Source organism: Massilia sp. UYP11 (assembly GCF_050434805.1).
GTDB lineage: Bacteria > Pseudomonadota > Gammaproteobacteria > Burkholderiales > Burkholderiaceae_D > Telluria.
Map to the genome: position 1 here is coordinate 1 of NZ_JBNDJE010000011.1, position 55,456 is coordinate 55,456.

Consider the following 55,456-nt stretch of genomic DNA (forward strand, 5'->3'; position numbering starts at 1 on the left):
GGGCAGGCGCTGGCGCCGTGCGCGGGCACGGCGTGAAACCGGCCCCGGTGAAGCAGGAATCCAGCAGCGAGCAGGTTTAGGCAATTTCGACCAGCTTTGCGGAAGTCTGGAGGAACGGTTACTTCCTGGTATCGATCCGGCCGTCGTGATCGGGCCGGGCGCGCACATGGGTCACGCCGTACCAGAGATGCTCCCACCAATGATCGCGCGAGCGCACGGTCAGCAGGCACTTCTTGTCGAACCCCTCCTTGAACACCTGGTCAGGACAGAGATTCGATGCCATCGCATGGCGCTGGTTTTCGGCATTGACGAGCGCAATGCCGAACCAGATGGTGGTCAGGACAAAGACCAGCGCGAGCGACCACGCGATGTGATTCACGTTACTGGTCTCGAACAAGTTTTCCTCTTTGGGCCGGGACCCTTCGTACATCTTGAGGATCTCGCCTTCGACTTTCTCGGTCATTTTTCCTTGGCTGCCTTCGCCACCAGTGCGTCCAGGACCTGGCCGGTCGCGTTCATCAGCTGGCCCATGTCCTGGATCTTGTTGGATTGCGCCACCGTCGCCGGCGACACGACGTATTTGCCGTCGATGACGACGGTCGGGGTGCTGCTGGCCTTGTACGCTTCGGCGATCTGCGGCAGGCGCTTGAGCTTGGTCTGCACGCCGAACGAGTTCCACGCTTCCAGGAATTTCGCCTTGTCCAGGCCGTTCGCGGTGGCCCAGGCGATGATGTCGTCATCCTTCATCAGGCGCTTGCGCTCGACGTGCACGGCGCGGAACACGCGATGATGGTACTGCTCCAGCTTGCCCATGGCGTCGAGCGTCAGGAACAGGCGGGCTTCGGGATCGCTGGCGCCCTGGAACGGCAGCGGGATGCGGCGCATCACGATGTTGTCGCCCTGCTTCTTGACCCAGTTCACCAGGGTCGGCTCGAACGCGTTGCAGGCGCCGCAGTGGTAGGCGAAGAACTCGACCACTTCGACCTTCTTGCCCACGGTCTGGGTCGGCTGCGGGTTCGCGAGCACGGTGTATTCGGCGCCAACGCGCGGATCGGTTGGCGAAGCATTGGCGAAACCGGCGACCAGGGCAGCGGCAACGAGGGCGAAACGCAGGGTGCGCATAAAATCCTTCCGAAAGAATGAACGAACGACCGCGAGATTACCACTTTTTGTCAATTCCCTGTCCTGGGAGCGCAATTTTTTGCATTTGCTTACGCCTGAAACAGCCGTGTGGTGATTGTCAATCCATGCCGGCGGCGTCGTCAAGTCGTCAAGGGCGGCGCCCGCGCGCCTGTTCGAGCAGCGCGCAGATACGGGCGGCGCCCTCGGCCGTGCGCGGCCCCGCCCGGCTGGTCAGGTCGCCATCGATCTCGAACAGGTTGCCACGTTTGACCGCCGTCATGCCCTTGTAGGGTTGCCAGATCTTCCAGCCGGGATTCGTGGGATCGTCGCGCTTGCCGACCAGGATGACTTCGGGATCGGCTTCGATCACCGCCTCGACGCCAACCTCGGGCGCGATCGTCTTTTGCGCGCCGAACAGGTTGCGGCCGCCGCACAGGCGCAGGATGTCGCTGGCGACATGGTCGTCGTTGAGGGTGTACAGCGGACGGTCCCACACCTGGTAGAACACACCGACCGGCGGCCGCCCGGCGTAGCGCGTCCTGAGCGCCGCGATGCGCGCCCCGTAGTCGTGCGCCGCGCGCCGGGCCGCGGGCTCGGTGCCGAGCAGCCGGCCCAGGCGCAGCAGGTTGTCGCCGACCTGCTCCAGCCGGCTCGGCTCGCTGTAATAGACGGGAATCCCCAGCCGCGCCAGCTGCTCGACCTGGCGCGTCGGGTTGCCGCTATGCCAGACCACCAGCAGGTCGGGCTTCAGCGCCAGCACGCGCTCGACGTCGATCCTGTCGTAGCTGCCGACCAGCGGCAGCTTGTTGGCCGCCGCGGGATAGTCGCTGTAGTTCACGGCGCCGACCACGCGCGCGCCGCCGCCGGCCGCGAACAGCAGCTCGGTGACGTGGGGCGCCATCGAGATCACCCGCTGGGCCGGCCGCGCCAGCGTGACCGTGCGCCCGGCGTCGTCGACGACGGCGATCGCCGCGAGCGCGTTGACTGACGTTGCGGCCAGCACGGCCGCCAGCGCGGACTTCATGGCTTCAGAAGTCGAAGCGCAGCGACAGTTTCAGCTGGCGGCCGTCGCTCGGATAGATGCCGGCGCGGCAGCTGTAGGCCTGGCTGTAGTACTGGCGGTCGGCCAGGTTCAGGCCCGACACCGCCACTTCCCACGGGCCGAAGCGGCGCGCATAGCGGGCGTCGATCGTGGTGAACGACGGCATGCGGGTGCTGCAGCCGTTGGTGAAGTCGTTGCCGTAGCGCTGGCTGTCGACCCAATGGGCGCCGATGTCGGCGCTCTGGCCGTCGCCCGGCGTCCAGGCCAGGCGCGCGGTGACGACATGCCTGGGCACCAGCACCATCTCGCGGCCGGCGTTGGGGCCGTCGCGGAACTCGGCCTGCACGTATTGCCACGCGCCGGTCAGGCGCCAGGCCTTGGCGAAGATCGCCTGCCCTTCCAGCTCCACGCCCTGGCGCCGGGTCGGATCCAGGTTGGTGTTGGCGCCGAAGCCGATGGTCGGGTCGAAGAAGATCTCGTCCGTCAGGCGGTGGCGGAACACGCGCGCCGTCGCCTTGCGTGCCTCAGTGCCGGCGCTGACGCCCAGTTCCAGGTCGCGCGAGGTTTGCGGCTCCAGCACGTCCAGGGTCGAACGGTAGGCGTTCTCGTCGATGTTGGCGATGCGGTAGCTGCGGCCGGCCTTGGCGAACACGGTCACGCGTGGCATCACGTCGATGCTGCCTTCCACGGTCCAGGCGTTGAGCGACTGCCTGCGGTGCTCGCCCACGACCGGCGGGAAGGCCAGCGGGTCGCTGTAGTCCTTCTCGAAGCGCTCGTGGCGAGCGCCGACCGCCAGGCGGGCGTTGTGCGGCGCGTTCCAACGCAGTTCGTCGCGCAGGTAAAACGCTGTCGCGTCCTGGCGCGCGGCGCCGGCCGAGAAATCGGCGCTGACGTCGCGCTCCCAGCGGATCAGGTCGATGCCGGTGACAAACTCGTTGCGCTTGCCGCCGAGGTCGACGGTGTGGCGCAGGCGCGGCGAGAACTGGGTCTGCTCGGATTCGTAGATCGATGCCGAGGTACCGAAGAAAGGGGACACATAGGTCGACGCAACCTCGCGCTCGCGGTGCGACAGCTCGGCCGCCAGCTCGAAGGCGCCGACACGGTGCTCGACGAACGCGGTCAGGCGATCGGTGTCGAGCGAGCCGAAATCATCCGGCGTATTGCTCTGGGTCGGAATGGCCAGGAACTGCGCTTCGGTCAGCGAACCCGGCAGGCGCGAGTCGGACCGCGCGCTCTCGAAACGCAGGCCGGCGCGGCCATTCGGCGCATAGGCGAACTGCACGCCGCCGCTGAAGCTGGTCTGCTCGTAGCGGTTGTTGTCGCGGTAGTTATCGGTGCGGCGGTCGCTTACTGCGGCGTCGAACGACCATGGGCCGGCGCCGTGGGTGACCGACGCGCGCAGGTCGCGGTGGTCGAAGCGGCCGGCTTCGACGAACAGCGAGCCCGAAGTGCCATCCTTGCCGGCGCCGCGGCGGGTGACTATGTTGATCACGCCGCCGGTGGCGCCGTCGCCGTACAGCACGCTGCTGCCGCCGCGCGTGATCTCGATGCGCTCGACCGTGTCCACGGGAATGGTCGACAGCACCGTGTGCGCCAGCTCGTTCTCGTTCAGGCGCACGCCGTCGACCAGCACCACCGTGTTCTGGGCGCTGTTGGTGCCGAAGCCGCGCAGGTCGAGGCCGAAGTCGGGCGAGCCGTCCAGGCTCTGGCGGCCGAACACGCCGCCGATCTTGCGGATCGCGGCATTGACGTCAAGGGCGCCGGCGCTGCGGATCTGCTCGGCGGTGATGACGCTGGCGCCGATCGGCGTGGCCTGGGCCGGAAAGCGCGGGCCGGTGATGAGGACCGAAGGGATCGTGTGCTGGGCGGTTTCCTGGACGCTGTCCTGTGCTGCGGCCTGGGTGGCGAGGGCGGACAGGGCGACAGCGCAAGCCAGTGCGAGTGGCGCGCGGCGCGGTGCGGCTGCAAAAATCATGATGAATGTGTTCTCGATAAAAGGCACCGGCCTGCTTCCCCGCAGCCCGGAGTCAACGGAAACGCATGGCGCTTCCACCTGCTTTGGCCGGTATCCGGGCTGGCAAGCATGGCGGCCTCACCTTCCTGCGCGGCATGCACAGTGGTTGTCGAGAATGCCTGCCGCGCTGCAAATGCAGGCGCGGCGCTTGTTGACCGTTGCGGGGGCAGCACACTTCCATGGCGGCGCGTGGCGCGGCCATGTCGTGTTTCCCGTTTAACTTCGCGCGCCTGGAAGCGCGCGAGAGCACCAAAACGGGGCGATTATACCTTGACAAGATGCAGCCTGACCGGCCGCCGGCAGCTTGCTGCGGGATCGGCTACCATCGTTGTTTTCATGCTTCAGAAGGAACGGCCATGGCGCGTTTACCCACCTATTTCGTTTCGCACGGCGGCGGCCCCTGGCCGTGGATGCGCGAGCAGTACGGTTCGGCCTATGACCAGCTGGCCGCCTCGCTGGCCGCGCTACGCGCCGAGGCCGAAGGAAAGGCCCACGACGCCGTGCGCGCGGTGCTGGTCGTGAGTTCGCACTGGGAGACGCCGCAGTTCATGGTGTCGTCCGGCACGGCGCCCGGCATGATCTACGACTACGGCGGGTTCCCGCCGCACACCTACCAGGTCAAGTATCCGGCCCCGGGCGAGCCGGCGCTGGCGCGGCGCGTGGCTGACCTGCTCGAGGCCGCGGGTCACCCGGCCGCGCTGGACGCCGAACGCGGCTTCGACCATGGCACGTTCTCGATGCTGTACCCGGTCTATCCGGAAGCGCGCATGCCGGTGGTGCAGTTGTCGATCCGGCGCGACCTGGATCCGGCCGCGCACCTGGCGGCGGGCCGCGCGCTGGCGCCGCTGCGCGACGAGGGAATCCTGATCATCGGCAGCGGGCTGTCGTACCACAACCTGCGCCAGTTCGGGCCGAACGGGCGGGAGGCGTCACGCGCCTTCGATGGCTGGTTGCAGCACGCGCTGCTCGAACTCGATCCTGCCCAACGCGAACAGGCCATGCTGCGCTGGGAGGCGGCGCCGATGGCACGGGCGGCGCACCCGCGCGAGGAACACCTGATCCCGCTGATGGTGGCGCTGGGGGCGGCCGAACAGGAGGCGGCGGCCTGCGTCTATCATGAAGACGCGTTCATGGGGAATTTGACGGTGTCGAGTTTCAGGTTCGGGGCGGCGCCGCAGGCTTGAACAATTTGCTGCGGCTCCAGCACGTCGTACCCGCGGAGGCTGGTATCCAAGTACTGTCGGCGCCGTCGAAACGCTAGCAAACTTAGGTACCCGCCTTCGCGGGTACGACGGGTTTGGGCCAACGATGAAAACCGCGGCCCTGGGGCGGCCTTAGGTCCCGCGCTTGCCGCGCGCCGCTTCGTCGGCCTTTGCGGCCGCCTTCTCGGCCGCGATGCGGGCCTTCTCGGCCACCTCGGCCTGATGCTGGGCCAGGCTGGCCGCGCGCGACTCGGGCGTCTCGAGGCTGATGCGGCCCAGCGCACCCTGGCGGTAATCCTGCAAGAGCGTATGCGCCGCCTTTTCGTAATCAAAATCGCCGCCGCGCACGCGGAAACCACGGCGCTGGGCCACGCCTTCGATCACGGCCACGCCGTCCATGCCCTCGGTCTTGAAGCCGTAGCGCGCCGTGAGTAGTTGCGGATAGCGCTGCAGCAGCAGGTCGCCCAGGTATTCGGCCACTTCTTCCTCGACCAGCGCATTGGTGCCGATCGCGTGGCTGGCGGCCAGCATCAGGCCGTCGCTGGCCATGGCGATCTTTGGCCACAGCATGCCGGGGGTGTCGACCAGCACCACGTTCTTGTTCAGGTACAGGCGCTGCTGGGTCTTGGTCACGGCCGGCTCGTCGCCCACCTTGGCCACGCGCTTTTTCAATAGCGCGTTCATCAGCGTCGATTTGCCGACGTTCGGGATGCCCATGATCATGATGCGCAGCGGCTTGGTCGGCACGCCGCGGTGCGGCGCCAGCGACAGGGCCAGGTCCGGGATGCGGGCGACATCGGCCGGCTTCTTGGTCGTCATCGGATAGGCGGTCACGCCTTCCTGGGCATCGTAATAGGCTTTCCAGGCGGCAGTCGCGTTCGGGTCGGCCAGGTCGATCTTGTTCAATATCTTCAGGCAAGGGCGCTGACGAAACTTGCGCAGCTCTTCCACCAGCGGGTTGCAGCTCGCCTCGGGCAGGCGCGCATCGAGGACCTCGATCACCAGATCGATGTTTTCCATCTGCTCGGCCGCTTCCCGCTTGGCCGCGTTCATGTGGCCAGGGAACCATTGAATAGACATACTATTGCTCTCTTAATCTTTCGTCCAAGGCGCTATTTTACGCTGTGCGTCGACATAAACGGTGACACAACCGGTGCGGCGCCGCCACAACGCCGCTTTCCATCGCGCCCGCCGTTGAGCTAATGCAACACGGATGACCTATTCCACGCGCACACTGCCCTCTTGCCTGAACACGACGGAGACGGACATGCGTACACGGGAAAAACTGAAGCGGTCGCCGGCACGCTGGTATGGCGTGCTGATGCTGTGCGGCGCCATCATGGTGTCGGCGCTGGTCGAGCGCTTGCCCCTGCTTCCCTACTGATCCGTCCGGCCCTGCGCATCCGCTCTGCAGTCGGCCGGCGGCAGCGGCGCCTGCGGATCGACGCGCGCCAGCCGCGCCCTGGCCGCGGCGCGGTCCTTCGCATACTCGGCCAGGTAGCGGCTGCGCTCCTCGCTCTGCCACTCGGTATCCGGCACGCCGTCCAGCGAACGGGTGCGGCTGGCAAAGACCTTTCCCTCCAGGCGCGGCAACAGCAGGCGGTCGGGGTCAAGATTCTCGCGCAGCAGATAGCCTTCGACGTCGCGCAGCAGCAGCGGCAGGCGCGGCGCGCCGTCGTGCAGCAGCTTGCCGTGCACCCTGAGCAGCACCTGCTGCGCGCCCTGCCCCAGCACCTCGTTGAAGGTGGCCAGCGCGAATGGCCGGCCGTCCGCATCGTCGACGCGGCCCGTGACCACGTAGCGCCCGGGCAGGCGCACGTCCAGCGGCAGCGCGAACTGCAGCGCGCCGCCGTCGATCGCCTCGCGCGGCGCGGCGCTCCAGCTGGCCGGCGACTGCGGCGAGTAGATGACGTCGAACAGCACGAAGCCTTCGCGGCCGCCGGCCTGGTAGCGCACCTCGAGCCGGATGGTGCCGTGAAAGCCGGCCAGCGCCGTCTGCGCCGGCGCGAATGTCCCGCTCCAGGCGCCGCCCTCGTCGGCGAACGGCACGGCGACCCGCGGCGCCGCACGGCTCTGCCCATAGGTCATGCCCTGGGCCAGCGCGCGGGTGACGACCAGCGGCAGCGGCTGGCCGCCCGCGTCCAGCGCGCGCAGCGAGAAGCGGCCCTCTTCGCCGGCCGCCAGGTAGACCCGCGACTGCGCGCTCTGCAGCTGGATCTCGGGATGGCTGTCGCCGCCCTCGGCCCGCATCGGATTGGTCTCGAGCAGCGGCTGGTTGGGGTACAGCTGGTCGGGATGGTGGCCGGCCGGCCGCGACTCGTGCGGATAGCGCGAATGCGCCAGGTAGCTGCAATAGGTGTGGTCGGTCAGGCGCACCTGCTCGACCAGCTGGCGCCGGCGCGCGGCCTGCTCTGCCTGCGGGGGCGCGGCCGGCGGCGCGGCGATGGACGGGGCGGACGGCGTGGCCGGCGCGGACGGCGCCGCGTCGGACCCCGCCTCGCCGCGGTCCACCAGGACCATCAGCCCCAGGCCGATGCAGGCCGCCACGCCCGCCGCGGCCGGCCAGCGCCAACGCCGCTCCATGCCGGCCCCCTAGTTGGCGGTATTGACCATGGCCTCGCGCACGACCCCGATGATGCCCTCCCAGTTGCCGTCGCCATAGTGGTCGACGCTTTCGCGGTCGTCGCGGAAGGCCACCGAGTGCCAGCTCCACTTGACGCTGCCGCCCTGGTTCGGTTCGGTGCCATAGCGCAGGTCGTCGCAGAACCAGTCGCCCGGATTGCAGAGCGAGCGCCCGGAATTGCCGGCCGCGCCGCCGCTGCTGTGGTAGGCCACGACCTCGTCGTCCTGGCCCGGCAGCAGGAACGAGTACAGGGTGCCGCGCGCGCCGGCGTAGCGGTAGAACCAGATGTTGCGGGTGTCGTTGTGGTTGTACATCGCGCGCGCCGTGCCGGTGCGCAGGTCTTGCACCAGCGGCTCGGAGGTGGTCCAGGCGCCGGCATTGGCAATCTCGGAGCCGCCCGCGGCGCCCGACGCCACCCTGACCCACTTGATGTTCCAGCCGCCCTGCACGCCGCCCGCGTCGCCGCAGACGCCGGCCGCATTCGGCGTGGCGTTCTTGATGCCGCGCGTGGTGCCGCCGAAGTTGGCCAGGGTGTACCCCAGCAGCAGCTCGCCCGCGCTGTAGGCCGCGATATAGCACCAGTTCTGGCCGGTGCAGAAGCAGTCGAGCGCGTCGCGCACGCGCACGCTCTGCGACGAGATGCTGCTGTAGCCGTCCCAGTTGACGGCCTTCTTGTTGACGCCGGCAGGTGTGGTGTCCGGCCCCCAGTAGCGGAAGTCGGCGTAATTGCCGGGCGTGCCGCCGCTGGTGCGGCCGTTGATCCAGAGGGTGTAATTGGCGGCATGCGCGCCCGCGACCTCGGCCAATCCCGCAGCCGCCAGCAGGCAGAGCGCACACAGGGTGTGCTTCTTGTTCGTCTTGTTGTTCACGGTGGACTCCTCCAAGCCCGGCATGCGCCGGTCATGGGTTAGTGCGTGAAATGCGCCGCTGAGTTCCGTGAAGCGGCGCCGACACCTTATTCGAGGTCGGCCATCACCTTCAGGTGCGCCACCACGCTGCGCCCCAGCGCCGACAGGTCGTAGCCGCCTTCCAGGCAACTCACCACGCGCCCGCCGGCGTGTTCCTTGGCCACCGCCATGATCTGGCGCGTGATCCAGGCATAGTCGGCTTCCACCAGGCCCATGCCGCCCATGTCGTCGTCGCGGTGGCCGTCGAAGCCGGCCGAGATGAAGATCATCTGCGGCTTGAAGGCGTGCAGCGCCGGCAGCCAGTGCTCCTGCACCAGCGCGCGCACCGCGTCGCCGGCGCAGTGCGCGGGCACCGGCAGGTTGACGCGGTTGGCCGTGACCGGTTCGACCTCGCTGTAGGGATAGAAGGGATGCTGGAAGAAGCTGGCCATCAGCACGCGCGGCTCGTCGCGGAAGGCGTCGGCGGTGCCGTTGCCGTGGTGGACGTCGAAGTCGACGATGGCCACGCGGTCCAATCCGTGGGCCTCGAGCGCGTGCCGCGCCGCGATCGCGACATTGTTGAACAGGCAAAACCCCATCGGCTCGGTCGGCGTGGCATGGTGGCCGGGCGGGCGCACCGAGCAGAAGGCGTTCGAGACGCTGCCCTTGATGACGTCGTCGGTGGCGGCCACCGCGGCGCCGGCCGCGCGCAGTGCCGCCCGGTAGCTGTAATGACAGAGCGAGGTGTCTCCGTCGAGCGGGTAATAGTCGCCGGGCGTGGCCGGCACGTGGTCGCGCACCAGCGCCAGCGCCCCTGGCGTATGGTTGCGCAGCACCTGCTCGAGCTCGGCGAGCGGCGCGCTGCGCTGCTCGATCAGTCCGTCCAGCCGGGCCAGGATCAGCTGGTCGTCGATCGCCTGCAGGCGGGCCGGGGATTCGGGGTGCCAGTTGCCCATTTCATGCTGCAGGCAGTCCGGGTGGCTGTAAATCGCTGTACTCATGGTGCTCTCGTCTCCGACTATGCTCATCCATTCACACCCTGCGCCGCCGTTCTCGCATAGAATCCTCTGGAACGGCTGGCGGTCGCCAGGGCATGAAGCTTGCCAATGGCGCTAATCTACCACGGCAAGCCGCGGCCCCGCTCGGCCGGCGCCATGGGCGCCCACCGAACGGCGCATCGACCGCATCGACCAACCCACGGAAAATCCATGTTCAATCAACTGCACGCCGCCGCACGCCAGGTCAACCAAGTCGTGGTCGGCAAGGAGCAGCAGGTGCGCCTGGCCCTGACCTGCCTGCTGGCCGGCGGCCACCTGCTGCTGGACGACCTGCCGGGCGTGGGCAAGACCACCCTGGCGCATGCGCTGGCGATCTCGCTCGGCCTGCGCTTCAACCGGGTCCAGTTCACCAGCGACCTGTTGCCGGCCGACGTGGCCGGCATTTCAGTCTACGAGCGCGACAAGAGCGAGTTCGTGTTCCATCCGGGCCCGATCTTTACCCAGGTGCTGCTGGCCGACGAGATCAACCGCGCCACGCCCAAGACCCAGTCCGGCCTGCTCGAGGCGATGGAAGAACGCCAGGTGTCGGCCGACGGCGTCACGCGGCCGCTGCCCGAGCCGTTCTTCGTGATCGCGACCCAGAACCCGGCCAACCAGGTCGGCGTGTTCCCGCTGCCCGAATCGCAGCTCGACCGCTTCCTGATGTGCCTGAGCCTGGGCTACCCGGACGCCGCCGCCGAGCGCGCGCTGTTGATGGGAGAAGACCGGCGCAGCATGCTGAAAACACTCCAGCCGGCCATGCTGCCCGAGGAGCTGGCGCAGGCCCGGCGCCAGCTGCGCGAGATCCACGCGTCAAGCAACCTGGTCACCTATGTGCAGGCGCTGGCCCATGCGTCGCGCCAGAATGGCCTGTTCGCCGAAGGCCTGTCGCCGCGCGCCGCGATCGCCCTGCTGCAGGCCGGGCGCGCCTGGGCCGCGCTGGAAGGCCGCGACCACGTGATCCCGGAAGACATCCAGGCCGTGCTGGTGCCGGTCTGCGCGCACCGCCTGCGGCCCCTGCGCGCCGCCCACGGCACCGCGCTGGCCAGCCGCGACCTGGTGCTGCAGTTGCAGAAGGCGGTGCCGGTCTGATGGCGCAGGCGCTGCAGAAGGCCGGGGGGCTGCGCGCCCGGCTGCGCCGCGCGACCGGCGCCTGGCTGCCGCGCGCCGGCAGGCTGGACGCCGGCGAGGTGGTGCTCAGGCAGCGCCGCGTGTTCATCGTGCCGAGCCGGGCCGGCCTGGGTTTCGCCGTGCTGCTGGCGGTGCTGCTGATCGGCTCGGTCAATTACGCGCTGGGCCTGGGCTTCGCCCTGACCTTTCTCGCGCTGTCGTGCGCGCTGGTCGACATGGTCGCCACCTACCGCAACCTGGCGCACCTGGCCCTGCAGCAGGGCCGGATCGCGCCCGTGTTCGCCGGCCAGGAAGCCCAGTTCGAGCTGCAGGTCTTCAACCGCACGCGCCTGGCGCGCTACGCCGTGCGGGCCGACTTTGCCGACGCCGCCAATGTCGACGATATGCGCCACGTGGCCGACATCGCGCCCGGCGCCCACGCGATCCTGGCCCTGTCGGTGCCGACCCTGCGGCGCGGCTGGCTGGCGCCGGCCCGGGTCAGGCTGTCGACGCGCTTTCCGCTCGGCCTGTTCACCGCCTGGAGCTACTGGCGCCCGGCCGCGCGCGCCCTGGTCTATCCGCGCCCCGAGGACGGCGCGCCAAGCCTGCCGCTGGGCGGGGGCAGCGGCAGCAGCCTGCGCGCCGCCGGCCACGACGATTTCGCCGGCGTGCGCAACTACCAGGCGGGCGACTCGCCGCGCCAGCTGGCATGGCGCCAGATCGCCCGGCTCGATCCGCAATTCGGCGGCGCCTTGGTGTCGAAGCATTTCGAGGGTGGCGGTGGCGACGAGCTGGTGCTCGACTTCGACGCCCTGCCCGCCACGCTCGACCTCGAGCTGCGCCTGTCGCGCCTGACGCGCTGGGTGCTGGAGGCGGAAAGCCGCGCCCTGCCCTATGCCTTCCGCCTCGGCGCGCTGCGCTTGCCCGCCGCCCTGGGCGCTGCGCACCAGGCGGCCTGCCTGCGCGCGCTGGCGCTCCATGGGATGAACGAGGGGCTCGCGCACGACAACGGGGGCGCGCCATGAAGCTGTTCGCCACCCCGCTCACCCGCGACAAGGCCGACACCCTGCTGCTGCTGGGCAGCGCGGTGCTGGTGCTGGCGCCGCATACCCTGCACCTGCCGCTGTGGGTCTCGCTGCTGTGCGGCGCCACCCTGGCCTGGCGCGCCGCGATCACCCTGCGCGGCAAGCGCATGCCGCCGGCCCTGGTGCTGCTGCCGGTGGCGGTGGCCGCGATGGCCGGCGTGCAGTTCAGCTACGAGACCCTGCTCGGAAAAGATGCCGGGGTGGCGATGCTGGTCCTGCTGGTCGCCTTCAAGATGCTCGAGATGCATGCGCGGCGCGACCTGTTCGTCGTGATCTTCCTGTGCTTCTTCCTGGTGCTGACCAATTTCTTCTATTCGCAGGGCATCGGCACCGCCCTGCTGACGGTGGCCTCGGTGCTGCTCCTGCTGGCCACGCAGCTGTCTTTCCAGTTCGCAGACAGGGTGCCGCCGCTGCGCACCCGCCTGGCGATGGCCGGCCGCATGCTGGCCTTCGCCCTGCCGATCGCGGTCGTGCTGTTCGTGGTCTTCCCGCGCATCCACGGCCCGCTGTGGACCATGCCGGGCGATGGCGGCGGCGGTTCGCGCTCCGGCCTGTCCGACACGATGGCGCCGGGCCAGATGTCGAACCTGGCCTTGTCCGAGGAGACGGCCTTCCGCGTGCGCTTCCTGACGCCGCCCCCGGCGCAGAACCAGCTCTACTGGCGCGGCCCGGTGCTCGATTTCTTCGACGGCCTGACCTGGTCGCGCGGCGCCAGCCAGGCCTCCGGCCGCGACCTGCACCTGGCGGTGCGCGGCGACGCGGTCGACTACGAGGTGACGCTGGAACCCTCGCAGTCGCGCTGGGTGTTTACGCTGGAGATGCCGGGCGAGCTGCCGCAGGTGGCGGGCCACGGACTACGCCTCTCGCCGCAGTTCGAGCTGACGGCGAACGACGTGCTCTCGACCCGGGTGCGCTATCGCGCCAGCTCGCATCTGCAATTCGCGTTGCAGGGCGGGCCGGCCCTGGACGACGCCGGGCGCTGGCTGCTGCTGCCGTATGGCTTCAACCCGCGCGCGCTGGCCGCCGGGCGCGCGCTGCGCCGGCTTCCCGATCCGGCGCAACGGGTCGAAGCCGTGCTGGCGCAGTTCCGCGAGCAACCGTTCGAATACACGCTGGCGCCGCCGCTGCTGGGCCGGCATACGGTCGACGAATTCCTGTACGCCACCCGCTCCGGCTTTTGCGAACACTATTCGGGGGCCTTCGTGTTCCTGATGCGCGCGGCCGGCGTGCCGGCGCGGGTGGTGACCGGCTACCAGGGCGGCGAGATCAATCCGCTCGACGGCTTCATGACGGTGCGCCAGTCCGATGCCCATGCCTGGGCCGAGGTCTGGATCGCGGGGATCGGCTGGCAGCGGATCGACCCGACCGCGGCGGTGGCGCCCGAGCGCGTGCGGCGCGGCCTGGACGCCTCGGTGCCGCGCCCGGCCCCGTTCGGCATCGAGGCGCTGCGCGGCATGAATCCGTTCCAGGGCGGCGCCAATGCCTGGCTGGCCCAGCTGCGCAACGCCGTCGGCGCCGTCAACAATGGCTGGAACCAGTGGGTGCTCAACTATACGCCGGAGCGCCAGCGCGACGTCGTGCGCGACTTGCAGCGATCACTGTCCGGCTGGCCTTTTATCGCTCTGCTAACGTCCATTGCCCTCGGCATCGCCTTGCTGGTCTTTTTGCGCCGCCGCCGGGAAATCCACCCGGTCGATGCTCTATACTCGACCCTGTGCAAGCGTCTCGGCCAGCTGGGCCTGGCGCGCGCGCACGACGAAGGACCGAGCGCCTACGCGGCGCGGGTCGCCGGCGACAGCCGGCTGGCGCCCCACGCGCGCGCGGCGGCGCAGGAATTCCTGCACCGTTACAGCGCCTGGCGCTACGCGCCCCCGTCCACCGATCCCCGGCTTACCGCCACCTTGAAACGCTTATTGTCGCAAGTCAGATGAAATCGATAGCAATCCTGTTTTCCGCGCTCGCGCTTGCCGCCGGCGCGCATGGCGATGCCCTCGCCGCCCCCCAGACCACCGCAACGCAAGCCGCCATCACGCTGGCGGCCGACCAGGACCCGGAACACGTGAACTTCGTCGAATGGTTGCCGGTGCGTGAGTTTATTGAAGAAATGGTTACGCACCACGGTTTCGAGCGCGAGGCGCTGCGCACCCTGTTCGGCCAGGTCCGTTTCATCGACCGCGCCGTGCAGCTGGTCAAGCCGGCGCCGCCGGGCAAGCCGAAAAACTGGCAAGCCTACAGCGCGCGCTTCATCGAGCCGATCCGCATCCGCGCCGGCGTGCGCTTCTGGAACGAGAACGCCGACGCGCTGGCGCGCGCCGAGGCGGCCTATGGCGTGCCGGCCGAGATCATCGTCGGCATCATCGGCATCGAGACCATTTATGGCCGCGATACCGGCACCTTCCGCGTGCTGGACAGCCTGACCACCCTCGCCTTCGCCTATCCGGAAGCGCCGAACCAGGCCGCGCGCAAGGCGTTCTTCCGCGAGGAGCTGGCCAATACCCTGGTGCTGGCGCGCGAGCGCGGCTACGAGCCTTTCTCGCTGCTGGGCTCGTTTGCCGGCGCGGTCGGGATGCCGCAGTTCATGCCCAGCAATATTCTCAAATACGGCGTCGACTTCGACAGCGACGGCCGGGTCGACCTGCGCGGTTCGGCGACCGATGCGATCGGCAGCGTGGCCAATTTCCTGGTCCAGCATGGCTGGAATGCCGAGCACCGCGGCCCCACCGTGTACGCGGCCGACGTCTCGCCGACGCGCGCCTGGGAAGGCTTGCTCGGGCGCGGCCTGAGCGCCACCCTGCGCCCGGCGGAACTGCGCGAGGCGGGCGTGGTGACGGGAACGACGCTGCCGGGCGACCGCCTGTATGGGCTGATCGACCTGCAGAACGGCGCCGAGGCAACGGAATACTGGGTGGCTAACGATAACTTCTATGCCATTACCAAATACAATCGTAGTTATTTCTATGCCATGTCGGTTGTCGACCTGGGACGCGCGGTCAAGGCGGCACGGCCCGGCTGAGTCTTTCCGAACGGGAAACTTTGTAATCTTTTGTAACAGGTTTCCCGCTTTCTTCTTCCGTTGTGCGTAGGCATTCTCCTACATACCCCCAGGGGTATCCGCCGCCAACATTGTTGTGTCGGTTACAAAAATGGCATGCGTGGCAACATACCCCCCTGTTTCTTTCCAATTCGTCAGCAAATATCGTACCGTGCGGCATCAAGTGCTGGATGCCCGTACACTAATAATTAAATAAAAAACAATATATTTCTGCGGTGACTTTGTGAGAGAATTGCATTGCGGCTATTGTTGCATTGAGACAACGACATCCGAGGTGAGAGAACAATTCCGACTTGCTCATGAGTATCGGAATAAAAATAGTTGTACAATTGAATAGAAAATTACGAAATTAAACTTCCGGAATCGAACGCCGCCAGCGACTCCGTTTCAACCCCAGATAGGAATTTGAATCATGACTAACCAAGTCGGCATTGATATGAACAGCGATTCGGAAGGCGACGAGCTGCTCCAGTACAACCCGAACCGCCTTCTCGACACCCTGATCGAGAACCTGCGCCTGAAGAACGACGCAGCCCTGTCGCGCGCCCTCGAAGTCGCCCCGCCGGTGATCTCGAAGATCCGCCACCACCGCCTTCCGGTCGGCGCTTCGCTGCTGATCCGCATGCACGAAGTGAGCGACCTGTCGATCCGCGACCTGCGCTACCTGATGGGCGACCGCCGTGCGAAGTTCCGCATCAGCGACAAGCAGTTCAAGCCGAAGGAAGGCGCGGTTCCGGCAGCGAAGGACTGAGAAGCCGCACGGCGCCGCCAGGCGCCCGGGTTTCTCGCTGCAGGGAACAGGCGGCGCCTTGCGCGCCGCCGGATCAGTAGTGCGTACGCCCGCGCGGGCGTACGAGCCGCCGCATTGGCGGACGACCGGTTATCGTCGGCGACACGCCCGTCGAACGGTCTATGCAGTCCCAGCGACTGATACAACGAGGCCGCCTGTGACCCAGGCGGCCTTTTTCATTGCGCGGCGCCGTCAGGCGGGAAAGACGCCGGTCGACAGGTAGCGGTCGCCGCGGTCGCACACCACGAACACGATGGTCGCGTTTTCCACGGTCTGGGCGATGCGCAGCGCCACTTCGCAGGCGCCGGCGGCCGAGATGCCGCAGAAGATGCCCTCCTCGGCCGCCAGCCGACGCGCCATCTGTTCGGCCGAGGCCTGGTTCACGCTCTCGACCTGGTCGACGCGCGCCGCCTCGAAGATCTTCGGCAGGTAGGCTTCGGGCCATTTGCGGATACCCGGGATCGACGAGCCTTCTTCGGGCTGGGCGCCGATGATGCGGACGGCCTCGTTCTGTTCCTTCAGGTAGCGCGACACGCCCATGATGGTGCCGGTGGTGCCCATGGCGCTGACGAAGTGCGTGATGCGGCCTTCGGTGTCGCGCCAGATTTCGGGACCGGTGGTCTCGTAGTGCGCGCGCGGATTGTCGAAGTTGGCGAACTGGTCGAGGATGATGCCCTGGCCGCCCTGGCGCATCTGCTCGGCCATGTCGCGCGCGTATTCCATGCCGCCCGACTTCGGCGTCAGGATGATTTGCGCGCCATACGCGGCCATGCTCTGGCGGCGCTCGACCGACAGGTTGTCGGGCATCAGGAGGATCATCTTGTAGCCGAGGATCGCGGCCGCCATCGCCAGCGCGATGCCGGTATTGCCGCTGGTGGCTTCGATCAGCGTGTCGCCCGGCTTGATCTGGCCGCGCTGCTCCGCGCCGCGCAGCATCGACATGGCGGCGCGGTCCTTCACCGAGCCGGCCGGGTTATTGCCTTCCAGCTTGCCCAGGATGATGTTGTTGCGGGCCGCGATGTCGGCGCCAGGCAGGCGCTGCAGCTGCACGAGCGGCGTATTGCCGATCGTGGCTTCGATGGTCTTGTAAGCCATTGCTTTCTCTATTCCTTGCGAAACCAAAGTGTCATTTTAATCCGAGAAGCAATACGACGTCGGGAGCGGCTCCGCTCCCGCGCCGCATGATCTGGCTGCCAACCCTAGCGGCACCGCTCCCGTGCCGAATGATCTGGCTGCCAACCATCACCGCGTCGGCGGCGTAGCCGCCAACCCTACCGCAGCGGCAAGGGATAAGTGGCCGGGCTGACGTTGCCGTCCTTGTCGACCGCCTGCACGCCGAAGAACACATTGTCCTTCGACAGGTCGACTGTCGCCTCGGTGACGTTGCCGACCCACTTCGAACCTTCCCAGGCCGCAGCGGTGGTGTCGCGCCACACGAGGCGGTAGCCGGCCAGGTCGGGTTCAGGACTGGCCTTCCACACCAGGGTCGAATCGTTGGTCAGACCCGCGGTGCGCAGCCTGACCTCCTGCGGCGCGCCCGGCGCCAGCGCCAGCGACGCCATGGCGGCGCCATTGACGCGGGTCACGTTGGCGACATAACGGAAGTCGACGTGCTCGAGCGTGTCGCCATACGCCTTGCCGTTCTCGGTGCGCAGGTCCTGGTGCTGGTGGTCGAAGTTCTCGGCCGGTTCGGTAAAGCGCAGCGCGGCGTAGCCCTGCTCCAGGAACGGCATGTGGTCGCCGCCGCGCAGGTAGCGGTCGTGGCGCTGGATGACGCTGACCTTGAAGCCCTTCACGTAGCGCTCGCCCTGCTCCTTGGTGTGGCGCGCGAGCTGGCGCGAGATCGAATCGTTCTCGCCGCCGGTAGCCACCAGCTGGCGCACGGCCTCGCTCATTTCCTTGGTCGCCGGGATGCTCTGGGCGAACAGGCGCACCGACTTGTCGTCGACCTTGCCGTCGTCGCCGCGCGAGCTGCCGATGATGTCGTTGGTGAACATGCCGGCCACGTTCCAGCCCTTTTCGCGCGCCTGGGTCGCCCAGTGGCGCGCACCGATCAGGCCCTGCTCCTCGGCCGCGACGGCCATGAACACGAGCGTGGCATCGAACTTGTACTTGGCCATCACGCACGCCAGTTCCATGATGGCGGCGGTGCCCGAGGCGTCGTCGTTGGCGCCCGGCGCGTCCGACGTGAAGTCCATCACGTCCGAGGCGCGCGAATCGTAGTGGCCGCTGACCACATACAGGCGGTCCTTCGAGGCGGCCTGCGTGCCCGGCAGGGTCGCGACCACGTTGACGATCTCGGTCGGTTTCGAGATGCGGCTTGACACCGGCGCCATGTGGCTGTCGAAGGCCACCTGCAGCGGCGTGCCGGCGCCGCAGCGCTCGAGCTCGGCCTTGATCCAGCGCCGCGCGGCGCCAATGCCGCGCGTCTCGGATGCGGTTTCCGACATCGTGTGGCGGGTGCCGAAGCTGACCAGCTTGCGGATATGGCTTTCGATGCGCTGTTGCGAAATTTCGCCCAGGATCTTGTTGATTTGCGCTTGCTGGGCGGTGATGTTCGGCTGGGCCGGGGTGGCGGCACAGGCGCCGGCCGAAGCGGCCAGCAGGGCCGCCAGCAAGGCGGTGGAAACACGGGCGTGAGGCATGGTGTCCTTTTCTGGTATGGATGTGCAAGCTGTAACAGTTGAGCTTGCACATCTTGCCACGCGCCCGCGCGGATGTCAGTCAATACATGGCGTCGAGCGGTATTACGTCGTGGCTATGGCAGCCGCCTTGGCGTCGGCGCTCTGGCTCGGCTTGGCGTCGTTCGCGGCAGGCTTGGGCGCGGCGCCGTCCTTGCCCTTGCCGTTGACCACCAGGCCGGCCTCGGACAGCTTGGCCGCCTTCTTGTCGCCCAGGCCCTTGACGCGTCCCTGCAGGTCGGCCCAGTCCTTGAATTCGCCCTTGGCGCGTTCGTCCAGGATGGCCTTGGACATGCTCGGCCCCACGCCCTTCACGCCATCGAGCGCCACGGCGTCGGCCTTGTTGACGTCCACCTGGGCGAAGGCCAGGCCGGTCGAGACGACCAGCGCGGCGACCGCGAGCATCAGATTCTTGATCATTGCATGTTCTCCGTAAGTTGGATACGCCCGACGGCGGCGCCGCCGGCGTTCACTTAGACGGATGACCCCGGCTATCGTTGGGGTCAGCGGACTGAGCGCGATCAAGTCAGGCGCGGTTTCTAGCCGAACAGCTCCTCGCGGGTCACGGTCGCCGTGCCCAGCTTGCCGACCACGATGCCGCCGGCGCGGTTGGCCGTCACAAGGGCCTCGGCCAGCGGCGCCCCGGCGCCGAGCATGGTGGCCAGGGTGGCGATCACGGTGTCGCCCGCGCCCGAGACGTCGAACACCTCGCGCGCGTCGGCGTGCACGTGCAGCACCTCGTCCTTCGTGAACAGGCTCATGCCCTCTTCGGAGCGGGTCAGCAGCAGTGCGTCCAGGCTCAGCTCTTCGCGCAGCTTCTGCGCTTTCTCGAGCAATTGTTCTTCGGTTTTCCAGCCACCCACCACGCGCTGCAGCTCGGAGCGGTTCGGGGTCAGGATGCTCGCGCCGCGATACGGCGTGAAGTCGTCGCCCTTCGGATCGACCAGCACGATCTTGCCGGCGGCGCGGGCCAGCGCGATCATCTCGGCCACATTGACCAGGGCGCCCTTGTTGTAGTCGGACAGGAGGATCACGTCGTAGTCGGGCAGCAGCGCCTTGAACTGACTGAGCTTGTCGCGCAGCACGTTCTCGGTCGGCGCATCCTCGAAGTCGATGCGCACCATCTGCTGCTGGCGGCCGATTACGCGCAGCTTGATGATGGTCGAGATCGCCTCGTCACGCTTCAGGTAGCTGTGAATGCCGCCATCCTGCAGCAATTGCTCCATCTGGTCGCCCGCCTCGTCGGCGCCGGCCACGCCCAGGAGGCCCGTGTGGGCGCCGAGGGCGGCGGCGTTGCGCGCCACGTTGGCGGCGCCGCCCAGGCGCTCCTCGCGCTTCTCGATGCGCACCACCGGCACCGGGGCCTCGGGAGAGATCCGGGAAACGTCGCCGAACCAGTAGCGGTCAAGCATGACGTCGCCCACCACCAGCAGGCGCACGGTAGACAGTTGCGGGGCCGCCTGCCGGCGGAAGTCGTCGGCCGCCAGCAGGCGGCTCGGGGTCGGGTTGTCCATGGTGCTCAGTTCATGACGTTCAGTTCTTCGGTGCGGCGCGGCGGGTAGGAATCCCAGCGGTTGCACCCCGGGCAGTGCCAGTAGAACTGGCGCGCCTTGAAGCCGCAGTGGCTGCACTGGTAGCGCGCCAGCTTCTGGGTATAGCGCTGCACCAGGTTCTTGACCATCGACAGCTCTTCCCAGATATTCGCCGGCGCATCCATCAGCCGCGCTTCCAGCAGTTTATCCAGGCCCAGCAGGGTTGGATTGCGGCGCAGCTCCTCGACCACCAGTTCCTTGGCCGCCTGCACGCCATCGAGCTCGATGACGGCCTTGAACACGACTTCGATCAGGTCGATCGACGACGCCTCGGCCAGGTAGGACTTGAGCAGGTTGACGCCTTCCTGCGGGCGGCCCACCTTGCGGTAGCCGTCCATCAGGCGGGCGGCCACCAGGGCCACGTGCGGCACGCTCTGCTGCTCGACGCGGCGCCAGGTCTTGAGCGCCTCTTCGACGTCGCCCTGGGCCAGCTGCGCGTCGCCGCGCAGGATGGTGGCGCGCACGCTGTGGCGGTCGGCTTCCAGGGCCTTGTCGAGCAATTGCATGGCGTCGCTCGGCGCCGTGTGCACCAGCGCGTCCTGGGCCAGTTCGCAATAGAACTGGGCAATTTCCTTCTGGCGCGATCCGGCGCCCGACTCCTGCAGGCCTTCGGCCGCCACGATGGCGCGCCGCCATTCCTTCTCGCGCTGGTAGATCTCGAGCAGCGAGCGGCGCGCCTTGACCGCATACGAGGTGTCGACCAGCTGGTGGAAGGTTTCCTCGGCCCGGTCCAGCAGGCCGGCCTTCAGGTAGTCGATCCCGAGCTCGTACTGCGCATGCGCCTTGTCCTCGGGCGGCAGGTCGGGCCGCGCCAGCAGGTTCTGGTGCACCCGGATCGCGCGCTCGGTTTCGCCGCGGCGGCGGAACAGGTTACCGAGGGCAAAATGCATGTCGGCCGATTCGGGGTCGAGCTTGACGATCTCGATGAAGGAATCGATGGCTTTATCCGGCTGGTCGTTCAGCAGGTGGTTGAGGCCCTTGAAATAGCCGCGCGGCAAAGTACGCGATTCGGAGACCAGCTCGTTGATGTCGACCCGGGCGGCAAGCCAGCCGAGGCCAAAAAAGAATGGGATGCCAAGCAGCATCCAGAGTTCAAATTCCATGGATTTCTTGTTTTGTTATTGTTCAGGGCCGGGGCGCCGGCGGGGTCACGCTGTCCGGCGCCGGCGGCGCGGTGCCGGTGCCGGCGGCGCTTTGCAGGGACTGGATGGTGATCTTGTGCAGCCACTTCTCGCGGCGCTGGCGGAACACGGTCGGGGTCAGCGCCAGGATGCCGAGGGCGGCGCCGGCAACGAAAAAGGCCAGCAGCATGAGCACCAGCGGGCCGCGCAATTCGTATTGCAGGAAGAAGTGCAGGTCGACTTCCTGGGTGTTCTTCAGGGCAAAGCCGAAGAAGAGGATGAACAGGACGATACCGACGATGGTCGAGACGAATTTCATCAGCAGGTTCCGCTGGAGAATGGTGTGAGGGCGAAGTGTCGCATACTCGTCATGATATTTCAAAATGACACCGGGCGTTGGCTTGGCGGCGACTGGCGGCAGGCGAAAAAAAACGGCACCCTCGCGGATGCCGTTTTTCGGGACTGCCCGACGACTCAATCGTTGATGATCGGCTGCCCGACCATCGCATCCACCCGCTCGCGCAACTGCTTGCCCGGCTTGAAGTGCGGCACCCGCTTTTCAGGCACCATCACCTTGTCGCCGGACTTCGGATTGCGTCCGATGCGCGGGGGGCGGCTGTTGAGCGAGAAGCTGCCGAAACCACGGATCTCGATGCGCTGCCCGGTCGCCAGGGCGTTGGTCATCGCATCGAGGATGGTCTTGACAGCGAACTCCGCATCCTTCGCCACCAGCTGGGAATAACGCTCAGCCAGACGGTTGATCAGCTCGGATTTGGTCATCTGCCGCTCCAGTCAGGGGTTAGCCTGATTAGTTTTTGTTGTCGAACTTGGCTTTGAGCAGCGCGCCCAGGCTGGTGGTGCCCGTAGCTGCGCTGTTGTCGTTGGCCAGTTTGCTCATTGCTTCTTGGGTGTCAACATTGTCTTTTGCCTTGATCGACAGCTGGATGCTGCGAGCCTTGCGATCGATGTTGATGACCAGGGCTTCGACGCTGTCGCCCACTTTCAGGTGGGTGCCGGCATCTTCCACGCGGTCACGTGCGATTTCCGAAGCGCGCAGGTAGCCTTCGACTTCTTCACTCAGAGCGATGACGGCGCCTTTTGGCTCAACCGATTTCACGGTGCCGGTGACCAGGGTGCCCTTGTCGTTCCGCGAAGCGAAGTTGTTGAACGGGTCGCCTTCCAGCTGCTTCACGCCCAGCGAAACACGCTCGCGCTCGACGTCGATTGCCAGGACCACGGCTTCCAGCTCGTCGCCCTTCTTGAAGCGACGCACGGCTTCTTCGCCGGCTTCGGTCCAGGACAGGTCCGACAGGTGGACCAGGCCATCGATGTTGCCTGGCAGGCCGATGAAGACGCCGAAGTCGGTGATCGACTTGATCGAACCCTTGACCTTGTCGCCCTTCTTGTGGGTCATGCCGAAGTCGTCCCATGGGTTCGCCTTGCACTGCTTCATGCCCAGCGAGATACGGCGACGCTCTTCGTCGATTTCCAGGACCATGACTTCCACTTCGTCGCCCAGCTGGACAACCTTGTTTGGCGCCACGTTCTTGTTGGTCCAGTCCATTTCCGACACGTGGACCAGGCCTTCGATGCCTTGTTCCACTTCGACGAACGCGCCGTAGTCGGTCAGGTTGGTGACTTTACCGAACAGGCGGGTGCCTTGTGGGTAACGACGCGACAGACCGGTCCATGGATCGTCGCCCAGTTGCTTGACGCCCAGCGAAACGCGGTTCTTTTCCTGATCGTACTTGAGGACCTTGGCGGTGATCTCTTGGCCAACCGACAGGACTTCCGACGGGTGACGCACACGACGCCATGCCAGGTCGGTGATGTGCAGCAGGCCGTCGATGCCGCCCAGGTCGACGAACGCACCGTAGTCGGTGATGTTCTTGACGACGCCGGTGACCACGGTGCCTTCTTTCAGGGTTTCCATCAGCTTCTGGCGCTCTTCGCCCATCGATGCTTCGATGACGGCGCGGCGCGACAGCACGACGTTGTTACGCTTGCGGTCCAGCTTGATGACCTTGAATTCGAGGGTCTTGCCTTCGAATGGGGTGGTGTCCTTGACTGGACGGGTGTCAACCAGCGAACCCGGCAGGAAGGCGCGGATGCCATTGGTCAGGACGGTCAGGCCGCCTTTGACTTTACCGTTGACGGTACCGGTGACGATTTCGCCCGATTCCATCGCTTTTTCCAGTGCCAGCCACGACGCCAGGCGCTTGGCCTTGTCGCGCGACAGGATGGTGTCGCCGAAGCCGTTTTCCAGCGACTCGATAGCCACGGAAACGAAATCGCCGATCTGAACTTCCAGTTCGCCCTGGTCGTTCTTGAATTCTTCAACCGGGATGAACGCTTCCGACTTCAGGCCGGCGTTGACGATCACGAAGTTGTGATCCAGGCGCACGACTTCAGCCGAAATGACTTCGCCCGAACGCATGTCTTGGCGTTGCAGCGATTCCTCGAAGAGGGCTGCGAAGCTTTCCATACCGGTATCTTGAGTTGCAGTAGACATAAAAGGAGTGATATTTCATGTTAACCAGCAGGCCGACAATATGCGGACTGAACTGGGTTAGGGTTAAAACACGCCTGCAACATAAAAGCGCGTTGCAGACACCAAAGGACGGCGGCCCTGGCCGACGACACCGTTAAACGGCGCCACCAGCCCAAAGACCGTCGCCCCCCGCGAAGGCTGGAACCCAAGTTTACTTGCCTACCACGGCGATGACTCGAGCCAACGGTATGCATCGAACTGTGATTCCCGCCTGCGCGGGAATGACGTTTTGATGCCAACGGCTTACGCCGAAAGCATCGATACGCCATTCAAAGTCTTTAAAAAACTCTTCTTGATTACTTTTGCGCGTACCAAGCCAACACTTGGTCCACTGCCTGATCCACACCCATCTCGGACGTGTCCAGCAGATGCGCATCGCTTGCCGGGGCCAGGGGAGCGACCGCACGATTGGTGTCGCGCTCGTCCCTCGCCTGCAAATCTGCCAGGAGGTCGTTCATATTAGCAGAAAACCCTTTGTCAATCAATTGCTTATACCGGCGTTGCGCACGCGCCTCAACACTTGCGGTCAAGAACACCTTCAGCTTGGCGGTGGGGAAGATCACGGTGCCCATATCGCGCCCGTCGGCCACCAGGCCCGGCGTCTGGCGAAAGCCCAGTTGCAGCCCGAACAGCGCCTGGCGTACGGCCGGCAGCGCCGCGATCCTGGACGCCATATTGCCCACCTCCTCGGCCCGGATCGCGTGCGTCACGTCTTCGTGCGCCAGGTAGATATGCTCTCCCTGGAACCGCGCCGGCAGGTGCTCGGCCAGCTTGGCGATCGCGTGCTCGTCGCGCGGCTCGACCCCGCGCCGCAGCGCCTGCAGCGCCGTCAGGCGGTACAGCGCGCCCGAGTCGAGCAAATGGAAGCTCAGGCGCTCGGCGACCCGGCTGGCGACCGTTCCCTTGCCGGAGGCGGTGGGGCCGTCGATGGTGATGACTGGAACGTGAGAGTTGGGCATAGGCTCGTAGGGTGGGCGGGTCGCGACCTGGTCCGCCGGACCAGGTCGCCCCACGCGAAGGTTAGAACAGCTCGTTGCGGGCAATGCCCGCGAACGCCTCGAAATAATCGGGGAAGGTCTTGGCGACGCACTTCGGATCGTTGATGCGCATCGCGTTGCCGCGGCGCGCCTTGCCGTCCAGCGAAGCGAGCGAGAAGCACATCGCCATGCGGTGGTCGTCGTAGGTGTCGATCGTGGCCGGCTTGAGTTCTTCCGGCGGGGTGATGCGGATGTAGTCGGGCCCCTCCTCCACCTCGGCGCCGACCTTGCGCAGTTCGGTGGCCATGGCCGCCAGGCGATCGGTTTCCTTCACGCGCCAGCTGGCGATATTGCGCAGGGTGCTCGGGCCGTCGGCGTACAGCGCCGCCACCGCGATCGTCATCGCCGCGTCCGGGATATGGTTGAAGTCGGCGTCGATGGCCTTGAGCACGCCGTTCGAGCGCGCTTCGATCCAGTTGTCGCCGCGGGTGACGATGGCGCCCATGCGCTCGAGCGCATCGGCGAAGCGCACGTCGCCCTGGATGCTGTGTTCGCCCACGCCCTCCACCCGCACCGGACCGCCGGCGATCGCGCCGGCCGCCAGGAAATACGACGCCGACGACGCGTCGCCCTCGACGTGGATCGTGCCGGGACTGCGGTAGCGCTGGCCGGGATGCACGGTGAACGAGGCCCAGCCGTTCTGCTCGACCTCGACGCCGAAGCGGCGCATCAGGTTCAGGGTGATCTCGATGTAGGGCTTCGAGATCAGTTCGCCCACCACGTCGATCGACACCGCATGGGTCGTGGCCATCAGCGGCGCCGCCATCAGGAGCGCGGTCAGGAACTGGCTCGACACATTGCCGCGCACGGCGATGCGCTGCGGGTTGACGCGGCCGCGCCGGATGCGCAGCGGCGGGAAGCCCGGCTCGCCCGTGTACTCGATCTGGGCGCCGACCTCGTTCAGCGCATCGACCAGGTCGCCGATCGGGCGCTCGTGCATGCGCGAGACGCCGTGCAGCGTATAGTCGCCGCCGATCACGGCCAGGGCGGCGGTCAGCGGACGGATCGCGGTGCCGGCATTGCCCATGAACAGGTCGGCTTCATGGTTCGGCAGCACGCCGCCATTGCCGTGCACGACCACGGTGCGCTCGTCGACCTCGTCCCACTGAATACCCAGCGCGCGCAGCGCGCCCAGCATCACCATGGTGTCGTCCGAGGCCAGCAGGTCGTGGATCGTGGTCGCGCCCTCGGACAGCGCCGCCAGCAGCAGCGTGCGGTTCGAGATGCTCTTGGAACCCGGCAGCCGCACCGCGCCTTGCGCATGAAGCACGGGCTCGAGGTCGATATGCTGCGGATAGTGTTTTTGCTGCGTCATGTGTTTTCCTGATTGGGCGAACGCCGCTCCAGCGCGCCGGCCTCGATGGCCTCTTGCCATTCGCGGCGCGCGCGCTGGGCGGTCGTATAGATTCCTTGCAAGCCGACGCCGTCGGCCGCCGCGAGCATGGCCCGCATCGACGTCAATTGTGCCAGATATGCATCCAGCTCGGACAGCAGCGCGGCGCGGTTGGCCAGGCTGATGTCGCGCCACATCTCGGGCGACGAGCCGGCGATGCGCGTGAAGTCGCGAAAGCCGCTGGCGGCGTACTGGAACAGCAGGTCCGCATGCGGCCTGGCGGCGATGTCGTCCACCAGCGCATAGGCCAGCAAGTGCGGCAGATGGCTGACGGCGGCGAACACGCGGTCATGGTCTTGCGGGCTGAGCGTGTGGATCACGGCGCCGCAGGCGCGCCAGGCGCCGGCGACCCGCTCGACGTCGGACGGCGCATTCTCCGGCAGCGGCGTCAGCACGCACTTCTTGCCCTGGTACAGCCCGGCCAGCGCGGCCTCGGGACCGTTCGATTCGCTGCCCGCGATCGGGTGGCCCGGCACGAACTGGCGCACGCGCTCCCCCAGCACCACGCGCGCGGCCGCGACCACGTCGCACTTGGTGCTGCCGGCGTCGGTCACGACCGTCCCCGGCTCGAGGTGCGGCAGCAGCGCTTCCAGGATCGGGCCGGTCTGGGCCACCGGCGCGGCCAGCAGCACCAGGTCGGCGCCGCGCAGCGCGTCGGCATGGTCGCCAGTCACCCGGTCGACGATGCCCAGTTCGAGTGCGCGCGCCAGCGCTTCCGGATGCCGGCCGATGCCGACCACCTCGCCCACCATGCCGGCGCGTTTGAGCGCCAGCGCGAACGAACCGCCGATCAGGCCGACGCCGACGATAACGACTTTGGTGAGCATTCAGCCTCGCGCGCTCGCGCTCTCCGTCGCGAGCGCTCGCTTGAGCGCGTCGATGAAGGCCGCGTTTTCTTGCGGCAGGCCGATCGAGATGCGCAGCCACTGCGGCAGGCCATAGGCGCCGACCGGACGCACGATCACGCCCTGCCTGAGCAGCGCCAGGTTCACGCGCGCGCCGGCGTCGTCGTCGGCGCCGACCTTGACCAGCACGAAGTTGCCGAACGACGGCACGTATTCGAGCTTGAGCTCGTCGAACGCGGCGACCAGCTGCCGGTAGCCGTCGGCATTGTTCTGCGCGCCCTTGGCCAGGAATGCCTTGTCGTTCAGCGCGGCGATCGCGGCGGCCTGCGCCAGCGAGTTGACGTTGAACGGCTGGCGGATGCGGTTCATCAGGTCCGTCACTTCCGGCTGGGCGATGGCAAAGCCCACGCGCAGGCCGGCCAGGCCGTAGGCCTTGGAGAAGGTGCGCGAGACGATCAGGTTCGGGTATTTGCGCACCCAGGCGCTCGACTCGAACTGGTGCTGCGGCGCCAGGTATTCGTTATACGCTTCGTCGAGCACCACGATCACGTTGGCCGGAACCTTCTGCAGGAAGGCTTCGACCTGGTCGGCCGGGATGAAGGTGCCGGTCGGGTTGTTCGGGTTGGCGACGTAGACCAGGCGCGTGTCCGCATCGATCGCGGCGGCCATCGCATCCAGGTCGTGGCCGTAGTTCACGCTCGGCACCACGATGGCGCGTCCGCCCACGCCCTGCGTGGCCAGCGCGTACACCGCGAACGAATACTGCGAATAGACCACCGCCTCGCCCTTTTGCACAAAGGCGTGGGCGGCGATCTCCAGGATGTCGTTGCTGCCGTTGCCGAGGGTAATCCACTCGAGCGGCACGTCGTAGCGCCGCGACAGCGCGGTCTTGAGCTCGAAGCCGTTGGCGTCCGGGTAGCGGCCGAGATCGGCGGCGGCTTCGAGCATCGCGGCGCGGCTCGATTCCGGCAGGCCGAACGGGTTCTCGTTGGACGCCAGCTTGACGATCGCCGCTTCGTCGAGACCGAACTCGCGGGCGACTTCGGCGATGGGTTTGCCGGCCTGGTAAGGGGCGATGGCGCGGACATACTCGGGACCGAACTGCGCAGGACCAAATTTCGACATGGGGTTTCTCTCTGATGGTTAAAGGCTTTGCGGGTACGAGCCCAGCACCTTGAAGAAGGCGGCGTTGTCCTTCAGTTCCTCGAGCGCGCGCGCGACCGGGGCGTCGTGCACATGGCCCTCGATGTCGACGTAGAAGTAATACTCCCAGGTGCCGATGCGCGCCGGGCGCGATTCGAAGCGGGTCATCGACACGCCATGCTTTTCGAGCGGCGCCAGCAGGTTGTAGACGGCGCCGGCCTTGTTCGGCACGGCCAGCACGATGCCGGTGCGGTCGCGGCCAGAAGGACCGGTCTGCAGCTGGCCGATCACCACGAAGCGCGTGCGGTTGTGCGGATCGTCCTGGATGTGGGCCTGGACCACGCCCAGCTGATACTGCTCGCCCGCCATCTCGCTGGCGATCGCGGCGACCGTCGGATCCTGGCTCGCCAGCACGGCCGCCTCGGCGTTCGAGGCCACGGCGCGGCGCTCGAGGTGCGGGTGGTGCAGGTTGAGCCAGACCTGGCACTGGGCCAGCGCCTGCGAATGCGCGCAGATGGTCTTCACGCCGTCCATCGAACCGGTCTTGCTCATCAGGCTGTGGTGCACGGCGATCGACACCTCGCCGCTGATGATGGTGGTGGTCGCCAGGAGCAGGTCGAGCGACCGGTTGATCGCGCCTTCGGACGAGTTCTCGACCGGGACCACGCCGAAATCGGCAGTGCCGGCCTCGGTGGCGCGGAACACCTCGTCGATCGACACGCACGGCAGCGTCTCGATGGCGGTGCCGAACTGCTGGAACACGGCCTGCTCGCTGAAGGTGCCGGTCGGGCCCAGATAGGCGACCGTCACGCGCTTTTCGAGCGCGCGGCAGGACGACATGATCTCGCGGAAGATGGTTTGCACGTCCTTGTCCTTGAGCGGACCGGGATTGCGCTCGGCGACGCCGCGCAGCACCTGGGCTTCGCGCTCGGGACGGAATACGGGGGCGTTGGTTTCGGCCTTGACGTGGCCGACCTCTTGCGCGACCTTGCCGCGCTCGCTCAACAGCGAGAGGATTTGCGCGTCGATCGCATCGATGCGTTCGCGCAGGGGTTTGAGTTTGTCTGTCATCGTTATGCTGTGTGGTCGATTGGTTCGCCTGACCGGTGCTGCACGCCTGAAAGCCCCGGCATGCCGGGGCGAGTCTCAACGACCGGCGAACTCGTTCAAGTAATCGACGAGGGCCTGTACGCCCTCGATCGGCATCGCGTTGTAGATCGATGCCCGCATGCCGCCGACGGACTTGTGGCCCTTCAGTTGCAGCAGACCGCGCGCTTGTGCGCCGGCCAGGAATGATTGGTTCAGCGATTCGTCGCGCAGGTAGAACGGCACGTTCATGCGCGAACGGAACTCGGGCGCCACGCGATTGCTGTAGAAATCGTCGCGATCGAGCGCCTCGTACAACAGCTTCGCCTTCTCGATGTTGCGCGCCTCCATCGCCGCCACGCCGCCGTTGGCCTTGAGCCAGGCGAACACCAGGCCCGCGATATAGATCGCATAGGTCGGCGGCGTGTTGTACAGCGAATCATGCTCGGCGCAGGTCTTCCAGTGGAAGGCCGACGGGCACTGCGGCGACGCATGGTCCAGCAGGTCGTCGCGCACGATCACCAGGGTCAGGCCGGCCGGCCCGATATTCTTCTGGGCGCCGGCAAAGATCACGCCGTATTTCGAGACGTCGATCTTGCGCGACAGGATGTGCGAGGACATGTCGGCCACGATCGGCATATCGGGGTCGCTCATTGGATCCATCCTGGGCGCGTCCGGGTATTCGACGCCGTCGATGGTCTCGTTGGTGCAGATGTGCAGGTAGGCGGCGTCCGGCGACAGGCGCCAGGAATCGCGCGGCGGGACCCGGGCAAACCCTTCCGCCTCGCTCGAGGCGGCGACGTTCACGCGCGCATAGCGCGCCGCTTCCTTGATCGACTTGCCCGACCACGAACCGGTGTGGACGAAGTCGATCACCGGGTCTTGGCGGCGCCCGGCCAGGTTGAGCGGCACGATGGCGTTCTGGCCCAGCCCCCCGCCCTGCTGGAACAGGATTTTGTAGTTGGCCGGCACGTCCAGCAGCTCGCGCAGGTCGTCCAGCGCCTGGCGGTGGATGCTGGAAAATTCTGGACCGCGATGGCTCATCTCCATCACCGACATGCCGCTGCCGTGCCAGTCGAGCATCTCGCTCGCCGCCTGCTGCAGCACTTCTTTCGGAAGGACGGCGGGGCCGGCCGAGAAGTTGAAGATCTGGGTCATGCGGTCCTTTCTATGGTTTATTTGGCCTGGGCGTTCTGCATCACTTCCAGCATCAGGCCGTTCAGGCGCGGCGCGACGATCTTCTGGCCCGCCGCCATGCTTTCGGCGGCCAGGCGCGGGGACAGGGCCAGCATCTTCTGGCCCAGCGGGGTGCGGTAGAAGGCAGCCAGTTCCTTCAGTTCGGCGACGCTGTAATTGCGGGCGTACAGCGGGCCGATCTCGGCCATCATCTCGTCGACCAGCGCCGGATCGCGGAACATGCGGTTGATCGCCTCGATGGCGCCCGGCAGCACCTGCTCGACCCTGGCCATGGCCGCCTGCTTCTTCTCGTCGCTGGCGGTCGGATCGGCATTGATCACGGCCGTCATCTGCGAACGCATCATCTGCGGCAGCGCCGTCTCCATCTCGGTGAACGAGGCCAGCATCATCTTGCGCACGTCCATCGCTGCCAGCAGTTCCTTGACGGCGGCGCGCTCTTGCTCGCTGCCCTGGGCGGCAGCGGCCGGCGCGGCGTCTTGCGCGAAAACGAGCGAAGGAACGCCGGCGAAGGCGGCGGCGCAGGTCACGGCGAGCAGGATGTTCTTCATTGGTTTTCCAGGCGGGCGCTGGCGCCCATTGCATTGAACGGAGGGTGCAAGCGCGTGCAGTTTCCACGCACGCGCTTGCACCCGGGCGCCATCATTCCGGCGCCGGTTCGAGCTCGACTTCTTCGAGGTCGGTCTCGACGATGCGCTGCAGGCCGGACAGCTTGGTGCCATCTTCCACCGCGATCAGGGTCACGCCCTGGGTCGCGCGGCCCATCTCGCGGATTTCGGACACACGCGTGCGGATCAGCACGCCGCCAGTCGTGATCAGCATGATCTCGTCGCTCGGCTCGACCAGGGTCGCGGCCACCACTTTACCGTTACGCTCGCTGGTCTGGATCGCGATCATGCCCTTGGTGCCGCGGCCGTGGCGGGTGTACTCCGTGATCGGGGTACGCTTGCCGAAGCCGTTCTCGGTGGCGGTGAGGACGGTCTGCTCTTCGCTCTCGGCCACCAGCAGCGCGATGACCTGCTGGCCTTCTTCCAGGTTCATGCCGCGCACGCCGCGCGCGGTGCGGCCCATCGGACGCACGTCGTTCTCGTCGAAGCGCACGGCCTTGCCGGCGTCGGAGAACAGCATCACGTCGTGCTTGCCGTCGGTGAGCGCGGCGCCGACCAGCACGTCGCCTTCGTCCAGGTCGACCGCGATGATGCCAGCCTTGCGCGGGTTCGAAAAGTCGCGCAGCGGCGTCTTCTTGACCGTGCCCAGCGAGGTCGACATGAAGACGTAATGGTCTTCGGGGAAGGTGCGGTTCTCGCCCTGCAGCGGCAGCACGACGGTGATCTTCTCGTTGTCCTGCAGCGGGAACATGTTGACGATCGGCTTGCCGCGCGAATTGCGCGAGCCTTGCGGCACTTCCCACACCTTGAGCCAGTACATCCGGCCACGGTTGCTGAAGCACAGCATGTAGTCGTGCGTATTGGCGATGAACAGCTGGTCGATCCAGTCTTCGTCCTTGGTCGCCGTCGCCTGCTTGCCGCGGCCGCCGCGCTTCTGGGCGCGGTATTCGGAGATCGGCTGCGCCTTCATGTAGCCGGAGTGCGACAGGGTCACCACCATGTCCTGCGGGGTGATCAGGTCTTCGGTCTCGAGGTCGCTGGCATTGTGCTCGATGGACGAGCGGCGGGTGTCCTTGCCGTTGTCGGCGTACTCGGCCTTGATGGCGGCCATCTCGTCGACGATGATCGTGGTGACGCGCTCCGGCTTGGACAGGATGTCGAGCAGGTCGGCGATGTGGGACATCACTTCCTTGTACTCGTTGACGATCTTGTCCTGCTCGAGGCCCGTCAGGCGCTGCAGGCGCATCTGCAGGATCTCTTGCGCCTGCTCGTCCGACAGCTTGTACATGCCGTTCTGCTGCATGCCGTAGTGCTTCGGCAGGTGCTCGGGACGGAACGCCGCGATGCCGCCGGATTCGCCCAGTTCGGTACGGTTAAGCATCTCGCGCACCAGCGACGAATCCCAGGCGCGCTCCATCAGCTCGACCTTGGCGACCGGCGGGGTCGGCGCGGCCTTGATGATGGCGATGAAGTCGTCGATATTGGCCAGCGCGACGGCCAGGCCCTCGAGCATGTGGCCGCGGTCGCGCGCCTTGCGCAGCTCGAACACGGTGCGGCGGGTGACCACTTCGCGCCGGTGCGACAGGAAGCACTCGAGCATCTGCTTGAGGTTCAGCAACTTCGGCTGGCCATTGACCAGCGCCACCATATTCATGCCGAAGGTGTCTTGCAGCTGGGTCTGCTTGTACAGATTGTTCAGCACGACTTCTGGCACTTCGCCGCGCTTGAGTTCGATCACCACGCGCATGCCCGATTTGTCGGACTCGTCGCGGATGTCGGAAATGCCTTCGAGCTTCTTGTCGCGCACGTTTTCGGCGATGCGCTCGAGCAGCGACTTCTTGTTGACCTGGTATGGCAGCTCGTCGACGATGATCGCGGTGCGGTTGCCGTCGCGGCCCACTTCCTCGAAGTGGGTCTTGGCGCGCATCACCACGCGGCCGCGGCCGGTGCGATAACCGTCGCGCACGCCCGAGACGCCATAGATGATGCCGGCGGTCGGGAAGTCCGGCGCCGGGATCAGTTCGATCAGCTCGTCGATGGTGCAGTCGGGATTGCGCAGCACGTGCATCGCGCCGGCGATCACTTCGGACAGGTTGTGCGGCGGGATATTGGTCGCCATGCCGACCGCGATGCCGGACGAACCGTTGATCAGCAGGTTCGGGATGCGGGTCGGCAACACCGTCGGCTCTTTTTCCTTGCCGTCGTAGTTAGGCTGGAAATCGACGGTGTCCTTGTCGATGTCGGCCAGGATCTCGCCGGCGATGCGGTCGAGGCGGCATTCGGTGTAACGCATCGCCGCGGCGCTGTCGCCGTCGATCGAGCCGAAGTTGCCCTGGCCATCGACCAGGGTGTAGCGCAGCGAGAAGTCCTGGGCCATGCGGACCAGGGTGTCGTAGATCGACGAGTCGCCGTGCGGGTGGAACTTACCCATCGTGTCGCCGACCACGCGCGCGCACTTGAGATAGGGACGGTTCCACACGTTGTTCATCTCGTGCATCGCGTAGAGCACGCGGCGGTGCACCGGCTTCAGGCCGTCCCGTACGTCCGGCAGCGCACGGCCCACGATCACGCTCATGGCGTAATCGAGGTAGCTCTTGCGCATCTCTTCTTCGAGGGAAATCGGGACTGTTTCTTTTGCGAATTGATCCATTGGGCGGGTCGACTGCTTTCAGGCGATGGTTATAAGTTGCAACGGAGGATTCTACCATGCGGCAGATGGCCGTTGCTCAATTCCGGCCGGCCTGCTCCGGACGCTGGAAATCGCCGATGGAACGGCGGGATGCGCGAAATTTCGCGGATTGTCGTTGCCGGTCGGCTACGCATGAAGAAATGTTGCGGGGAAACAACGTCAAGCGATTAATGCTCATTGTTTGATTTGGGTGCAGTCGTGCGATTTTGGTGCATGTGGCAAAATGGACAGGAAGTCAATTGCTTGTTTCACAATACGAAACAGACGGGTGCGACCGCCATGTTAATCTTATGACCACATCGAGCCTGTCTGAATCGCTACGGAATTAACCGAAAAGGAAAAGAATATGAAGAAACTGATCACTGTCCTGCTCGCAGCGTCGGCCGCAATCGCGGGCGTCGCCTCTGCCCAAAGCGCCCCACCCTACGCACCGCTGACCACCGACATCCAGGCCCGGACCCCTTACAGCGCCTATGTACAAGACGCCCGCGGCGTGATCGCGCGCAATCCTTTCGGCCTGTGCTGGCGCACCGGCTACTGGACCCCGGCCGACGCGGTCCCAGGTTGCGATGCACCGCTGTGCGTCGAGCCAGAGAAACTTGAAAACGGCAAGTGCGTCGCGCCGCCGCCAGTGGCAGCGCCTGCGCCGGCTCCTGCGCCAGCGCCAGTGGCCGCACCGGTGCCGACCTCGGAAAAAGTCAGCTACTCGGCCGACGCCTTCTTCGACTTCGACAAGGCGATCCTGAAGCCGGCCGGCAAGGCCTCGCTGGATGAGCTGAGCGCCAAGCTGGGCGACATGAACCTGGAAGTCATCATCGCCGTCGGCCACACCGACTCGATCGGCACCGATGCCTACAACCAGAAGCTGTCGATCCGTCGCGCCGAAGCCGTCAAGGCCTACCTGAAAGGCAAAGGCATCGAAGAGACCCGCATCTACACCGAAGGCAAGGGCGAAAGCCAGCCGAAGGCGGACAACAAGACCGCCGAAGGCCGCGCACAGAACCGTCGCGTGGAAATCGAAGTCGTCGGTACCCGTACCGTCAACAAGTAATCCAGGCTGACGCCTTCGAAACCCCGCTGCGGCGGGGTTTTTTCATTGGTGAGCCGTTCCCCTGCACCAAATCCGCTATTATTCGGGCCATGACGACGACAAACGCAGACCCATTAGAAATCCAGAAGTTCAGCGAACTGGCCCACCGCTGGTGGGACCCGACCTCCGAATTCCGTCCGCTGCACGAAATCAACCCCTTGCGCCTCGAGTGGATCAATGCGCGCGCGCCACTGAGCGGCAAGAACGTGATCGACATCGGTTGCGGCGGCGGCGTGCTGTCCGAATCGATGGCGCGCAAGGGCGCCAAGGTCACCGGCATCGACCTGTCCAAGAAGGCGCTCAAGGTCGCCGACCTGCATAGCCTGGAATCGGGCGTGGAAGTGCGCTACAAGCACATCGCGGCCGAAGAGATGGCCGAACAGGAAGCCGGCCAGTTCGACGTCGTCACCTGCATGGAAATGCTGGAGCATGTACCCGACCCGGCCTCGATCGTGCGCGCCGCCGCCAAGCTGGTCAAGCCGGGCGGCCATGTGTTCTTTTCGACCCTGAACCGCAATCCGAAGTCCTACCTGTTCGCCGTGATCGGCGCCGAGTACGTGCTGCGCATGCTGCCGCGCGGCACCCACGACTACGCCAAGTTCATCACGCCCGCCGAGCTGGCCCAGTTCGTGCGCCAGGCCGGCCTGCAGGTCGACAGCCTGAAGGGCCTGACCTACAACCCGCTGACCAAAATCTATTCGCTGAACAACGACACCGACGTGAACTACATGGTGGCGTGCAGCAAACCGCTCTGAACGACATGAACTTTCCGACCGTGATGCCGGCACCGCGTGCCATCCTGTTCGACCTCGACGGCACCCTGGCCGATACGGCGCCCGACCTCGCCGCGGCCGTGAACTGGCTGCGCCTCGAGCGCGGCCTGGACCCGACCCCCTATGAGGTGCTGCGCCCGACCGCATCGAGCGGCGCGCGCGGCATGATCGGCGCCGCCTTCGGCCTAGCGCCGGGCGACGAGGGCTACGAGGAACTGCGCCTGGCCTGGTTCAACCGCTACCAGTCGGCGATGTCGCTGCATACGACGCTGTTCGACGGCATCCCCGAGCTGCTGGACGGCATCACGGACGCCGGCATGGTCTGGGGCATCGTCACCAACAAGCCGTCGCGCTTCACCGATCCGCTGGTGCCGCAGATCGCGCTGGCGCACGCCGGCTGCATCGTCTCGGGCGACACCACGGGCTTCGCCAAACCCCACCCCGCCCCGCTGCTGGAAGGCGCGCGCCGCCTCGGCCTTGCACCAGAACAGTGCTGGTACGTGGGTGACGACCTGCGCGACATCGAAGCCGGGCGCGCCGCCGGCATGGTCACCGTCGCCTGCGCCTGGGGCTATTGCGGCGCGATCGAACCGTCGACCTGGGGCGCGGATTACCTGCTCGACACGCCGGCCGCGCTGCTGGCGCTGCTGGGCCAGGTATCCGAAGCGGCGCGCCAGGCCGAGCGCGCCGCCTGAAGCTGACCTCCACCTCCGGACGGCGCCCATTCGCGGCGCCGTTTTTCTTTGGCGCTGTGCTTACATCTATTTACGATTGATACAGCGACACGTCTATCTCTGCGTCGGGCTCGCCAGTAATCTACTCCCATACGAACACGCCAACACTCGGAGCAGATCATGGAAAACACCACTACCAACCGCATCCACCCAATGATGGCCGCTGCCGCCGCGTCGGTCATCATCGTGAGCCTGACTGGCGCCGCCGCGATCACCGGCCTGCTGCCGACGTCGAAGAGCGCGCCAGAGGCAGGCATGCCGCTGGCAGCCGCCGCGCCATACGCCATGCCGCAGGCCGGCATGCAGGCGCCGATGAACGGCTACGCTGCCCAGCCTGGCCAGATGGCGCCGATGGCGGCCAACGGTCAGCAGATGGTCCCGGCAATGGTGCCCGCGATGGTCCCGGCCCAGCAGGTGGCGTATGCCCAGCCGGTCGCCCAGGTGCAGCCGCAGCCGACCGTGATCGTCAAGGAGAAGCCGGTGGTGAAGGTGGTCGAGCGAACCCGCGTCGTGCACGCCAAGCCGCAGCCGGTGCGCTACGAAGAGCCGCGCTACTCCCAGCCGGCCCCTGCCCCGGCCCAACCGAACTACGTCGGCATCGGCACCGGCGCCGTCATCGGCGGCCTGATCGGCAACCAGATCGGCGGCGGCAATGGCAAGAAGCTGGCCACCGTGGCCGGCGTGATCGGCGGCGGCATCATCGGCAATGAAATCGCCAACCGCAACGGCCGCTAAGCAAGCGAAGCAAGTACTGACTTATCCTCTCTGTCCCTTGGCAGCGGACGCTTCAGTCTGCGGCATTTTTTTGAACACGTCGACGATGATATCGGTCGGGAACATGTGCAGCACTGGAATCGCGCGCAGGATCGCCATCTACTGGATGGAGAGCGACACGGCCGGCACGTTGCCGGCGCAGCGCAGCCGCTCGAGCAAGCCCTTGGCGCGCAGCGCCGGCATGCCAGCTGCCTCGGCCAGTTCAGGTGATTTTGGAATGCGTCGCGGTAAACTGACTCGGCTTTACGACAGCAGACTTTAAGCAGGCGCTAAGGGAACAAGCCTGTACATCATCCGCGCTTGGAGTACAATAGGGTTTCTTGACGTCTGGGGGCGACCTGGTTTCGACGTGGGTTGCAAAGCAGCGCAGGGCATACCGAGGACTGGTTACCTCGTAAATACATCCAGAAATCAATAACTGCAAACGATAACTCGTACGCACAAGCAGCTTAATTGCTGCTAGCTCTACAACACCTCGCCTCTGGGGTGAGTCGCAAGACTAGTAGAGTCATTTACAGAGGCTAGGACTCAACCGGGTTACTTGGTTGCTTCCGAAATTTAAGGTAACTCGCTTGTACAAAGGGTGCACATCCCCGTTGTACAGGTCAAATCAAATGATAGTGCTAAGTATGTAGAACTGTCTGTAGAGTGCTTGCGGACGCGGGTTCGATTCCCGCCGCCTCCACCAAAAATTCCGCTAACCCGCTGCTTTGTCAGCGGGTTTTCTTTTTGCTATCCGCTGCTTCGTCAGCGGGTTTTCTTTTTGCTATCCGCTGCTTCGTCAGCGGGTTTTCTTTTTGCTGACCGCTGCTTCGTCAGCGGGTTTTCTTTTTCCTGCCCTGCCGGCCCTGGCCTGTCGCCGCAAGCGAGCGCCCCAGGACGACCACACCGGCAACGGACACGCCGCATCAACCCGGGCCTTGCCCCTAAGCCGTCGGCCCCGGATCCGTCCCCGGCGGTATCAGCAGCTCTTTCAGCAGCGCCTCGTTAAAGGCCGGCAGATCGCCGGGATGTCGGCTGGTGATCAATTTGTCGTCAATCACCACCGGATCGTCGGTCCACTCGGCCCCGGCGTTCAACAGGTCGCGGCGCAACGATGGCCAGCTGGTCATGTGCTTGGCCTGCGCCACGCCCGCGTCGATCAGCGTCCACGGCCCGTGGCAGATCGCGGCGATCGGCTTTTCCTTCTCTTCGTCTCCGAAGGCGCGGATGAACGCGATGGCCTCTTCGCTCAGGCGCAGCTGATCGGGATTGGCCACCCCGCCCGGCAGCACGAGCGCATCGAAGTCCACCGTCCGCGCGTCACGCACGTGCATCTCCACCTTGAATTTATCAGCTGGCACCAGGTCGTTGAACGCCTGGACCTCGTCCCCGACGTTCTTCGGCGACACCAGCACTACCGTGGCCCCACGTTCCTCCAGAAAACGTCGTGGTGACGTGTATTCGACCTGTTCCACACCGTCCGTCATCAGCATGGCAACGCGCGTTCCCTGCAAGGGTAAATCCTGATTTTCCATATGGCCTCCATGCCGAAAGCGAACGGTGAGCGACATCGACGGGATCGAATACAGGCGGCCCGACCGGCTCCGCGCGCCGGCGGCATCGCCCCCTACTTGAGCCCCAGCACGCGCATTCGCGTGCGCAGTCGCCGTACCTCGTCGCTCAGGTCGATCACCAGCGCCGCGATCTGCTCGTTGGCGTCGAAGTCGCGCTCGATGCTGAGCAGGCGCCGCACGCGGTCCAGGTCGCTACTGCCGAAACGCAGGCTCGTCACCTGCAGCACCGGCTCGCCGCCCAGCACGCCGGCCTGCACGTGGCGCACCACCCACTCCGGTTCCACGTTCGCCGCCCGCGCCAGTTCGTCCAGGCTCAGGGCCATCTCTTCCAGCAGCACGCCGGTCAGGGTCTGTGGCTGTCGCATCGTTCAGGCTCCCATGTCTGCACGCGGATTGAAAGACATCTCGCGCGCCATCTGTTCGTACAGCTCTTTCGCGCGCGCGGTATTGGCCGGGGGCAGTACCACCTCGAGGATCAGGTACAGGTCGCCCGGCGTGGCGGCCGGGATCCCGCGCGCCTTCAGGCGCAGCTTGCGGCCCGTTTGCGAGCCCGCGGGAACCGACACCTCGACCGTCCCGGAGGGCGTCGGCACCGGTATTTTCGCGCCCAGCGCCGCTTCCCACGGCGCCACCGGCACGGTCTCGTACACGTTCGCGCCCTCCACCCGGTAGCGCGGGTCTTCCCTAAATTGGATTTCCAGGTACAGGTCGCCGGCCGGACCGCCCCCGACCCCGGGCTGGCCCTGCCCCGCCAGCCGCAACTGCTGGCCGGGGGTGACGCCCTTCGGAATGCTCACGCTCAGGGTCTTTTCCTGCATCGTCACCTGGCCCTGCGCGTCCTGCACCGGCACGCGCAGGCTGATGTTGCGCGTCGCGCCGGTATAGGCGTCGCGCAGGTCGATCGTGATGGCGGCATGGATGTCTTCGCCGCGCATCTGGAAGCCCGCGCCGCCAAAGCCCCCGCCCGCGCCGCCGCCCGCACGGCCACGGCGCCCCATGTGCGCAAACAGGTCGGCGAGGAAGTCGTCGGTGCCGGCGCCGGCGTCGGAGAAGTCGTACTGCGAGGCCCAGTCCGGCGGCGGCCGGAATCCGTCGCCGGTCTGCCGGCCGCGGCGGCCCAGGTCGTCGTAGGCCGCCCGCTTTTCGGCGTCGCCCAGCACGTCGTAGGCTTCGTTGATTTCCTTGGTCTTCTCGGTCGCGTCCTTGTGCTTGCTGACGTCCGGATGGTACTGGCGCACGAGCTTGCGGTAGGCCTTCTTGATGTCCTCCGGGGACGCGTCCTTGTCGACCTTTAAGGTCTTGTAATAGTCCTTGTACTCCACGCGCACCTCCGCAAAGGTTTTCGTCATCGTACGCGCCTGCTCCCCCGGACAGCGCACGGTTACCGGGGATCGGGTCCGTCGCCGCGCCACTGCCGAATCTTGCATGAGTGCTATTTTTTTAAAGCTTGGTCGAGAGAGCAAACCACGCCCACGGAGGGGCAAGGCGTGTCGGACGGACCGGGCCAGCGCCATCCTCGTGCACGCGGGTTTGTTTCTTGTCTTCAAGCCATTCTTGCGTTACCATGGCGGCCGCCCTTGGGGAGTAGCCTACTTCCGCAACGGAAGTTTCCGCATCAACATACTTGACGTTTCCACGTCATGGTCCGGAAGCCTTCTGGTTGGCAAGACCATTGGCATGTCTGCGCGACGATCGGGCCGCGCGGCATGCCTTGTGTCGTGCCCGATCGGAAAGCTGTCATGACCCTCGCTGCAATCATCATTCTCGCCCTTGCCATGTCCACCGACGCCTTCGCCGTCGCGATCGCCATGGGTTCCCGACGCGCCCACGTCCTGTTCAAGGACGCCCTGAAGGTCGGCATTCTGTTTGGCATCATCGAGGGCGTCACGCCGCTGATCGGCTGGGCGCTCGGCAGCATTGCCGCGTCCTACGTCGAGAACTGGGACCACTGGATCGCCTTCGCCCTGCTCGGCGGCCTGGGCGTGCGCATGATCATTGAGGGATGCAGCGAACCGGATGCGGACGCGGACGATCCTGCCCGCCCGTTCTGGCTGCTGGCCCTGACCGGCTTCGCCACCAGCATTGATGCGCTGGTGGTCGGCGTCGGCCTGGCCTTTGCCGACACCGGCATCCTGTGGCCGGCGCTGGCAATCGGGCTGGCGACCCTGACGATGGTGACGCTGGGATTACTGATCGGCCGCCGCATCGGCGCCGTGGTGGGCAAGCGCGCCGAGATCTTCGGCGGCCTGGTATTGATCGCGGTGGGCAGCGTCACGCTGTACGAACACCTGCAGTGACGCCGCCGCGGCAGGGTCAGGACGTCGGACCCGGGTCGCTGCCCGCCTGCTGCAGCACCATCAGCTGTTTCTGGATCGCTTCGTTGAACGCCGGGATGTCGTCCGGCTTGCGGCTGGTGATCAGCTTGCCGTCGACGACGACTTCCTGATCGGACCATTCGGCGCCGGCGTTGCGCAGGTCGTGCTGCAGCGACGGCCAGCTGGTCAGGTGCTTCGACTCGGCCACGCCGGCGTCGATCAGCGGCCACGGGCCATGGCAGATCGCGGCGATCGGCTTGTCCTCGTCGCCGAAGGCCTTGATGAACGCGATCGATTCAGGGCTCAGGCGCAGGGTGTCCGGATTGGCCACGCCGCCCGGCAGCAGCAGCAGGTCGTAGTCGCCCGATTTGGCGTCCTGCACGCTCAGTTCGACCTTGAATTTCTGGTCCGGCGTCAGTTGATCGAAACCCTGGATCTCCTCGCCCACTTTCTTCGGCGAGACCAGGGTCACCTTCACGCCGAGCTCCTCGAGGAAGCGGCGCGGCGCCGTATACTCGACCTGCTCGACGCCGTCGGTCATCAGGACCGCGACGCGCCGGCCCTGCAGGGACTGGGTGGCTGCCGGTTCCACGTGGTCCGCCGGCTGCATGTTTTCTGCTTGTTGCATATGACCTCCTTATCGATGCCGTTGATTCGCAATGCGATTGATTCGCGATGCGGTTGACTGGCATTGATTGTAGATCTATCAACGCGCCGGCGGCGCGCGCATGCCTGCCGGCATTCAATTACTCGGCCGGCCCGATTGAATCGAGCAGATAACATACGTCGTCGCGGTCGCGCCGCCCGGCCCGGGGGCACAGGAATCCATCCAGTCCCAGGCGCACCGCGCCGTCCAGGCAGGCGCCGCCGACGTCCTCGCGCCGCAGCACCACCTGCAGTTCGCGGAACGGCACCTCGATCGCGAAGCGGTCCAGCAAGGCGGCCAGCGCCCGTGCCCCTTCGGCGCCGGGCAGGAAACGCTCGAAGGCGCGCGCATCCAACGGCCCCAGCCGGATGCGGATACCCAGCTCGGGCCGCAACAGGCGCGCTCCCGCGGTCGCGCCCTCCCCCAGCACGCAGTTGCTGCTCGCGAGCCGCGTGCGCTGCCCCGGCTCGAGCACGTCCCAGCGTCCGGTAAATTGTTCGACCCGCACCGGCACCCGGAAGTACGCTCTCAGCACGCCCGCGATCGACTCCGCGCCGACCACCCGGCTGCGCAGCGCCGCCGCGAACCGGGCCAGGCTGGCCGCCTCCACGCCGGGCATGGCGTCCTCGCGCGACGGCACCCCTGCCAGCGCCAGCAGCAGCGGCAGGAAACGGTCGACCCCGGGTTCCATCGGATGGCGTACCCGGTACTTGCACCAGGCCCGGTAGAACAGTCCCACCTGGCGGCTCGACAACAGGTCGAGGAAGGCGCGCGGCCCCTCGTCGCGCACGGCGAGCTCCCAGGCCGCGAAACGTTCGGTGTAATGCAGCGGCAAGGTCCCCATCACGCCCAATAAACCCATCAGCGTGGGCGTGACGCTCACCGCCGGCACGCCCTCGGTGGTGGGCACGATGGCCTCGATCTCGCTGGCCGGAAAGGCCAGCCCCAGGCTGTTGCGAAAGCGGATCAGGCCGCCCAGGGCATGCTCGGGTGCGATGCCCTGGTGCGCCAGCCAGCTCACCAGCAGCCGCACGGCCTGGAAGAATTCGTAGCGTTGCGGCTGCCGCAACAGGTCGACGATGGCGCCGGTGCGCCGCGCGGCGCTCCCGCCGGCAGTCACGCCGCCGCTCATACCAGCGCCAGGCTGCCGTTGCGGGGCTCGCATCGCAGCAACTCCTTGTCGCTCTGCGCCGACACCAGCACCAGCCGGGTAAAGCTGTTCAGGTGCACGTACAGGCCCAGGAAGCGGCTCACGACCTGCGCGAACACGAACAGGCTGCTGCCGGCGAAGGCTTCCTCGTCCACCGTCATGCGCACGTCGATGCCGTGCACCAGGCTCGCGCCATGACGGTTGCGCAGCCAGGCGGTGGCCGGGCTCGATGCCATCGCGCTGACGCCGGCGATCTGGCGCTGCGAGGCGCCAGAGCGCGGCAGGTCGTACAGGGCCAGCGTCTCGCGGAAGGCGTCGAGGTCGGCCAGCGACCGGTGGTTCAGGGCCAGTTGCGTCACCAGGCGCCAGTGGGTGCCGTTGCGGTTGCCGAAGCGCAGCGGTGCAGAGGGCTTACGCAGCAGGCGGATCGGCAGGCCGCCCGTCGCGGTCTCGCTGGCCAGGTCGCCGCCCGGCGCCTTGATGCCGACGCCGCAGGCGGCCGCGCCGTTGCTGCAGGTCAGGTCGATCGAGGCCACGCTGGCATCCTCCCCCAGCCGCGAAAAATCGTCGTCGGTGAAAGCGATCTTCATGCGGTGACGGCTGTCGCCGCTGTCGTCGCGGCGCGCGAACCAGTAGCGCCGGCCATGCTCGCCGGCGGCGCCCCCTTCGCCGTGGCGCAGTCCGTAATAGGGACGGTATTCCACGCTGGCGGCCTTGCCGTCCTCGGTCCTGAGCACGTGCACGGCGTCGATCGCATACACCTCGACGCCCTCCTCGTGCCGGCTCGGCGCCACGTCGTACATCGCCGAACGGTGCGTGATGCGCACCGGCGCCGCCGCCTGCCGGAACAAATTCACCACCGGCACGCAGCCGGTGAGCAGGTTGGCGGCAGACAGCGCGCGCAGGATGCGCGCCGGGCCGGCTTCGGCATGCATGCCGGAGAGCAGGAAATGCAGGGTGAAGCGGCACGCGCCGGCCGGCAGCAGCGGCGCCAGCCGGGCCAGGTCGACGTCCAGGAAGTGGAATTTATCGGGGAAGGCGAAGTACTCGGTCAGCAGCCGGTAGGCGGGATGGGCGTGCTCCGGTTCCGGCACCAGCGCCTCGTCGGGCTCCAGGCCGCCCAGTTGCAGCGCCGCGCCGTCCAGGCGGCGCCAGCCCTCCATGCCTTCGGCCTCGAGCCAGGTCTCGACCACGTTCATGCCCAGGGCGTCGATCAGCGCCGCCGACAGCAGGGCGTCGCCGTCGACGTACAGGCGCAGGCGCGGCAGGCCGCGACCATGCAGCATGCGCGCCGGCGCCACGCTGTCGAAGGCGATGCCGATGCGCGCGCCCGCGCGCGGCGGCAGCCGGATGCGCGGCGGGACGTGGGCCACCGGCTCGAACCAGGCGCGCGCCACCTTCACCGGCGCCAGCGCCAGTTCGGCCGTGGTGCGAAAGGTGCACGGCGCGCCGCGCGCCCTGAGCGAACTCATCTCGGTGCCGCGCGGCACCGCCTGCACGTGCTCGATCTTGCCGGCCCGGGCCTGCGGATCGCCGCCGTCCACCTGCGCGATCGAGCAGCTCGGCAACCCGTGCAGGAAGTGCGGATACAGGCTGTCCAGCAGGGCTTCGGTCAGCTCCGGATAGTCGTCGTCGAGCTTTTTCGCGGTGCGCGCGTTGAGCAGCGCGCAGGCCTGGATCAGGCGCCGGATGTGGGGGTCTTCGCTGCCCTCCGGCCCCAGCCCCAGCTCGGCGGCCAGCCGCGGGTACTGGTGGGCGAGCTCGCGGCCGACGGTGTTCAGGTAGACCAGTTCGCGCTCGTAGTACGGCAACAGTTCTTCCATGAAGACCTCCTCGGGCTATCGCTCTACGGTGGTGCAGATCGCGGCAAGTTGTATTGCGTATGCGCAACATTAACGATGGGATAAAACTTGGTGCGATCAACAGATCTCTCCCTGGCCTGCCCTGCCGGGACAGGCGCTTACACCGGTCTTGACAATAAATCAGTAAAATCACGGGTCCATCGTCCCCCTACCCGCATCATGACCGCCACCCACGCCACCAGCACCGTCGCCGCCACGCCCGTCCGCACCGAGATCGTCACCCTGTGGCGCCTGTCGTGGCCGGTGCTGGTCGGCCAGCTGGCGACGGTCGGCATGGGCGTGGTCGACGTCGCCCTCACCGGCCACGTCAGCGCCGACGAACTGGCGGCGGTGTCGCTGGGCACGGCGGTATGGTCGATCGTGCTGGTGACGGTGATGGGCACCATGATGGCGATTAACACCGTTGTCGCGCACGAGATCGGCGCCGCGCGTCACGACCGGGTGCCGCATTCGGTGCGCCAGGCCATGTGGAAGGGCTTGCTGGTCGGCCTGGTCGGCTGCCTGTTCGCCAACCTGTGCACGCTGCTGTTCGACCACATCGGCATGGACGCCCACGTGGCCGACCGCGCCGCGCTGTTCCTGCACGTGATCAGCGTCGGCATGCCGGCCTTCGGGGTGTACCGCGCGCTGTATGGATACACCACCAGCATCAACCAGACCAAGCCGGTCATGTGGATCGCCATTGCCGGCCTGGTGTTCAATACCGTGCTCGCCTGGGTGCTGGTGTACGGAAAATTCGGCTTCCCGCAGCTGGGCGCGGTCGGCTGCGCGGTCGCCACCGCCGCTGCACTGTGGATGATGCTGGGCGCCATGCTGTGGTGGATCGTGCGCTCGCCGGCGTACCGCCTGACCTACCCCTTCGACCGCTACGAAGGGCCGGATGCGCGCGAGATCGGCGCCCAGCTGCGCCTCGGCCTGCCGATCGGCGTCACCTATTTTGCCGAAGTCAGCGCCTTCGGCCTGATCAGTCTGCTGGTTGCGCGGTATGGCGTGGTGCAGGTGTCGTCGCACCAGATCGCCCTGAACTTCGCCTCGCTGGTGTTCATGGTGCCGCTCAGCTTCGCGATCGGCATGCTCACCCGCGTCGGCCAGGCGATGGGCGAAGGCGACCCGGTGCGTGCGCGCTTCGTCGGCTGGGTCGGCGTGGGCGTCTCGGTCAGCTTCGGCGTGGCGGCCGCGCTCGGCATCGCCCTGTTCCGCTGGGAGATCGCGGCCATGTACACCTCCGACCCGGCGGTGCAGCAGGTGACCGCCAACCTGCTGCTGTTCGCCGCCCTGTTCCAGCTGTCGGACTCGACCCAGGTGGCGACCGCCTCGGCGATCCGCGGCTACCAGGTGACGCGCCCGCCGATGGTGATCCAGCTGCTGTCGTTCTGGGGCCTGTCGCTGCCGCTCGGCTGCATCCTCGGCCTGGCGCCGGCCTGGTTCCCGTGGACCCCGGCCGCGCCGATGGAAGCCACCGGTTTCTGGATCGGCCTGGTGGTGGCGCTGACGGTGGCGGCGGTGTTGCTGACCTGGCAGTTCGAGAAGCTGGCGCGCCAGCGGATCCGCGATGGCGCGATGGCGCAGCCCCGCTGACTCTGGTATCGTCTCGCGATTGCTGTAAATTAATAATCCTCGAGAGACATCATGCGCCCTCTTCTCCTCCTACTGGCCGCGCTCGCGGCCGCTCCCGCCATGGCCGAACGACTGACACTGGACCGCATCTACGGTGAATCTTCGCTGGCCGGCGCCAGCGTGCGCAACCTGCGCGTCTCGCCCGACGGCGAACGCGTGACCTTCCTGCGCCCGCGCGCCGACGACCAGTACCGTCTCGACCTGTGGGAATACAACACCAGGAGCAAGGCGACGCAGCGCCTGGTCGATTCCAAGCAGCTGGTGCCGAACGAGGAATTGTCACTCGAGGAAAAAGCGCGCCGCGAACGCGCGCGCACCGCCGGCCTGTCGGGCATCCTCAACTATTACTGGTCGCCCGACGGCAAGCGGCTGCTGGTGCCGATCGGCGGCGACCTGTATCTCGTGGATGCCGCCAGGCCGGAAGCCGCGCGCAAGGTCGCCTCGGGCAACGTCATCGATCCGAAGATCTCGCCGCGTGGCCGCTACGTGTCGTTCGTGCGCAACCAGAACCTGGTGGTGATCGATCTCGCCACCGGCGCCGAGCGCCAGCTGACCACGGATGGCAAGGGCACCGTGCACAACGGCGAAGCGGAATTCATCGCCCAGGAAGAGATGGACCAGCACACCGGCTACTACTGGGCGCCGGACGATTCGCACATCGCCTACCGCCGCTACGACGAGGCGCCGGTGCCGGTGGTACGCCGCTTCGAGATCTTCGCCGACCGCACCGAAGTGATCGACCAGCACTACCCGGCCGCGGGCGACCCGAACGTGGCGATCGAGCTGATGATCGTCGATCCGGCCACCGGCGCGCAGCGCAAAATCGACCTCGGCCAGGACAAGGACATCTACCTGGTGCGCGCCGACTTCAGCGCCGACGCCAAAACCCTCGTCTACCAGCGCCAGACGCGCGACCAGAAGCGCCTCGACCTGGTGGCGGTCGACGTCGCCACCCTGGCCCAGCGTCCGCTGTTCTCGGAAACCTCCCCTACCTGGGTCGAAGTCCATAACGACCTGCGCTTCCTCAAGAACCGCCAGGCCTTCGTCTGGGCGTCCGAGCGCAGCGGCCGCAAGCACCTGTACCTGTATGACCTGAACGGCAAGCTGCTGCACCCGATCTCGCGCGGCGACTGGGGCGTGGACAATATCCTGGCCGTCGACGAAGGCGCCGGCAAGGTCTATGTGTCGTCGAATCGCGACGCCGTGATCGACAAGCAGACCTATGCGCTGTCGCTGGACGGTCGCGGCGCCGACAAGCCGACCCGCATCACCCAGGGCGACGGCTGGCACGAGGCCTCGTTCGCCGGCAACGGCAAGCTGTTCGTCGACACCTATTCGAACCCGAACACCCCGCCGCAGGTATCGATCCGCCGCGCCGACGGCAGCATGGTCGAGTGGATCGAAAAGAACGAACTCGATGCCGACCATCCGTACACGCGCCACCTCGATGCGCATCTGCCGACCGAATTCGGCACCCTGAAGGCGGCCGATGGCCAGACCCTGCACTATTCGATCATCAAGCCGGCCGGGTTCGATGCGAACAAACGTTACCCGGTATTCCTGTTCACCTATGGCGGCCCGCATTCGCAGCGCGTGACCCGCGCCTGGGGCAATTATTTTGACCAATACATGGCGCAGCAGGGCTTCGTGGTCTTCCGCCTCGACAACCGCGGCTCGGGCCGCCGCGAGCGCCAGTTCACCGATGTGTTGCACAACAACCTGGGCCAGCACGAAGTCGAAGACCAGGTGGCCGGCATCGACTGGCTCGCCAGGCAGAGCTTCGTCGATCCGAAGCGCGTGGGCGTGTTCGGCTGGAGCTATGGCGGGTTCATGACCTTGCGCCTGCTCTCCGCGGCGTCAGGCAAGATCGCGATGGGCGTGTCGGTGGCGCCGGTGACCGACTGGGCGCTGTACGACACCCACTATACCGAGCGCTACGTCGGCGGCACCCCGAAGGGCGATCCGGAAGCTTACCGGCGCAGCGGCGTGTTCGCCCACCTGGACGGCATGCAATCGCGCCTGCTCCTGATCCACGGCATGGCCGACGACAACGTGCTGTTCTCGAACACCACCCTGCTGATCGACGAACTCGTCAAGCGCAATGTGCAGTTCGACCTGATGACCTATCCGGGCGCCAAGCACGGCATGTCGGGTCGCACCAACCAGCGCCACGTGTATGGCCTGATCGAGTCCTACTTCAAGCGGCAGCTGGGCGGCACGCAGCCGAACTGATCGCTGTTTTCCAAAACAAAACGGCCGCGTCGATCGACGCGGCCGTTGTTCATTGCGCTCGAAAAAGCGCGGCGTGGCTTACGGACGTGGCGCTGGACGGGTTGCGCCGTCCACGGCATCCTTCACGCCTTCTTTCGCGTCGCCGTAGGCTTCCTGGGTCTTGCCCTCGGCCTGGTTTGCCAGGCCCTTGGCCTGCTGTTCGGTGCTGCCCACCGCTTTACCGGCGCCTTCCTGAATCTTGCCGCCGATGTCTTTCAGTTTGCCTTCGACTTGGTCTTTGTTCATGGTGTTCTCCTTGAGTAATACATGCCTGGATGGCCATGCGATGACTTCAGAATAGTCCTTTCGCGCCCGCTCATCTGTTCGCGCACGCACATAGTCATGCGACCCCATCCGCGCGACATTTTTATGGCTTGAATGCTAATCTTTTTTTGCAACGCGGCGCGCCGCTCGAGAAGAGAATCCCCATGAATGACACCACTCCCGACACCGTCCCGGCAACCCATGACGCCCCACAAGGCCAGCGCCGGCTGGCGCGCCGTGTGACCCTCGTCAATGGCATCGCAGTGCTGTTCGTCCTTGGCCTGGCCGCCGCCGTGCTGGCGGCCGATGCGCTGCTGCTGGTGTTCGCCTGCGTCCTGTTCGCCATCCTGCTCTATAAACTGAGCGAGATCATGCACCGGCGCTTTCATCTGCAGCGCAAGCTCGCGCTCGGCATCGTCGTGCTGCTGCTCGGCGCCATCATCGGCTTGGGCGGCTGGGCGATGGCGCCGCAGATTTCCGAACAGTCGACCCAGCTGGCGAAGGAAATCCCGGCCGCCATCGAGCGCCTGCAGGGCGAAGTCGAACAGCATCCCCTGCTCAAGCGCGTCGTCGACGAACTGCCGCCGCCGGAAGACATCGTCAAGCAGATGAGTTCGCTGGTGCCGAATGCCGGCCTGTTCTTCACGGGCGTGCTGGGCGCCCTCGGCAACGTCGTCATCATCATTTTCGTCGGCATCTATTTTGCCGCCACGCCGGGTGTGTATACCGGCGGCTTCATCCGCCTGATCCCGCAGCACAGGCGCGGCCGCGCGCGCGAGGTCATCGATGAGATCGGTGATTCGCTGGCCAGCTGGCTGCTCGGCAAGGCGGTGTCGATGCTGATCGTCGGCACCACCACCGCGATCGGCCTCTCCCTGCTGGGCGTGCCGCTGGCGCTGATCCTGGGCATCATCGCCGGCCTGCTCGACTTCATCCCCTACCTCGGCCCGATCATGGCCGGCATCCCGGCGGTGCTGCTGGCACTGTCGATCAGTCCGGAAATGGCGATGTATGCGCTGCTGCTGTTCGCGGCCATCAACATGCTTGAAGGTTATGTGCTGCAGCCAATGATCGAAGCCAAGGCGATCGACCTGCCGCCTGCGCTGGTGATCGTGATGCAGCTGGTCTTCGGCACCCTGTTCGGCTTCGCCGGCGTGGCGCTGGCGACACCGCTGGCCGCAGTGCTGTCGGTGCTGGTCAAGATGCTCTATATAGAAGACGTGCTGGGGGACCGGCCGGCGCAAGGAGCGGCGCCCGGCTGAGGGCGCTGGCCTGGCGTCGCCATCCGGACGCCTGGCGCATCATCCGGGACGCAATTCGGCGGCCAGATAGCAGAACGGCCCGGTCGCGTTCACGACCGGGCCGTTCTGGAAGACGGGCTGGATCAGCGATTGCCTTTGGCGACTTCCTTCATGTCGCCGACTTTCTTCTGGACCTTGCCTTCGGCCTGATTCGACAGGCCTTCGCTCTGCTGCTGGCGGCTGCCGACGGCTTCGCCGATTTTCTGCTGCACCTTGCCGCCAACTTCCTTCGCCTTGCCTTTGACTTGATCCTTGTTCATTGCAGTCTCCTTGCCTGTGACGTGGATGAGCCTTAAGAATAGGTAGAACTTCCAGGCGGTTCTGTTCGACGCTTAACAAACAGGTCGCAACAACTACCCTGGTTTTCTCCAGACGCTGGCCAGCCAGGGCTGCTGGTCGCGCGGCAGGCCGGGCGGACGGTAGTAGTGATGCAGCGCGGTGAAGCCGGCCGCGCGCAGGTAGCGTTCCCAGGTGGGGTAATCATGATAACTGCCGTAGCGCGGGCCGTTCCAGCCTTCCTGGTTGTCGCCGCGCGGATTGGAACTGAACAGCACCCCGCCCGGCTTGAGCGCGGCGTGCAGGTGCGCGAGCACCTGCGGCAAGGCGGCGCTGGGCACATGGAACAGCACCGCGTTGGCGAAAATGCCATCGAATAAGCCTTGAGGCAGATCGAGGTGCAGGAAATCCTGGCGCCAAACCTCGCAGCCGCTGTAAGCGCGCGCCATGGCGACGAAGCGTTCGCTGCCGTCGACGCCGATGGCACGATGGCCCAGCGCGCCGAAGGTCTTGAGGTCGCGCCCCGGGCCGCAGCCCAGGTCGAGGATGGTGTACGGGCGCGGAGCCTCGATCGCGTCCAGCAGGGCGGCGATGTTCTGGCTGACGTCGTGGTCGATCGTGCCGGCGAAGAAGGCATCGGCGTTGCGCTCGTAATGCGCCAGCGTGCGGCGCGCGATCTCGTCGAGCGCGTCGTGCGCGTCGTGCTCCTCCGCGTGCATCTTGTCGTGTTTGTTCTCATGATCCATGACGACAGTATGCCAGCCGGCGGCGAACGGCGCCGTCGCCGCGCGTCGATCGTTGACCAGGGGATGCGAAAGCGGTGCGCCATGCCGCGCAACGGCGTGGCATGGCATGCCAGACCGCCTCAAAAAAAATTCAAGATTTTTTCGAGGCAACCCTAAAGTTCCCGAAACCGCTGCCGTAAAAGAACCAGACAACCGGCAATCCGGCCGGACTTTCATTGTTTTGGTGGCAACATGAACGCAAACGACGCCCTCGCGATGTACGAAAACCTGGCTGGCCTGACCCGTCGGATGTCGGACGCCGCCAAGACCGGGGATTGGAACGAGTTTGCCAGCCTGAACCTGGAAGCCAAGGTCGAAGCCCGCAGCGCCGCCGCCGGCATGCCTGCCCTGGCAGGCGCCCAGCGCCTGCGCAAGATCGACCTGCTCAAGCAGCTGATGGCCAATGACCGCGCGATCCGCGACGTGACCGAGCCATCCGATGGCCGGCTGGACCGCGCGCTGCAGGCGCATTGATTCCCGGTGCATTGATTCCCGGCGAATCCTGAACGAAGGCACCTGCGGGTGCCTTTTTTGTTGGCCTCATCGATCACACGTCCTGCATTACGCACCGTCACCCTGGTGTCGACATCTGCTTCCCGGTCTCGTCCAGATTCGGCTCGACCGGTTCCGGGCTTGTTTTCTTGCGCGCGATACGCTCGCGCAGGCGCGTGATCCAGGGTACGCCGCGCATGGGCTGAAGCTGCCCTGCCCGCTGGCGACGCCGCCGCACCAGCATCAGGAGCGCAGCGCCGGCCAGCACCAGCATGGCGCCAACGGCGCCGGCGATCCAGCCCCAGGGCGTCGACGCCTCCGGTTCGGGCGCCGGACGCCGCCGCGCCGGATGCGGCGTGTTCGGGTTGGCAAGCTGCGGCTTGCCCACCGCCGCCGGACTGGCGCCGAGCGCCACCTGCAATACCTTCACCTTGTCTTCCAGCTGGCCGATCTGTTCGCGCAATTGCGCATTCTTGACATCCAGCGCGGCGCACACGGTCGAACGGTCGATGCCGGGGGCGCAGGCGGCCGGCGCAGGCGGTGCGGCCAGCGCCAGGGGCAGCGCCCTGGGCGGCGGGGTCGGCTTCGCGGCCGGCGCCGGCCGCGCTTCCCGTGGCGGTTCCGGCCTGGGCTCGGCCCCGGATGCGGGTTCCGGCTTCGGCGCCGGCGCGATCTTCGCGACGACCGGCACGGGGGGCGGCGCCGGACGCGACTTGGCCACGACCGGCGCGACCGCGGCCGGCGGCGGCGTGGCGGCCACGACCGGCGTCGCGATCCTGGCCGGCGCCGGCGGCGGGGGATTCGGATCCGGCGCCATCGACAAGGTCACCAGGCGCACGTCGCGCTGGCCGCCATCGGCCAGTTCCAGGTACAGGTGCAGGCGGCTTGACTCGACCGGGGCCAGCGACGTGACGCGCAGGAACTGGCGGCCCTCGCGCTGCGTCACAGTCATATTCAGTGTCGACAGCATGTGCGGCATGCCGATATTGGCGCCGCGGTAGACGTTCGGGTGGGCCAGGCGCACCTGGACCGGGGTCGACGGGGCGGCGAGCATGGTCAGTTCAATGTCCGCCACGAGCGGCTGGCCGATGTACGAAGCGACCTGCGCTTCGCCCAGTTCGGCTGCGCCGGCGAGGCCGGACAGCAGCGTGCAAGTGATGGTCAAGGGGAGGCGGCTAGCCATAAGGAATACCGAAAGAGAAGCCCAAGCGTAATTAACGGACATTGCGATAAACTCTTTAATCCCAGCCCCTTGTAAAACAGGAATGTTTATGGAAAACAGGATTGAGAAGGACAGCTTTGGCCCGATCGACGTGCCTGCCGATCGTCTATGGGGCGCGCAGACCCAGCGCTCGCTCCACCATTTCCACATCTCCACCGAGCGCATGGCGCCCGAGCTGGTCGCGGCGCTGGCCCAGGTCAAGCGTGCGGCGGCGGCGGTCAACCGTTCGCTCGGCAAGCTCTCCAGCGACAAGGCCGACGCCATCATGCGGGCGGCCGACGAAGTGCTCGAGGGCCGCCATCCTGACGAATTCCCGCTCGCCGTCTGGCAGACCGGCTCGGGCACGCAAAGCAATATGAACATGAACGAAGTGCTGGCCAACCGCGGCTCGGAGCTGCTGGGCGGCGCGCGCGGCGAAGGGCGACTGCTGCACCCGAACGACGACGTCAACATGGGCCAATCGTCGAACGACATCTTCCCGACCGCCATGCACGTGGCCGCCGCCTGGGCCCTGGCCAAGAATGTGCTGCCGGCGCTGGCCCAGCTGCGCGGCACCCTGCTGCGCAAATCGCGCGATTTCGAGCCGATCGTCAAGATCGGCCGCACCCACCTGCAGGACGCAACGCCGCTGACCCTGGGCCAGGAATTCTCCGGCTACGTGGCCCAGCTCGACTATGCCGAGCAATTGCTGAAGTCCACCCTGCCGGGCCTCTTGCTGCTGGCCGCCGGCGGCACCGCGGTGGGCACCGGCCTGAACGCCCACCCCGAATTCGCCCCGCGTATTGCGGCCGAGCTCGGCTCGCGCACCGGCCTGTCGTTCAAGACCGCGCCGAACAAGTTCATGGCCCTGGCCGCCCACGACGCCATGGTCGGCGCCCACGGCGCTTTCAAGACCCTGGCCACGGCCCTCATGAAGATCGCCAACGACGTGCGCTGGATGGCGTCCGGCCCCCGCTCCGGCCTGGGGGAGATCACCATTCCCGAGAACGAACCGGGCAGCTCGATCATGCCCGGCAAGGTCAATCCGACCCAGTGCGAAGCGCTCACCATGCTGTGCTGCCAGGTATTCGGCAACGACGTCGCCATCACGGTCGGCGGCTCGCAGGGCAATTTCGAGCTCAATGTGTTCAAGCCCATGATCGTGCATAACTTCTTGCAGAGCGCACGCCTGCTGGCCGACGGCATGCGTTCGTTCGACGAGCATTGCGCCCGGGGCATCGAGCCGAACCGCGCCCGCATCGGCGAGCTGATGGAAAAATCGCTGATGCTGGTGACTGCGCTGGCGCCGCACATCGGGTATGATCGCGCCGCGCAGATCGCCAAGAAGGCATCGACGGACGGCCTGACCTTGCGCCAGGCCGCCCTGCAGAGCGGTTTCGTCGACGAACGGCAGTTCGACCAGTGGATCGTGCCGATCGACATGACGCATCCGGATCCGGTGTAAGCCGGACGACGCTGCGGTGTCGATCGAACGACGGCGTTCCACGTCCACATTAGGCGACCTCATCAATCGTACGCCGCCTTCACCAACCCGAGGATAGAATGCAAAAAATAGTTTTCGATTTGACATCAGAATTCGTCGAGGTCAACCAGCTGCTGAAGCTGGTGGGCCTGGTCGATAGCGGCGGCGCCGGCAAGAACATGGTCGCCAGCGGTGTGGTGTCGGTCGATGGTCGGCAGGAACTCCGCAAAACGGCGAAAATCCGCAGTGGCCAGACCGTCTCGGTCGGTGACCTGCGTATTACCGTGCAGTAAGCTGTTGACGCCCGCGCGCCGGGCTTATAGTGCGAAGAAATAGGGCACCAGAACGGCTGTCTTATGTTTGCGCACTAACAAACAGAGCGGAGCTTCCTTGTTTATATTTTAAGACGTCACTCATACGGCTTAGAGGTGAAGGCGATGGAAAACTCTGAACACACTGCACAAACGCAGGAGCAATTGATTGGCGACCTGCGCCTCGTGATCGAAAACGCGGAAGAACTGCTCAAGAATACCGATCATTATTCCAGCGCCCTGTACCAGAATGCGCGCGCCAAGCTGTCGCTCGCCCTCGAAGCGGCGAATGAAGAACTGTCACGCTTCGAGGATGCCCAACTCGAGCGCATGATGGCCGCTACCCGCGCCGCCAATGACCGCTACCAGGACCGGTCGGGCGAGGAGCGCATCCTGCGCGCATTCCACTAAACGACGACAGCAAAAACCCGGCATGCAAGCCGGGTTTCAAAAGGCAAGACACAATCCCATGTGATCTTCGACCTGGCTTTTGCGCTCAAGTTCGTGCCTTCTGCATCGATCAGCGCCGATCGCTCAGGCGCTGGATTCACGCCTTTGTGTTCAAGCTTTGGTATTGATCGTATTGCCCAGGTGTGGTGGCAGGTTTTGCGGCTGTGGCAGCGCGTCGAGCAGCTGGGCGGCCGATGCCGC

General features: G+C 66.2%; 53 protein-coding genes, 1 other RNA gene and 2 riboswitches (1 of these 56 cut by a window edge). Of the genes, 19 read left to right on the forward strand and 35 right to left on the reverse strand.

Annotated elements, in window-relative coordinates:
- Positions 1-118 precede the first annotated feature (118 nt).
- The 4 genes from ABIB38_RS15335 to ABIB38_RS15350 form a co-directional block, all read right to left on the reverse strand.
- A complete protein-coding gene (locus tag ABIB38_RS15335) occupies positions 119-463 on the reverse strand; it encodes a hypothetical protein (RefSeq protein ID WP_429205116.1) in 345 nt (114 codons plus the stop codon).
- Complete coding sequence (locus ABIB38_RS15340) at positions 460-1,122, reverse strand: thiol:disulfide interchange protein DsbA/DsbL (protein WP_429205117.1); 663 nt, start codon at positions 1,120-1,122, stop codon at positions 460-462. The genes ABIB38_RS15335 and ABIB38_RS15340 overlap by 4 nt, the downstream gene beginning before the upstream one ends.
- Before the next feature lie 148 nt (positions 1,123-1,270).
- Positions 1,271-2,146, reverse strand: coding sequence for a cobalamin-binding protein (locus ABIB38_RS15345; protein ID WP_429205118.1), 876 nt, complete (start codon positions 2,144-2,146; stop codon positions 1,271-1,273).
- Positions 2,147-2,150: 4 nt separating this feature from the next.
- On the reverse strand, positions 2,151-4,139 hold the full coding sequence (locus ABIB38_RS15350; protein WP_429205120.1) for a TonB-dependent receptor family protein: 1,989 nt from the start codon (positions 4,137-4,139) through the stop codon (positions 2,151-2,153).
- Between the two features lie 68 nt (positions 4,140-4,207).
- Positions 4,208-4,447: riboswitch (cobalamin riboswitch) on the reverse strand.
- Positions 4,448-4,534: 87 nt separating this feature from the next.
- Here ABIB38_RS15350 and ABIB38_RS15355 point away from each other — a divergent pair.
- The gene (locus ABIB38_RS15355; RefSeq protein ID WP_429205121.1) at positions 4,535-5,362 is read left to right on the forward strand and encodes a DODA-type extradiol aromatic ring-opening family dioxygenase; all 828 of its coding nucleotides are present in this window, start codon (positions 4,535-4,537) and stop codon (positions 5,360-5,362) included.
- 150 nt (positions 5,363-5,512) lie between these two features.
- Here ABIB38_RS15355 and ylqF read toward each other — a convergent pair whose 3' ends face one another.
- From ylqF to ABIB38_RS15375, 4 genes are all read right to left on the reverse strand, one after another.
- On the reverse strand, positions 5,513-6,460 hold the full coding sequence (gene ylqF / locus ABIB38_RS15360; protein ID WP_429205123.1) for a ribosome biogenesis GTPase YlqF: 948 nt from the start codon (positions 6,458-6,460) through the stop codon (positions 5,513-5,515).
- Between the two features lie 297 nt (positions 6,461-6,757).
- A complete protein-coding gene (locus ABIB38_RS15365; RefSeq protein WP_429205124.1) occupies positions 6,758-7,963 on the reverse strand; it encodes a hypothetical protein in 1,206 nt (401 codons plus the stop codon).
- A 9-nt stretch (positions 7,964-7,972) separates the two neighbouring features.
- A complete protein-coding gene (locus ABIB38_RS15370) occupies positions 7,973-8,872 on the reverse strand; it encodes a hypothetical protein (RefSeq protein WP_429205125.1) in 900 nt (299 codons plus the stop codon).
- Between the two features lie 86 nt (positions 8,873-8,958).
- The gene (locus tag ABIB38_RS15375; protein WP_429205126.1) at positions 8,959-9,891 is read right to left on the reverse strand and encodes a histone deacetylase family protein; all 933 of its coding nucleotides are present in this window, start codon (positions 9,889-9,891) and stop codon (positions 8,959-8,961) included.
- A 207-nt stretch (positions 9,892-10,098) separates the two neighbouring features.
- Here ABIB38_RS15375 and ABIB38_RS15380 point away from each other — a divergent pair, with 207 nt between their 5' ends.
- The 5 genes from ABIB38_RS15380 (at position 10,099) to ABIB38_RS15400 (ending at position 15,925) form a co-directional block, all read left to right on the forward strand.
- Positions 10,099-11,019 carry an AAA family ATPase gene (locus ABIB38_RS15380; RefSeq protein ID WP_429205127.1) on the forward strand — a complete coding sequence of 307 codons (921 nt, stop codon included), beginning with the start codon at positions 10,099-10,101 and terminating at the stop codon, positions 11,017-11,019.
- Positions 11,019-12,062 (forward strand): DUF58 domain-containing protein, encoded by a 1,044-nt coding sequence (locus tag ABIB38_RS15385; protein WP_429205128.1) that lies wholly within the window; start codon positions 11,019-11,021, stop codon positions 12,060-12,062. The genes ABIB38_RS15380 and ABIB38_RS15385 overlap by 1 nt, the downstream gene beginning before the upstream one ends.
- Positions 12,059-14,053 (forward strand): transglutaminase TgpA family protein, encoded by a 1,995-nt coding sequence (locus ABIB38_RS15390; protein ID WP_429205129.1) that lies wholly within the window; start codon positions 12,059-12,061, stop codon positions 14,051-14,053. The genes ABIB38_RS15385 and ABIB38_RS15390 overlap by 4 nt, the downstream gene beginning before the upstream one ends.
- The gene (mltB, locus tag ABIB38_RS15395; protein WP_429205131.1) at positions 14,050-15,135 is read left to right on the forward strand and encodes a lytic murein transglycosylase B; all 1,086 of its coding nucleotides are present in this window, start codon (positions 14,050-14,052) and stop codon (positions 15,133-15,135) included. Before ABIB38_RS15390 ends, mltB begins: the two co-directional genes overlap by 4 nt.
- 451 nt (positions 15,136-15,586) lie before the next feature.
- A complete protein-coding gene (locus ABIB38_RS15400; protein WP_005669009.1) occupies positions 15,587-15,925 on the forward strand; it encodes a hypothetical protein in 339 nt (112 codons plus the stop codon).
- 231 nt (positions 15,926-16,156) lie between these two features.
- Here the strand turns inward: ABIB38_RS15400 and cysM are convergent, their stop codons facing one another.
- The 16 genes from cysM to gyrA form a co-directional block, all read right to left on the reverse strand.
- Positions 16,157-17,059 carry a cysteine synthase CysM gene (cysM, locus tag ABIB38_RS15405; RefSeq protein ID WP_429205133.1) on the reverse strand — a complete coding sequence of 301 codons (903 nt, stop codon included), beginning with the start codon at positions 17,057-17,059 and terminating at the stop codon, positions 16,157-16,159.
- A 176-nt stretch (positions 17,060-17,235) separates the two neighbouring features.
- Positions 17,236-18,609, reverse strand: a complete 1,374-nt coding sequence (locus ABIB38_RS15410) for a M20/M25/M40 family metallo-hydrolase (RefSeq protein ID WP_429205134.1) — start codon at positions 18,607-18,609, stop codon at positions 17,236-17,238.
- 102 nt (positions 18,610-18,711) lie between these two features.
- Positions 18,712-19,065 carry a ComEA family DNA-binding protein gene (locus tag ABIB38_RS15415; RefSeq protein WP_429205135.1) on the reverse strand — a complete coding sequence of 118 codons (354 nt, stop codon included), beginning with the start codon at positions 19,063-19,065 and terminating at the stop codon, positions 18,712-18,714.
- A 119-nt stretch (positions 19,066-19,184) separates the two neighbouring features.
- Entirely contained in the window at positions 19,185-20,159 is a 975-nt protein-coding gene (rfaE1, locus tag ABIB38_RS15420) for a D-glycero-beta-D-manno-heptose-7-phosphate kinase (RefSeq protein WP_429205136.1), read from the reverse strand.
- Between the two features lie 5 nt (positions 20,160-20,164).
- Positions 20,165-21,340 (reverse strand): lipopolysaccharide assembly protein LapB, encoded by a 1,176-nt coding sequence (gene lapB, locus ABIB38_RS15425; protein ID WP_429205138.1) that lies wholly within the window; start codon positions 21,338-21,340, stop codon positions 20,165-20,167.
- A gap of 22 nt (positions 21,341-21,362) precedes the next feature.
- On the reverse strand, positions 21,363-21,677 hold the full coding sequence (locus ABIB38_RS15430; protein ID WP_429205139.1) for a LapA family protein: 315 nt from the start codon (positions 21,675-21,677) through the stop codon (positions 21,363-21,365).
- 155 nt (positions 21,678-21,832) lie between these two features.
- Positions 21,833-22,138, reverse strand: coding sequence for an integration host factor subunit beta (locus ABIB38_RS15435; protein ID WP_005668997.1), 306 nt, complete (start codon positions 22,136-22,138; stop codon positions 21,833-21,835).
- Between the two features lie 28 nt (positions 22,139-22,166).
- A complete protein-coding gene (gene rpsA, locus ABIB38_RS15440) occupies positions 22,167-23,870 on the reverse strand; it encodes a 30S ribosomal protein S1 (protein WP_429205141.1) in 1,704 nt (567 codons plus the stop codon).
- 335 nt (positions 23,871-24,205) lie between these two features.
- Positions 24,206-24,868, reverse strand: a complete 663-nt coding sequence (cmk, locus tag ABIB38_RS15445) for a (d)CMP kinase (protein WP_429205142.1) — start codon at positions 24,866-24,868, stop codon at positions 24,206-24,208.
- A gap of 61 nt (positions 24,869-24,929) precedes the next feature.
- Positions 24,930-26,261 (reverse strand): 3-phosphoshikimate 1-carboxyvinyltransferase, encoded by a 1,332-nt coding sequence (aroA, locus tag ABIB38_RS15450; RefSeq protein ID WP_429205144.1) that lies wholly within the window; start codon positions 26,259-26,261, stop codon positions 24,930-24,932.
- Positions 26,258-27,166, reverse strand: a complete 909-nt coding sequence (locus ABIB38_RS15455; protein ID WP_429205145.1) for a prephenate dehydrogenase — start codon at positions 27,164-27,166, stop codon at positions 26,258-26,260. The genes aroA and ABIB38_RS15455 overlap by 4 nt, the downstream gene beginning before the upstream one ends.
- The gene (gene hisC / locus ABIB38_RS15460; protein WP_429205147.1) at positions 27,167-28,309 is read right to left on the reverse strand and encodes a histidinol-phosphate transaminase; all 1,143 of its coding nucleotides are present in this window, start codon (positions 28,307-28,309) and stop codon (positions 27,167-27,169) included. It abuts the gene before it with no gap.
- 18 nt (positions 28,310-28,327) lie between these two features.
- Positions 28,328-29,398: a prephenate dehydratase gene (gene pheA / locus ABIB38_RS15465; RefSeq protein WP_429205149.1), complete on the reverse strand. Its 1,071-nt coding sequence runs from the start codon at positions 29,396-29,398 to the stop codon at positions 28,328-28,330.
- Between the two features lie 75 nt (positions 29,399-29,473).
- Positions 29,474-30,571, reverse strand: coding sequence for a 3-phosphoserine/phosphohydroxythreonine transaminase (gene serC, locus ABIB38_RS15470; protein WP_429205151.1), 1,098 nt, complete (start codon positions 30,569-30,571; stop codon positions 29,474-29,476).
- Between the two features lie 17 nt (positions 30,572-30,588).
- On the reverse strand, positions 30,589-31,158 hold the full coding sequence (locus tag ABIB38_RS15475) for a DUF2059 domain-containing protein (RefSeq protein WP_429205153.1): 570 nt from the start codon (positions 31,156-31,158) through the stop codon (positions 30,589-30,591).
- Between the two features lie 91 nt (positions 31,159-31,249).
- Entirely contained in the window at positions 31,250-33,865 is a 2,616-nt protein-coding gene (gyrA, locus tag ABIB38_RS15480; RefSeq protein ID WP_429205154.1) for a DNA gyrase subunit A, read from the reverse strand.
- A 385-nt stretch (positions 33,866-34,250) separates the two neighbouring features.
- Between gyrA and ompA the strand changes: the two genes are divergently transcribed.
- From ompA to ssrA, 5 genes are all read left to right on the forward strand, one after another.
- Positions 34,251-34,955, forward strand: a complete 705-nt coding sequence (gene ompA / locus ABIB38_RS15485; RefSeq protein WP_429205156.1) for an outer membrane protein OmpA — start codon at positions 34,251-34,253, stop codon at positions 34,953-34,955.
- An 89-nt stretch (positions 34,956-35,044) separates the two neighbouring features.
- Positions 35,045-35,749 carry a bifunctional 2-polyprenyl-6-hydroxyphenol methylase/3-demethylubiquinol 3-O-methyltransferase UbiG gene (gene ubiG / locus ABIB38_RS15490; RefSeq protein WP_429205157.1) on the forward strand — a complete coding sequence of 235 codons (705 nt, stop codon included), beginning with the start codon at positions 35,045-35,047 and terminating at the stop codon, positions 35,747-35,749.
- A gap of 5 nt (positions 35,750-35,754) precedes the next feature.
- Complete coding sequence (locus ABIB38_RS15495; protein ID WP_429205159.1) at positions 35,755-36,462, forward strand: HAD family hydrolase; 708 nt, start codon at positions 35,755-35,757, stop codon at positions 36,460-36,462.
- Between the two features lie 159 nt (positions 36,463-36,621).
- Positions 36,622-37,236, forward strand: a complete 615-nt coding sequence (locus tag ABIB38_RS15500) for a glycine zipper 2TM domain-containing protein (RefSeq protein ID WP_429205160.1) — start codon at positions 36,622-36,624, stop codon at positions 37,234-37,236.
- A 368-nt stretch (positions 37,237-37,604) separates the two neighbouring features.
- Positions 37,605-37,963, forward strand: a transfer-messenger RNA (tmRNA) gene (ssrA, locus tag ABIB38_RS15505).
- Between the two features lie 238 nt (positions 37,964-38,201).
- Here the strand turns inward: ssrA and ABIB38_RS15510 are convergent.
- The 3 genes from ABIB38_RS15510 to ABIB38_RS15520 all read right to left on the reverse strand — a co-directional run bounded on the left by ABIB38_RS15510 (position 38,202) and on the right by ABIB38_RS15520 (position 40,153).
- A complete protein-coding gene (locus ABIB38_RS15510) occupies positions 38,202-38,792 on the reverse strand; it encodes a type 1 glutamine amidotransferase domain-containing protein (protein ID WP_429205161.1) in 591 nt (196 codons plus the stop codon).
- A 92-nt stretch (positions 38,793-38,884) separates the two neighbouring features.
- On the reverse strand, positions 38,885-39,196 hold the full coding sequence (locus tag ABIB38_RS15515; protein ID WP_429205163.1) for a MerR family transcriptional regulator: 312 nt from the start codon (positions 39,194-39,196) through the stop codon (positions 38,885-38,887).
- A 3-nt stretch (positions 39,197-39,199) separates the two neighbouring features.
- A complete protein-coding gene (locus tag ABIB38_RS15520; RefSeq protein WP_429205292.1) occupies positions 39,200-40,153 on the reverse strand; it encodes a DnaJ C-terminal domain-containing protein in 954 nt (317 codons plus the stop codon).
- A gap of 240 nt (positions 40,154-40,393) precedes the next feature.
- Positions 40,394-40,567: riboswitch (yybP-ykoY riboswitch) on the forward strand.
- 3 nt (positions 40,568-40,570) lie between these two features.
- Here ABIB38_RS15520 and ABIB38_RS15525 point away from each other — a divergent pair.
- Entirely contained in the window at positions 40,571-41,128 is a 558-nt protein-coding gene (locus tag ABIB38_RS15525; RefSeq protein WP_429205164.1) for a manganese efflux pump MntP family protein, read from the forward strand.
- Positions 41,129-41,144: 16 nt separating this feature from the next.
- Here the strand turns inward: ABIB38_RS15525 and ABIB38_RS15530 are convergent, their stop codons facing one another.
- The 3 genes from ABIB38_RS15530 to tssF all read right to left on the reverse strand — a co-directional run bounded on the left by ABIB38_RS15530 (position 41,145) and on the right by tssF (position 44,765).
- Positions 41,145-41,774 (reverse strand): type 1 glutamine amidotransferase domain-containing protein, encoded by a 630-nt coding sequence (locus ABIB38_RS15530; RefSeq protein WP_429205165.1) that lies wholly within the window; start codon positions 41,772-41,774, stop codon positions 41,145-41,147.
- Positions 41,775-41,892: 118 nt separating this feature from the next.
- Positions 41,893-42,924, reverse strand: coding sequence for a type VI secretion system baseplate subunit TssG (gene tssG / locus ABIB38_RS15535; RefSeq protein WP_429205166.1), 1,032 nt, complete (start codon positions 42,922-42,924; stop codon positions 41,893-41,895).
- Entirely contained in the window at positions 42,921-44,765 is a 1,845-nt protein-coding gene (tssF, locus tag ABIB38_RS15540; protein ID WP_429205167.1) for a type VI secretion system baseplate subunit TssF, read from the reverse strand. The genes tssG and tssF overlap by 4 nt, the downstream gene beginning before the upstream one ends.
- Before the next feature lie 198 nt (positions 44,766-44,963).
- On the opposite strand from tssF, the gene ABIB38_RS15545 reads away from it, so the two are divergent.
- Both ABIB38_RS15545 and ABIB38_RS15550 read left to right on the forward strand, forming a co-directional pair.
- Positions 44,964-46,382: an MATE family efflux transporter gene (locus ABIB38_RS15545; protein ID WP_429205169.1), complete on the forward strand. Its 1,419-nt coding sequence runs from the start codon at positions 44,964-44,966 to the stop codon at positions 46,380-46,382.
- Positions 46,383-46,433: 51 nt separating this feature from the next.
- The gene (locus ABIB38_RS15550) at positions 46,434-48,653 is read left to right on the forward strand and encodes a S9 family peptidase (RefSeq protein ID WP_429205171.1); all 2,220 of its coding nucleotides are present in this window, start codon (positions 46,434-46,436) and stop codon (positions 48,651-48,653) included.
- A gap of 78 nt (positions 48,654-48,731) precedes the next feature.
- Here ABIB38_RS15550 and ABIB38_RS15555 read toward each other — a convergent pair whose 3' ends face one another.
- A complete protein-coding gene (locus ABIB38_RS15555; RefSeq protein WP_429205172.1) occupies positions 48,732-48,938 on the reverse strand; it encodes a CsbD family protein in 207 nt (68 codons plus the stop codon).
- 182 nt (positions 48,939-49,120) lie between these two features.
- On the opposite strand from ABIB38_RS15555, the gene ABIB38_RS15560 reads away from it, so the two are divergent.
- Complete coding sequence (locus tag ABIB38_RS15560; protein ID WP_429205174.1) at positions 49,121-50,218, forward strand: AI-2E family transporter; 1,098 nt, start codon at positions 49,121-49,123, stop codon at positions 50,216-50,218.
- Positions 50,219-50,340: 122 nt separating this feature from the next.
- Here the strand turns inward: ABIB38_RS15560 and ABIB38_RS15565 are convergent, their stop codons facing one another.
- Positions 50,341-50,517: a CsbD family protein gene (locus ABIB38_RS15565; RefSeq protein ID WP_429205175.1), complete on the reverse strand. Its 177-nt coding sequence runs from the start codon at positions 50,515-50,517 to the stop codon at positions 50,341-50,343.
- Positions 50,518-50,610: 93 nt separating this feature from the next.
- Complete coding sequence (locus ABIB38_RS15570) at positions 50,611-51,252, reverse strand: class I SAM-dependent methyltransferase (protein WP_429205293.1); 642 nt, start codon at positions 51,250-51,252, stop codon at positions 50,611-50,613.
- Between the two features lie 258 nt (positions 51,253-51,510).
- On the opposite strand from ABIB38_RS15570, the gene ABIB38_RS15575 reads away from it, so the two are divergent.
- Positions 51,511-51,792 (forward strand): flagellar protein FliT, encoded by a 282-nt coding sequence (locus ABIB38_RS15575; protein WP_429205176.1) that lies wholly within the window; start codon positions 51,511-51,513, stop codon positions 51,790-51,792.
- Positions 51,793-51,889: 97 nt separating this feature from the next.
- Here ABIB38_RS15575 and ABIB38_RS15580 read toward each other — a convergent pair whose 3' ends face one another.
- Positions 51,890-52,993 carry a type IV pilus assembly protein FimV gene (locus ABIB38_RS15580; protein WP_429205178.1) on the reverse strand — a complete coding sequence of 368 codons (1,104 nt, stop codon included), beginning with the start codon at positions 52,991-52,993 and terminating at the stop codon, positions 51,890-51,892.
- A gap of 88 nt (positions 52,994-53,081) precedes the next feature.
- Here ABIB38_RS15580 and fumC point away from each other — a divergent pair, with 88 nt between their 5' ends.
- The 3 genes from fumC to ABIB38_RS15595 all read left to right on the forward strand — a co-directional run bounded on the left by fumC (position 53,082) and on the right by ABIB38_RS15595 (position 55,216).
- Positions 53,082-54,476 carry a class II fumarate hydratase gene (gene fumC / locus ABIB38_RS15585; protein WP_429205180.1) on the forward strand — a complete coding sequence of 465 codons (1,395 nt, stop codon included), beginning with the start codon at positions 53,082-53,084 and terminating at the stop codon, positions 54,474-54,476.
- 98 nt (positions 54,477-54,574) lie between these two features.
- Positions 54,575-54,787, forward strand: a complete 213-nt coding sequence (locus ABIB38_RS15590) for an RNA-binding S4 domain-containing protein (RefSeq protein ID WP_005668930.1) — start codon at positions 54,575-54,577, stop codon at positions 54,785-54,787.
- 144 nt (positions 54,788-54,931) lie between these two features.
- Complete coding sequence (locus tag ABIB38_RS15595; RefSeq protein ID WP_429205181.1) at positions 54,932-55,216, forward strand: DUF883 family protein; 285 nt, start codon at positions 54,932-54,934, stop codon at positions 55,214-55,216.
- Positions 55,217-55,366: 150 nt separating this feature from the next.
- On the opposite strand, the gene ABIB38_RS15600 is transcribed toward ABIB38_RS15595, so the two are convergent.
- Positions 55,367-55,456 carry the 3' end of a YjfB family protein gene (locus tag ABIB38_RS15600; RefSeq protein WP_005668925.1) on the reverse strand. 102 nt of this gene lie beyond the right edge of the window, so only the last 90 of its 192 coding nucleotides appear in the window; its start codon lies beyond the right edge, outside the window; its stop codon occupies positions 55,367-55,369.

Bases quoted from the DNA above. Each gene is read 5' to 3' on its own strand.
- ABIB38_RS15335 (WP_429205116.1), bottom strand. From the start codon at position 463: ATGACCGAGAAAGTCGAAGGCGAGATCCTCAAGATGTACGAAGGGTCC.
- ABIB38_RS15340 (WP_429205117.1), bottom strand. From the start codon at position 1,122: ATGCGCACCCTGCGTTTCGCCCTCGTTGCCGCTGCCCTGGTCGCCGGT.
- ABIB38_RS15345 (WP_429205118.1), bottom strand. From the start codon at position 2,146: ATGAAGTCCGCGCTGGCGGCCGTGCTGGCCGCAACGTCAGTCAACGCG.
- ABIB38_RS15350 (WP_429205120.1), bottom strand. From the start codon at position 4,139: ATGATTTTTGCAGCCGCACCGCGCCGCGCGCCACTCGCACTGGCTTGC.
- ABIB38_RS15355 (WP_429205121.1), top strand. From the start codon at position 4,535: ATGGCGCGTTTACCCACCTATTTCGTTTCGCACGGCGGCGGCCCCTGG.
- ylqF (WP_429205123.1), bottom strand. From the start codon at position 6,460: ATGTCTATTCAATGGTTCCCTGGCCACATGAACGCGGCCAAGCGGGAA.
- ABIB38_RS15365 (WP_429205124.1), bottom strand. From the start codon at position 7,963: ATGGAGCGGCGTTGGCGCTGGCCGGCCGCGGCGGGCGTGGCGGCCTGC.
- ABIB38_RS15375 (WP_429205126.1), bottom strand. From the start codon at position 9,891: ATGAGTACAGCGATTTACAGCCACCCGGACTGCCTGCAGCATGAAATG.
- ABIB38_RS15380 (WP_429205127.1), top strand. From the start codon at position 10,099: ATGTTCAATCAACTGCACGCCGCCGCACGCCAGGTCAACCAAGTCGTG.
- ABIB38_RS15385 (WP_429205128.1), top strand. From the start codon at position 11,019: ATGGCGCAGGCGCTGCAGAAGGCCGGGGGGCTGCGCGCCCGGCTGCGC.
- ABIB38_RS15390 (WP_429205129.1), top strand. From the start codon at position 12,059: ATGAAGCTGTTCGCCACCCCGCTCACCCGCGACAAGGCCGACACCCTG.
- mltB (WP_429205131.1), top strand. From the start codon at position 14,050: ATGAAATCGATAGCAATCCTGTTTTCCGCGCTCGCGCTTGCCGCCGGC.
- ABIB38_RS15400 (WP_005669009.1), top strand. From the start codon at position 15,587: ATGACTAACCAAGTCGGCATTGATATGAACAGCGATTCGGAAGGCGAC.
- cysM (WP_429205133.1), bottom strand. From the start codon at position 17,059: ATGGCTTACAAGACCATCGAAGCCACGATCGGCAATACGCCGCTCGTG.
- ABIB38_RS15410 (WP_429205134.1), bottom strand. From the start codon at position 18,609: ATGCCTCACGCCCGTGTTTCCACCGCCTTGCTGGCGGCCCTGCTGGCC.
- ABIB38_RS15415 (WP_429205135.1), bottom strand. From the start codon at position 19,065: ATGATCAAGAATCTGATGCTCGCGGTCGCCGCGCTGGTCGTCTCGACC.
- rfaE1 (WP_429205136.1), bottom strand. From the start codon at position 20,159: ATGGACAACCCGACCCCGAGCCGCCTGCTGGCGGCCGACGACTTCCGC.
- lapB (WP_429205138.1), bottom strand. From the start codon at position 21,340: ATGGAATTTGAACTCTGGATGCTGCTTGGCATCCCATTCTTTTTTGGC.
- ABIB38_RS15430 (WP_429205139.1), bottom strand. From the start codon at position 21,677: ATGAAATTCGTCTCGACCATCGTCGGTATCGTCCTGTTCATCCTCTTC.
- ABIB38_RS15435 (WP_005668997.1), bottom strand. From the start codon at position 22,138: ATGACCAAATCCGAGCTGATCAACCGTCTGGCTGAGCGTTATTCCCAG.
- rpsA (WP_429205141.1), bottom strand. From the start codon at position 23,870: ATGTCTACTGCAACTCAAGATACCGGTATGGAAAGCTTCGCAGCCCTC.
- cmk (WP_429205142.1), bottom strand. From the start codon at position 24,868: ATGCCCAACTCTCACGTTCCAGTCATCACCATCGACGGCCCCACCGCC.
- aroA (WP_429205144.1), bottom strand. From the start codon at position 26,261: ATGACGCAGCAAAAACACTATCCGCAGCATATCGACCTCGAGCCCGTG.
- ABIB38_RS15455 (WP_429205145.1), bottom strand. From the start codon at position 27,166: ATGCTCACCAAAGTCGTTATCGTCGGCGTCGGCCTGATCGGCGGTTCG.
- hisC (WP_429205147.1), bottom strand. From the start codon at position 28,309: ATGTCGAAATTTGGTCCTGCGCAGTTCGGTCCCGAGTATGTCCGCGCC.
- pheA (WP_429205149.1), bottom strand. From the start codon at position 29,398: ATGACAGACAAACTCAAACCCCTGCGCGAACGCATCGATGCGATCGAC.
- serC (WP_429205151.1), bottom strand. From the start codon at position 30,571: ATGACCCAGATCTTCAACTTCTCGGCCGGCCCCGCCGTCCTTCCGAAA.
- ABIB38_RS15475 (WP_429205153.1), bottom strand. From the start codon at position 31,158: ATGAAGAACATCCTGCTCGCCGTGACCTGCGCCGCCGCCTTCGCCGGC.
- gyrA (WP_429205154.1), bottom strand. From the start codon at position 33,865: ATGGATCAATTCGCAAAAGAAACAGTCCCGATTTCCCTCGAAGAAGAG.
- ompA (WP_429205156.1), top strand. From the start codon at position 34,251: ATGAAGAAACTGATCACTGTCCTGCTCGCAGCGTCGGCCGCAATCGCG.
- ubiG (WP_429205157.1), top strand. From the start codon at position 35,045: ATGACGACGACAAACGCAGACCCATTAGAAATCCAGAAGTTCAGCGAA.
- ABIB38_RS15495 (WP_429205159.1), top strand. From the start codon at position 35,755: ATGAACTTTCCGACCGTGATGCCGGCACCGCGTGCCATCCTGTTCGAC.
- ABIB38_RS15500 (WP_429205160.1), top strand. From the start codon at position 36,622: ATGGAAAACACCACTACCAACCGCATCCACCCAATGATGGCCGCTGCC.
- ABIB38_RS15510 (WP_429205161.1), bottom strand. From the start codon at position 38,792: ATGGAAAATCAGGATTTACCCTTGCAGGGAACGCGCGTTGCCATGCTG.
- ABIB38_RS15515 (WP_429205163.1), bottom strand. From the start codon at position 39,196: ATGCGACAGCCACAGACCCTGACCGGCGTGCTGCTGGAAGAGATGGCC.
- ABIB38_RS15525 (WP_429205164.1), top strand. From the start codon at position 40,571: ATGACCCTCGCTGCAATCATCATTCTCGCCCTTGCCATGTCCACCGAC.
- ABIB38_RS15530 (WP_429205165.1), bottom strand. From the start codon at position 41,774: ATGCAACAAGCAGAAAACATGCAGCCGGCGGACCACGTGGAACCGGCA.
- tssG (WP_429205166.1), bottom strand. From the start codon at position 42,924: ATGAGCGGCGGCGTGACTGCCGGCGGGAGCGCCGCGCGGCGCACCGGC.
- tssF (WP_429205167.1), bottom strand. From the start codon at position 44,765: ATGGAAGAACTGTTGCCGTACTACGAGCGCGAACTGGTCTACCTGAAC.
- ABIB38_RS15545 (WP_429205169.1), top strand. From the start codon at position 44,964: ATGACCGCCACCCACGCCACCAGCACCGTCGCCGCCACGCCCGTCCGC.
- ABIB38_RS15550 (WP_429205171.1), top strand. From the start codon at position 46,434: ATGCGCCCTCTTCTCCTCCTACTGGCCGCGCTCGCGGCCGCTCCCGCC.
- ABIB38_RS15555 (WP_429205172.1), bottom strand. From the start codon at position 48,938: ATGAACAAAGACCAAGTCGAAGGCAAACTGAAAGACATCGGCGGCAAG.
- ABIB38_RS15560 (WP_429205174.1), top strand. From the start codon at position 49,121: ATGAATGACACCACTCCCGACACCGTCCCGGCAACCCATGACGCCCCA.
- ABIB38_RS15565 (WP_429205175.1), bottom strand. From the start codon at position 50,517: ATGAACAAGGATCAAGTCAAAGGCAAGGCGAAGGAAGTTGGCGGCAAG.
- ABIB38_RS15570 (WP_429205293.1), bottom strand. From the start codon at position 51,252: ATGCACGCGGAGGAGCACGACGCGCACGACGCGCTCGACGAGATCGCG.
- ABIB38_RS15575 (WP_429205176.1), top strand. From the start codon at position 51,511: ATGAACGCAAACGACGCCCTCGCGATGTACGAAAACCTGGCTGGCCTG.
- ABIB38_RS15580 (WP_429205178.1), bottom strand. From the start codon at position 52,993: ATGGCTAGCCGCCTCCCCTTGACCATCACTTGCACGCTGCTGTCCGGC.
- fumC (WP_429205180.1), top strand. From the start codon at position 53,082: ATGGAAAACAGGATTGAGAAGGACAGCTTTGGCCCGATCGACGTGCCT.
- ABIB38_RS15590 (WP_005668930.1), top strand. From the start codon at position 54,575: ATGCAAAAAATAGTTTTCGATTTGACATCAGAATTCGTCGAGGTCAAC.
- ABIB38_RS15595 (WP_429205181.1), top strand. From the start codon at position 54,932: ATGGAAAACTCTGAACACACTGCACAAACGCAGGAGCAATTGATTGGC.